Raw genomic sequence first — 55,612 nt, 5'->3', positions numbered from 1 at the left:
CAACCTTGACGCGGGTTTCGCTACCGACAACCTCGTCACCTTCTTTCACCGCGCCAGTGCGGCGGATGTCCAGACGAACCGAAGCATAGAACTTCAGCGCGTTACCACCGGTGGTGGTTTCCGGGCTGCCGAACATCACACCGATTTTCATACGGATCTGGTTGATGAAGATAACCAGGCAGTTGGCGTTCTTGATGTTACCGGTGATCTTACGCAGCGCCTGAGACATCAGACGGGCTTGCAGGCCCACGTGCATGTCACCCATTTCGCCTTCGATCTCGGCCTTTGGCACCAGGGCGGCTACGGAGTCGACGATGATCACGTCAACCGCGTTGGAACGCACCAGCATGTCGGTGATTTCCAGGGCCTGTTCGCCGGTGTCCGGCTGGGAAACCAGCAGGTCGTCGACGTTGACGCCCAGTTTGCCGGCGTACTCAGGGTCGAGGGCGTGTTCGGCGTCGACGAATGCGCAGGTCGCACCGGCTTTTTGAGCCTGGGCGATCACGGACAATGTCAGCGTGGTTTTACCGGAGGATTCAGGACCGTAGATTTCAACGATACGGCCTTTTGGCAGACCGCCAATGCCGAGCGCGATATCCAGACCCAGAGAGCCAGTGGAGATAGCCGGGATCGCCTGACGGTCCTGATCGCCCATACGCATTACGGCACCCTTGCCGAATTGACGTTCGATCTGACCCAGGGCCGCAGCCAAGGCTTTCTTCTTGTTGTCGTCCATTAAAGTCCTCACGTAATCAATAAGGCCTGACGGCCAACACCTGTATAAGTAGCCAGTATTATTCCACAGCGTTTCAGGATCGCCTACCCCTGATTTGAGATTTCTCCAACGGCATGGCGCAGCAGCCCCTCTAGCGCGGCCTTCACCGTTTGTCGGCGGACCTCGTCGCGGTTGCCGGGGAAGTGCTGGACCTCGCTAAACACTGCCTCCCCGACGCCCCAGGCCAGCCAGACCGTGCCCACCGGCTTGCTCGGGGAACCGCCATCCGGCCCCGCGACACCGCTGACCGCGACCGCAAACCGCGCGTGGCTTTTATCCTGTGCGCCACGCACCATGGCCTCGACCACCTCGCGACTGACTGCCCCCACCGTCTCGAACAACCCCTCGGGTACATTCAGTTGCAGGGTTTTCTGGCGGTTGGAGTACGTCACGTAACCGGCCTCGAACCACGCCGAGCTCCCGGGAATACGGGTGATCGCTTCGGCGATGCCGCCACCAGTGCAAGACTCGGCAGTGGTGACGTGAGCATTGAGAACCTGCAAGCGTCTGCCAAGTTCAGCGGCCAGCTGGGTGATTTCTTTCACGGTCCTCTCCTGATCGGGCTGAATGGAACCACCGTACACGAGCCAATCGCGCTGGCAAGACACAGAACCGATCAAAATGTTAGCGAGCCAGGGCGCTGATATAAGCCTGACAGGCCTGCAAGGCAATCAATCCGCGATCGCCGGCATCGGTGATGGCGATAATTCGTTGAGCATGCGCCGGGTCAAGTCGGGCTCGCGGGGCGCCATGATCCACGCCGCCGGTGCCGGAGGCGGCTGGCATTGCACAGGTTGCGGCAACGTCATTGGCATCGAGGTGGACTGACAGGCGCACATCAGCAGTGGCAAGACGATCGCGCAGGCGACCTTGATCACGTTGGGCATCGCTTAGCGCTCGATAATGGGTTTGTTCACTGGCCGACAATCGTTGTTCCAGGCCAAGACGCTTGTCCTGCTCAGCCTGTTGTTGCGTCGCGGCTGCCTGGGTTAGCTGGTTCAGCGTCTCGGCGTGCAACCTGGCCTGTTCCGCGAGTTGCCGGCCGTAACGCCAGTCCTGAACCTGCCAGGCCAGCACCGCCGAAAAACCCGCTAACACAACAATGCCGATCACCCGCCACGACATCAGACTGAAGGCTGGCATAGCACCGCCCTCGCCCGCGCCCAGAGTTGCAGGCGATCTTCGAGCCCGTTCAACCCACCGTTGATCCGCCGGGTGATGCTGTTGAACTGGTCGCGGTCGGCCAGTTCATTCAGACCGTTTTGCTCCCAGAACCAGGCGGCAGACTCGGCGGCCCATTGCGGTTGTTCCAGCAATTCAGGCAGCGACAGCAGACGTTCATCGCCAAACAGGCCAAGGCTGCACTGGCGGTAGTTAGTGTGCCCGGTAATCTGAATCAGGCCACGGCCACGGTACTTTTGGCCGTCACCGTCGGCTTCTGGCGTGTTGCCCAAACGCAATGCCAGGGTGCCGGTGTCGTATTTGCTCAGGTACTGGTTGTTGCCCAGTTCACGCACGTACTGCAACTGCCCCGACTCGTGGCCGACTTGCGCGAGGAACGCGGCGATGCGTTTCGGGGCGTTGATGTTGCGGTGGGTCATGGCGGTATTGAGGGCGGAAATGAAAACGCCCGCTTGGGAGCGGGCGTCAGGGAATATTTGTTGGAGCTGAGATGAAGTGATGGGCATGGGTCATGTTCCATTGGCCGGTGTTTTTAACCAGGTCGGCTCCAGAGGTTTACTGGAGTCTTTTGGAAAGTTGGCGGACGAGGGCCAGTCACGCAAGTCCTGCCGATAGTCCAGCAATTCATGGTACTGATCGCTGCTCAAGGTCATCGGGGTGCCGGCTGCTTGCTCATCGCGATCTCGGTCGACCAGCCATTGGCTGGCGGCCAACGCTTGATCCCGCCAGTTTCGGGCAACTTTCGCTGCCTGCGGAGCGTCCTCCAGCATGGCAGGTAGCGGCACGCCACCGCTCGCCAGCCATTGCTGGTATTCATCCCAGAAACGGTGATGAAGAGGAACGGTCGCGCCATCTGGCAGACGGATGACAGTGTCCGGGTCTTTAGTCAGTTGATAGCTCATAAGAAAAACCTCCTTAAAGTTCGGCGTCGGCGGTGGCGTGGATGTAGTAAGTCTGAGTAATCAGACCGGTATCGGAGTTATCCACCCAGACGCCGCGAGTCGAAGCACCGAGTGTTCGAGCATTCCCCGACGACACTTCATCACTTCCCGAACGCCATTGCCCTGCGCTTCCTTTCGGCGTTGTGGCGTACAAACTGAAACTTGGAATAGCTCTCTTCTCGACCTTGAAAGTCCACTGAGCCAAGGGCTGCGAGGCGAACCCCGTTTGCCCCTGTTTGACTGTGGATAACAGTGCACCGTAAGGACCTGCCATGTTTCCCGGAGGCAGATCCTGACTGTAGGTTTTTTCAAAGTAACGCTGACACATCATCAACTCATCGCCAGGACTACGCAGTTCGAACGGCGTCGACACTCGCCCCTCTTCCAACTGGATTTGCGCCAGGTCGATGACTTGCAAAACATTCAAAGGCAGGTCGAAGGACAACCGCAGAAAGTCATTACCACTACTTCCCAGTGTCTTACCCGCCAAGGAAGGTACTTGAATCGTTGCACTGTATCGGGACCACGAAGTCTTTAGTTGAAAGCTACCCACCGGCGTCACCGTATCCGCACTACCGCCCACGCCGAAATACTGTGCGATCGTCACATTCAGCTGACGCGCCATGTCGGCCTTGGCCCAGAACGTCAACGTCGCGGTTTTTCCCGCCAAGGTCCTGACCGATTCGATCGCCTGGGAGATTTTATGGACATTGGCGCCCACTCCCGCAGTGATTTGCTGCCAACGCATAAAGTACCGGGGCTCATTGGGTACCTCGGTCTGGCCCAACGCAAAATTCTGCCTGGAAATATTCACCCCGGCGTTCCCGTTCCAGTCGCAACGAAAACGGTCAGCGATATAGGCCCCCGTGTAAGGTCCCAAGTTAGCTGTCCCACGCTGCCAGATATCGAAGTTGCCGTTAATCAGCAGGTTTTTGCGATAAACCTGCACGGGGAAATTCTGCTGCGGGTCGAGTTTCGCCAACTCTTTGATAGCCAGGCTCAACTGATCATTTTGGTTTTCGGAAGGCGTCAGACCGGCAGCGTTGATGGCATTGACGATTTCCTTGGTGACGGCGTTACCCCACGAGGCAGGAATCAGGGAACCGGGAGTTCCGGCGACCGGGTTTTCATCGACAAATTGGCCGTTGACCAGCCCCGCACTGGTGACGCTTCTTGGATAGTCCATTTTAGCTACTCTGATTATTGGGCTTCATGCCGTCACTGGGTCGAACCTGGAACTTGCGGCCAGTCGATCTCTGTCGGAAAGTTGGTTTGCTGTTCAAGACGATTCAACTCAACGCTGTAGAGCTTCCACTCCATCAGTGCCAACTGCTCATCGTGAGAGGCGTCGCCGATATCTTCGGCATATTGAAGTGGGGCGATACGTAGAACCGCGTCACTCAGCAGCTTGTCGCGCTTGGCCAGGACCAGCGTTTTTAAGTCAGCCAGCCGAGCTGCATCGTCAAGTTTCCAGGTGTTATCACGCCAGGTGTAGTAGTCGCCCGGCCATGGCTCGACGGTAAAGTCTTCGGGCAACTCGCCGAGTTCATTCCAAACCTGCTGAGCACCGCCATCTTTGCAGTAAACCAGGCCACGACGATCAATCACTTCGCGCGGAACGTTATTGATCAGCGCCCAGGTACGGCCCTGCTCCAGTGGAGGTAACTCAAATGAAAGTTCCACGGCGTTACTGGGCAGTTGAATACCGATGCCCGGCGTCACGAAAAACTCCACGGGCCCGGACAAGGCACCCGCGTTATCAATCAGATAATTAAACATGGGCACCTCAGATAAGTTTGATGCGACCGGGATAGGCGATGTTGCGCGGGCGTGTAACGCCACCGTGATTCATCAATTCAGAGTCGGGCAACTGCGCCACGGGAGGAGGCGGTGCTATGTATTTGATGGTTGCCCCTGCGTAGTCCGTATAAGCCGCCCCATCAAGTCCCAGCAAAGTCTTTTGGCTATTGATATTCGAGGCAAACAGGATGTTGTCACCTATACCGTTATCGCCCTGTACCAATGAACCCTTTTGCCATGAGCCCGGAGCGCGGCCTGGATCGACATCACGTCCCTCACTCAGCAAGCGAAGAAACTCGCCTCGCGCTTCAGGCGTTCGGAAGGTCGTCGAACCATCTCCTGGCGTCCACGCTCCACCGCGGTCGGCTTCTGAGCGCAACATGCCTGATTGCTGTGCGTGATCCCAAAGCCACGGCCAATCGGCGCGATTGAGCACAGATCCATTGAGAGCGCCGTATCCTCCGGGCATAACTGCCGTGGTAGTTTCAAAAACAGCCCGTCCCAACGTTGTCCCGTCATACCGGCCAACAGGCCACCAGCTACCCGCAGCATCACTGCGCAGATGCCACCAATCGCCCGCGCCCATCAATACAAAAAACGGATAACCGCCCGCATTCAGATGGGTGTGGAACTTGATGGAGTCTGTTTCCGAACACCGAACAACCAACCGATTACCACTGTTCTCCAAACGCCGCACGATCACATCACGAACACCCAAACCTGCGCTTATCGCCGGCAGGGTGACAGTGGCGGCTGCGGCGCTCGCATCAACCAACACCAGGCCGAGTTCTTCTGCCGCCAGCACTTTGGATGCTGCTACTCGAGTGATCAACGAACGCATCGGGCTGGTCACGCCAATGATCGCCTGGATCGCCTTGAGCAACTGACCGTTGTCTGCTTCCGACGGCGCCATTCCTGCGCCAGCAACCACACTCAAAATCTCTTGCGTAACCGAATTGCCCCACACCGCAGGAATCAGTGATCCTGGCGTACCGGCCACCGGGTTTTCGTCGACAAAACGGCCATTCACCAGCCCGATACTGGGAATGCTTCTTGGATAATCCATGGTTCTGCTCCCTGTAAAAAACATCTGCATGGCCATTGGCACTACGGCAATGCAGGTCATGTTTGAATAAAAACAAAAACGCCCACGGTGAGTGGGCGTTGGGTTTGGCGGATATTTCGAATGAACTAGCCAGCGAAGTCGCTCACCACTGCACGTATGGCGGTAATCGCGTCATCACTGACTTGATTGGCGAGATCGGTTTTACCCTTGGTGATATGAACTTTGATTTGTTGTTTCGCCTTCAAGCGAAGGGTTCGAAAGGTCAGCAGGCTCTCGTTGAATTGAGTAGCTTTGGCAATGATCTGATCGGCTGCCTGTCTGGCAGTCCGGCCTTTAACCACCCAGGCCGACACCGACAGTGGCACCGCTTTTTTCGGATACCCCTCGTCCACAAAGGCCTGGGCGTCAGCGGCAGCTTGTGCGTATTCCATTGCTCGCAACGGATCGCCTGCAATGACTTTTCGCGCATCGTCTGCCGCCGCATCAATCCTGGCGCTCAGGCGTTCGCCTTCCTGTTGTTGGGAGACCGAAACATTCAAGGCGTCGACAACCCACTGTTCACCGTTCCATTCATGATCTGGCGAGGGTTTGGCCGGACGAAGTTCATCTTCGTACTGATGAAGTTCCTGGATAACGATCATCGAATGAGCTCCCACGAAAAGTGGACGTTAACCGCAGAGGAAAAGTTGATTGCGATGCCGTTTGTGTAATCCGGTTGAGAAAAGGTTTTGATCCCCATCGAGAGCAATAACTCATCACTGGTGGCATTGCCGGCGTTGTACGTATGTTCAGCCTGATAAGACTGCCAAAGGGAACGCAGCTCCGAATGGTCAAAACTGGCGGTCAGGGTAGAAACCGTCGTGTCATTCACAACGTTGCTGGTAAAAATACAGGCCGCCGCGCCGACAACTCCCCAACCATCCCAGCCGCTAGCCCCTGTGCTGACTGGCGATAGGTAGGAGTAATTGCCTCCCATCCATCCGCCAGGCGCAAACGCTACCGTCGTGATAAGTGATGGATGTGGCGTCGGGTTACCCACAACAAGGCGTGCGGCACGGGCGTGAGGATCAAGAGGAAGGTAGACCACGCCGCTCCCATTGACGGTCTGTGTCCAGGACAACCGGCTTCGGTTGTAAATCAACCGAACGATTGGCGTGGAGCCCGGTGCTGCGGTTACGATCCAGGCGAGGCAAATGTCCAGCGGTGTGGACTGGAATCCGCCACCCGCAACACCATTCCCAGTACCTTTCAAACCCTCGGGAACGACGTCGTACGGGAGACCGCGCTGCATGTAACACGTCAATACGTCGCCAATCACCTGGGCCCTGAGAAAGTAGCTTGAACTGGGCAACAAATCCGTGCTGCTCCAGGCTTGCGTCGTGAACGTACGCGACCGCCCCAACTGCCCGGCCACCACTTCCTGACCGATGCTGACAAACACCCCCGCAGGGATCGAGACTTTCCCGCCACTGGTAGCCGCCGCAATCGGCGTCACCGGCAATCGTCCGTCTGCGGTGGCCACGGTAGCGGGTGGCAACGAGGCAATCGGTAATGCCGAATCGAGGTTCCAGCCCTTGGCCGTAACGCTCTTGATGGCCTGCAGCAACTGATCGAACTTCGTCTCATCCGGAGCCAAATCCCCGGCCTTGATCACGTTCACAATCTCCTGCGTCACCCCATTGCCCCAACTCGCCGGAATCAACGACCCCGGCGTGCCCGTCAGCGGGTTTTCATCGACAAACTTGCCATTCACCAATCCGGCGCTGGGCACTTTCGTTGGAAAATCCATCTCTCTACTCCCTAGTCATAATTGATGTGCACCTTGGTATGCGCCGGTGCGCTGCGATGGATCAGGCATTCCAGGGCCGAGCCCGGATTCATGCCAAACCGCTCGCCCCAGTAACTGGCGCCGAAACGCCTGCCCAGCAGCAAGCGGCCACCGGTGTTAAGCGTCCACATGAACTGCGCCTGCCAAGTGCCGAAATGCGCCGCGCCGAAGCGTGAGCGGCCCATGCGCGGGGCTTCGAGTTCGGTGATGGTGGCGTTGGGATACCCCTGTCCCTTGGCGATTTCGATGTAATAGCCCACGGCCTGGCTGCCCACCGCCAGCAGACGGCGGCGAACGGCCAGGCGACGGTCATCGAACAAGGGCGTGGCGCCCAGGCACGGATCAGGCAGGTTCATCACCCGCTCCCAATCGGGCACCAGTTCGCTGACGCCGGCCGGGTCCATTTCGTTGAGCAGGTCGGCGGCGCGAGCGTCGAGTCGGGCCAGTTCCTGGGCAACGCCTTCGAGCACTTCCTCCAGTTCCGGAACCCGTTCGGGGTCCCAGGCCGGGCCGCTGGGCAGCAGGCTGCGCAGTTGCGCGTGGTATTGCGCGGCGGTTCTTAGCCCCCCCATACGCAACCTCCGAAGGTCAGCAATTGGTTGATGTCAGCATCGACATTGGCGATAGGCGCGGTCAGTGTGTGGTCGCTTTCGCCCATGGCGCTGCTGATCGCTTCGCGGATATGACTGATCAACAAGGTGTCGCCCAGGCCGGCTTCACGGTTATGCAGGTCACGCAGTTGCGCTTCAACGGCGGCTCGCACGGCGGTGGTATCGGGGGTCAGGGTCAGTCTGTAGGTGACCGGGACCTGCACGGGCGGCAACACATGCAACTCGGCGGTGACCGGGCGCAACGGTTCGATATAGGCCTGGACTTCAGCCAGTTGCGCGGCATTCGGCACTGGCTGCGGATCGTCATCGCGCATGATGTACAGGTTGACGATGCCCAGCTTCGAGTAGGTGCTGCGACACCAGGCACGGGTCACGCCGGGGCATTCCAGGGCCCAGGTTTCATAGTCTTGCGCCGAGCCGCCGTGGGGGATGATCCGATAGGAACTGATCACCCGGGAGCGCAGGGATTCCAGGCTTTCCCGGGCGACACCACCGATAAGGCCCGGCGCCAGCACCGTGAAGCTATTACCGACAATCCCCAGGATCGGCTGCACCGGGATCAGGCTCATGCCAGCATCAGCATTGCCCAGACTGCCAGCATCGAGCGCGGCGATGGTGGTGGTGTTGAGTCCGTTGCTGGTGGTACGCGAAGCGGTCACCTTGTACGTGCGGCCATCGCTCGATTGCAGCAGCGTATCGACGTCCAGCACAGCGCCGGCGCTGGCGGTAAAGCTGACGTTACCGCTGGCGGCTTGCGCGGCTTTGCGCGGTTGGTTCAGCCGCAGTGCGGCGATCCGCTCCAGGGTCGACTCCTCGGCTTTGTCCGGGAGGATCTGCTCGGCGATCCAGTCCAGGTAGCCGTACAGGCCATAGGCGGCACCACCGAGGGTTCGGGCCAGCATTTGCGCATCGGACTGGCGCAGCGAATCGCTGGCCAGGTCGCTTTGGGTGCGCTTGATCAGCACCGGCAGCGAAGGGGTTTCAAACGGCATAGATCACCTGCCAACTGTTATCAGGATTGATGTCCAGGCGCTCGCCATCGGCCAGGGTCAGGACCGTGCGCAGGTTCAGGCGCTGGGCGTCGAGGCGTTCGCTGATGATGTCGATGGCGCTGCAGTGGCCGTCGTCGATCAGCCATTGCAGGGCTTCGCGGGCATAGAATTCAGCGTCCATCTGCGTTTGCCGGGTCAGCTTGACCCGGCGCAGCAGCCACAGCCGCGAGCCGATGCGGTCATCGGCGACGGTGGGAAAAGTGTCGCCCCACCAGCCGAAGCGTTCCTCGTCATCGAGGGCATCGTCATCGGCGGCGCGGCGCCAGGTAAACAGGCTGATCAGCACCGACCGGGTCAGTGCGGCGTGGAGGTTCTGGCTGATAAACATCACTGACCTCCTGCCGGCACGCCGGTTTGGCCACTGCCCGCTTGAACGCCGACGTGCACGTGCTTGATCTGGCTGATGCCGCCCGCGATCTGGTCGCCCTGGGACACGATCTTGCCGGTCTGGGTCAGGGTCGGTGTGTCGATGTTCACGGCGGTGCTGGCGCGGATGTTCAGGGTCGCGGTCTGGATGTCGATAATCCGCCCGCGCTTGAAATGAATCTTGTCGCCTTCGTCGGTGTAGATCGCGACTTCGCCGACGGCCAGGGACTGGAGGCGATAACGACGGTCGGCGACCACCAGGACGATGGCGTGGGAACGGTCACCGCCCAAAAAAGTGGCGATGCCCTCGGCGCCGGCCAGCGGGTTGCTGGTAAAACCGTAGGGTTCGAAGTGCTCCATGTCGTCGTTCACTTCACCGGCGGTGAGGCGCATTTGCAGCGATTGCAGCTTGGTGGCCGAGTTGGCGAGCACGACAGTGCCGCGCGCCAGGAGGCGTGTCAGTAGGCTCATTGGGTTTCCTTCAAGGATCAGGCTGAATGCGATCAAGTGTGGGAGCGGGCTTGCTCGCGAATGCGGTGGGTCAGTCGATATCGTCGGTGGAGGTGAGGCCGTCATCGCGAGCAAGCTCGCTCCCACAATTGATCGGGGTTGCCGCAGCATTGGTGCACACAGGAGATCTCCTGTGGGAGCGAGCTTGCTCGCGATGGCGGTGGGTCAGGCAACATGAGTGTTGAATGTTCAACCGCATTCGCAAGCAGGCTCGCTCCCACAATTGATCGGCGTCGTTCACGGCATTGGTGTGCACAGGAGATTCCCTGTGGGAGCGGGCTTGCTGGCGAATGCAGTGGGTCAGGCAATATTTGTTTCAACTGACACGCCCCCTTCGCGAGCAAGCCCGCTCCCACAGTTTTCGGTGTCAGGCTCAGGTTTTCTTGGGTGGTATCGGGTTGGCGTCGAAGGTGTGCGGCGGAGCGACTTGCAGGGTGGTGACCGAGCCCTGTGCCGACAGCGAATACGTCACTTTGGAGATCAGCATGTCTTCATCAAATCCGAGCACCGGGTCCTTGACCCGCACCAGGGTGTTGTGACGCCACAAATCGCCGTTGGATTGCCGCCAGCCTTGTACCTGATAGGTGGTCGCCAGCGCCCGGCCCATACGGGTGGCGCTTTCCCAGGTGGCCCGCTGCTGCGCCAGTTCGAACGTCAGTTGCGTACCCTCATTGATCACGGTGGTGCGCCGACGCTTGAAGCTCAGGTCCGCCGCAACCGCTTCAACTTCACTGACTGCCGCCCCGCTCTTGGTGTCGGTCCCTTTGTGCTGACCAATCACCCGATATTCAGAGAACACCTGGCTGTAATCCATTGGCGCGTTGGCCGAGAGAATGTTCTTGCCCAGTTCCAGCACATCGCTGGCCCGCCCACCGCTGCCCGGCCGGGCCAGCACCAACCGTCCCTGGGCGTCGTCGGTGGAAAACACCCGGAACAGCGACAGTAAACGGTCGATGGATTGAAACACTGTTTCCCCAGGCACAATGGTGTGACTGCTGAGCCGAGAGGTCTCGGCAATTTCGCTGACCACGTACACGCTGTAGTTCATCGCCAGCGCTTCGACGATGCTCAGCAACGACTGACCGTGCCATTGGTTCGGGCGGTTAGTCGCCGCGCAATCCACCAGGTCCTGAGTGTTTGAACTGCCTTCGATGCTCAGGCTGATCTGCCGCCCGTCATAGCTGATCGGGGCCTTGAACACGTAACCGGTGAGCACCAGATCCTTGCCGATGCGCACCTCGCAATTGTCCCCGGCCTTGATCCGCTGATCCACGGTCTGCCCCGGCCATTGCCAGGTAATGTTGAGTTTGAAGGTGCGGAACTGACGCTCCAGGTCCGCACTGATTTCCACGCTTTTCCAGCCACCGTACTCCATCCCGCCGACCGTCAGCGTGACGCGATTATCCAACTCGCTCATGGCTCACTCCCTGGAGACTTTCACTTCGATCGGTGCGAATCCCGGATGGGAAATACCGTTGCTTTGGGTCACTTCGGTGACCCGCGTCGCATCGGCAAATTGCTTGTAGGCCACGACCAGGGCTGGAAGGCTTTCCTGGAACGACTTGCTGACCTGTCGCACACCGGAGGACGCCACCGCTTTGAGGTGTGCGATCAACGCCTGTTTAACATCGTCGATGGCTTGGTAGTGCGCGGGCCCCGCCTTGTCCAGCATCGGGTTGATCGCCGCGGCCAGGGCCTTTTGCAACACTTGCAGATCGTTGATGACCGGCACTTCCTGACGGCTGACCGGTTGCGCCGCCTGCTGCTCCAGCGACGGAGTCGACGGTGTCTTCACCGGTTTTGTGGCCACCGGCATCGAGGCCACCCATTGCGCCACTTTGACCAACAGCGTGTCCTGCACCAGATCGGCCATGGCCTGCGCCGCGGCGGTGGTGTCCTTGCCAGTGGTGAGCTTCGGCGCGTCTGCCTTGCGGATGGCTTCGAGCTGTTGGGAGACGTCGGCAATCACGCCACGATAACCCTCCTTCGCGAAGTCCTTGAGCGATTTGATGTCGCCCAGCAAGCCCTTGAATTCCGCCGCCACTTCCTTGGGTAACTCCTTGACCGCCTTGACCAGTTCGGTGATCTGGCGGTATTGCTCGATCAGCGGTTTGAGCTGTTCCTTGATCACGTCATAAACACCGGTGAGGCTGTTGCGCAGATTGGCGATGCCGATCCGCGCAGCCTTGATCAGGATCATCGCCTGTTCAAAACGCGCTACCGCCGAACCCAATAGGGTGTCGGCTTTCGCCAGCAGCACCTTTTGCGTACTGACCGTCGCGGTCGGAAACGGCAGCGGTTCATCGGGGTAAAACTTCAGCGTAAAGGTCACCAACCCGCCGTCCTGGCGGGTGTGGGTCATGTCGCATTCGCCGACCTTGACCTGCAACCGTCCCAGCCACGGATGCACCAGTTCGCCACTGCCCTGCTCCAGCGCCTTGAGCAGTTTGTCGCGCTGCTCCAGGCAATCGGGGCCGACAATGAATGCCGTCAGGTCGTGAATCTTCGCCTGTTGGCCAAGGTTCTCGAAAAACGGCAGATCGCGTTGCGGGTACTCGTGCAACTGGCCCTTTTTGCCGACCGGGGTTTTCGCCTGATCGATCCAGAAACCGACACCTCGAAAGGACGCCGGCAATAAACGGTCACGCCAGCTCATTGGAACCTCCAAGCGAAAGTGAGCGGTAGCCAATGCGCGAGTTGAGCGCCAGCCCCGGTTGATTCGTTTGCGGTTGATCGGTGCGCAGGCCGGCCGGCGCATTTTCGAAGCGCACGGTCAGGCCGCCTTCGAGTTGCGTACGGTTGTTGGCGGCGCTTTGCTGGATCAGCGCGCTGGAGTTTTGTGTCAGGGAACCCGTCAGCATCGACGGTTGTTGCGGCAAGCCGCCGGGCGCTAATTCTGTCGTCGACGACGGCTCGGTACGGGCGCCAAAGAACGCCGGCGCCAGTTCGCCCTTGCCTTGGGCATTGGTTTTCTTCTGCGCCTCGGCCAAGCCTTCGACCTTGCCAGTGACGTTGGCGATCACCCCCGCGAAGCCGCCTTCGAACAATTCCTTGATCGGCGCGATGACATCCTGGAGCTTTTCCCACAGACCGCTGAACCACTCGGTGATCGGTTCCCAGTTCTTGATGATTTGCCCCAGCGGCGACCATTCGAACATCCCGTGCAGGAACTCCAGCGCCGGCGCGGCCAATGCTTGCACCACGCCCCACAGCGCCGAAAACACTTCGCCGATCGGTTGCCAGTTGGCTGCAATCTGCGCCATCGGCGACCACTCGAACACGCTACTGAAGAAATCCTTGACCACTTGCGCTGCGGTTTGCAAAGCGGCCCACAGCGGATCGAAGAACGCACTGATGGCGCCCCAGTTGTTGATGATCATCCCCAGCGGCGAGTAATCGAACAGCGTACCGAAGAAATCCTTGATGGCCTGGGCCGCCGGTTGCAGCGCCGTCCAGATCGAACTGAAGAAACCGGTGATGGCCCCCCAGTTGTTGATGATCATGCCCAGCGGCGTCCAGTCGAACACACCTTTGAGAAAATCGATCACCGGCACCGTCAGGGCCTTGAGCAACTCCCAGATCGCCGAGAACAAACCGGTCAACCCGGCCCAGTTGTCGATGATCATCCCGTAGGGCGTCCACGAAAACGCCGTTTTCAGGTAGCCCACCACCGTCGCGGTGACGGCTTTGAGGGTGTCCCAGATACCGGAGAAGAACCCGGTAATCGGACCCCAATTGGCAATCACCATGCCGAGCGGCGTCGAGTTGAACACCGTGCTCAGCACCGCCATTGCCTGCGAGGCGGCGTTTTTGATGCCTTCCCAGACGTTGCCAAAGAACGCTGAAATTGGCGTCCAGTTGGCAATGATCAAACCGGCGGTCAGGGCGATACCCATTGCAATCAGCATGATGGGACTGGTCTTCATCACCGTGTTCATCAGGTCAAAAACCTGGGTCGCCCCGGTCACGGCGGTTTGCATCGCCGAGAAGGCGATGGCGCCCAGCGCCAACGTCTCGACCAGTTTAGGGTTGTCGGCGACCAGGCGCCCTACTCCCGTCAGCAAGGGCTCCAGACTCACCACCAGGGTGGCGACCGCCGGTGCCAACGCGGCGTCGATGGAGGTCGACACCTTGGCCATCGACTCGCTGAAAATATTCATGCTTTGCGCGGCACTCTCGGGCGCGCCCGGCAGATCGACAGCCTTGGCCGATTCACTGACCTCGGCTAATTTGCCCTTGAACGCATCGGACGCCTTGATCCCGTCCACGAACGGCGTGATCACGCTACCGCCCTTGAACAAGCCGCTGATATCCAGCTTGCCAAGGCCGGCCTGTTCGAGGTTTTTCCTGAAGCTGTCGACCTTGGAAACAAGGCCGGCCAGCTTGGGTGACAGTTCATCGATGCCGGTCAACAACACCGATTTTTTTAGCGTTTCTGTGTCTGCCATCACTGCACCTGCTGCATCGCATTGATCCGTTGCGCGTGCTCCAGGGATTCCCGGAGCACATCCAGTGGCCTGGCCATCATCTGTTCGGGGTCAACCTTCCAGAACCAGGCCAGGTCATAGGCGACTGCGATCAGGTCGGTGATGGCTCCGACGCCGCACTCATGAAAAAACTCGCGACGGCCCAGCTCAGCGCGTTGAGGTCAGCCAGGTCCAACTGGTTGACCGACGACGGTGGAATGCCGGCGCAGACCGCGATGTATTTAGCCGCGACGTCCATGTCCAGGCTGACTTCTTCGCTCTTGTCGATCTTGTACGGCAGCGCCTTGATCGCCCGCACTTCCTGCACCGTCGGACGGCGCAGGTTGAGTTCGGTCAAAGGCTCGCCGTGGGCTTCGATCGCAACCTGAAGCTTCACGGCGCCGCTCATTGCCAGGTCCCCTTCACACCGTTGAACACCAGCGAGATCGAGGCGTCATCGCCCTTGGACGCCGGTTCATCGACCAGGTAGGCGCCGGCCAGCACGTAGACTTTGCCGTTGCTGAATTCGCAGGTGACGGTCATATCGACGCCCGCCACCAGTTGCTTGAGCGGGAAGTCCGAGGTGTGCAGCGCGGTCACTTTGAACGACGGCGCGATGTCGGTTTCCTTGTAGAAACCCGGTACGACGGTTTCGCGTTTGGTGGACATCAGTGGCGCTTCGCAGCCGCCATTGATGGTCAGTTGAGCGCCGTCCACTTTGACGTAGCAGGTGCCCGCAATCAGTTGACCCATGGTGTTTCTCCTTCAAATAAAAAGCCCACGCGAGGTGGGCTGAATCACACAGTCAAACGCGGTTTTTAAGCGGCGTCGTCGTACTGCAGACGGAATTGGTTGAGCAGTGCGAACACGCGCAGGCCGTTGATGTAATCCGGCGGGAACAGCACGTTCACACGGCTCGGGTCCTGCACATCGCGCTCGACAATCAGGTGCTCGGCGAACAGCTCGGCGTTTTCCACGTGGCCTTCCAGTTCGAGCTTGGCGTACTGGGCAATCAGCTCACCGCGAATGGTGCTCGGGGTGACGATCGGCTGGCCGGCGCCAAAACGGGTGCCGTCGGAGGCCAGTTTGTGGCGCCCGTATTTGCTGGTGATCACGCTTTGCAGACGACGCACGATGAACGCCGACTGGTGCATGGTTTCGCTGTCCAGGTAGGAGTTATCGGCCTGGCCGTAAGCGTTCTTCTGATAGGTGGTGATCGAACGCTGAATGCGCACGTAGCCGCCTTCGTAGTACGCGGTGGCGATGCCGTAGTTGAGCAACGACTGACGCTCGGTCAGGGTGAAACGCTCGCTGGCCGGCGCCGGGTCGAGACCTGGCAGGCTGCCGCTTTGGGTCGGACGGCTGGCATCGGCGGAGATGAACACCGAGGTGCGCGCGGCCAATGCAGCGGCCTGGACCCAGAACGGTTGCGGTACACCCGGTTCTAGCGCCTGGATAGTCATGTGCTGATCGTTGCGCGCCTGGCCTGCGGCGACCAAGGTGCCGATGGTGCCGCGCTTGGCGCTGTAGACGTGACCGAACAATTGCTTGGCCCAGGACCAACGACCGATGCTGTCATCCATGACGGCTTGCCAGGTGTTGAGGGTCGACAGGTCGGAGAACGGCATGCAGATGAACTCGAACGGCTCATCGCCCAGCGCCGCTACGGCAGCGAGCTGATCCGGTACACCGGCGCCGCCGGTCATGGCAGTAACGGCCGAAGTCAGGCCAGCCGGGGTTTCTTCGCCGTTGCTCTTGCCCAGGCGATTGAATTGCAGGCTGATGTCATTGCCGCTGTCGCCGGTCCATTTGGCGCTCAGGGTCACGATGCCTTCGACCGCAGCAGCGCTGACTGGCAGATCCGCAGCAGCGTTGATTTTCAATGCCAGCGCAGTGGCTGCCTGAGCCGCCGTAGCGCCGTTGACGATGGCCGCTTGAACGCGAACGCCGCCGACGTACAGGTTGAGCACACCGCTCTGGGTCGCGGTACCGGTCAGGGTCAACACGCCTTTGGCGATGCTGCCTTCGGTGTTGTGCAGCGGCAGGCACCAGATCTCGCCGATCGGGTCGGTCTTGCGCCAGGTTTCGTACATCGAGGCGAGCATCGAGCCTTGGCCGCCAATGCTTTTGGCCAGCGCAACGCTGGACACCAGCACCAGTTTGCCGGCGTCGGCCGGGGCGATGTTGTCGTTGACCTGAGCGACGATCAAACGGCGCATGGCCGACGACGCGCTATTGGCCGCCGAATTGTCCATCTCGGCGTAGAACAGCGGAACACGAATGTCCGCGGGGATGTTGCTGAATCCGATCGCCATTATTTGGCTCCCTGTGGTTTGGCCGCTTTCACGGCTTTGGTAGTGATATCGCCATCGGCCAGACGACGACGCCACCAGGCGTTGTCCGGCACTTCACGGCCCTCGAGGGGCAACAGATCGCCCGCTTCCGGGTCCGGCACGACACGGCCTGGGGCCGGCAGCACGGTGATGCGTTTGCTCATGGGGTTACATCTCCAGAGAAAGTCAGTTCCAGGCGCCCGTCGGGGCCTGGGCGTTTCAGATTGGGGTCCGCCGGGGCGATGGCATCGACCCGCACGGTGACCCCGGTAAAGGACGACAAACCGTCCAGTTCACGCTCGTGCCAGCTCTCTGCCGGTTGGTTTGGCAGATTGCGGCCGAGCTGGAATTCGGCGAAAAAGCGCAGGCGATACAACGCGCGACTGGCGTTGATGGAAAGCAATTCACCACCGTCGTACTCGATGGCGTCGTAGTCCGTGCCAGGCTTGAAACCCACCAGTGCGCGCCACAGTTCGGCGCGCAAGTCGTGCAACAGATCCAGCGCTTTTGTCGCGTCGGTGGTGTCGAGCACAAGCGTCACTTCGAAGGTGTCGCGGATCGGTTGCAGGGCCAGGTTTTGCGCGAGGCTTTTGCTCGCCACATCGGCGAGGGGAACGATGTAGGCGCATGGGGTAGTGAGTGGGGTGTTGGCTTGCAAGGTGGTGAGGTCGATGCCGGCCGCGATGCGATTGGCCAGGGTTGGGCATTGCTCACGCAACTGCGTGAGGATCGGAGTGATCTTCATGAGGGCGCTCCAGAATCGAAGGAAATTAAATGCGGAGGAATTACTGCGACGGGTCCAGGCAATGCGCTGTAACGACGCATCGATAGCTTTCCTTGCGGGTGCCACTGGCCGTCAGATTGTTGATCGACCATCGGCCCTGCATGATCCGGGGCCAACTGGTATCCAGCCGAATAACCCCTTCGGCCGCCAAGTCCGGATGCCCAGGGCAAGTAATCGTCAGCGTGTAAGCCTCGCGCTCCAGCCGACGTAACTCACCCTCGACGGCAGCCTTGGCCTGGTCTTCATTCTGGAAACGCCGCGGGAATGTCTGGAACGGCTTGATACCCAGGTGAAACTTACGCTCCTTGCCGGCCGCCGCGTCCCACCAAGTGGCGATACATCCCTTGTATTTCGATCGGGCCTTTTCATCGATAGTGGCGCTGATGAAAGCCTGGTCGCCTGGCCGATTGTCCTTTGTCACAGAGAGCAACACTTCGGTTACAGGCTTCCCGGAAATCGACGTCAGTTGACCACGCAAGGCCAGCACATACAGGCCATTCACCGGTTTAGTGACGGCGCCATACGTGGTCGCGAGCCGGGTCAGAAAGCCCATGTCCGTTTCGTTGCACTGGTCGATATGATCAATTTTTTTCGTCTCCAGCGGCGGTGCCACACGCGGTGAAAATCCATGTTTCATGGTCAGCTCGCGAAATAGCGCGCCGAGTGTCGTGGGGCCATAGCTGGCTGATCGGCGTTGCATGAAGTCTGTTTCATCGTGCTCGCTGAAAGGCGCCGACATGGCGACAAGCGACAACTGCAAGGGATACAAATAAGGGGTGCGCTGGGTGATGACAAACACACCCTTGTCCACCAGTCCCGACTCTTTGTAACCGACCCGAAAGCCGATCCTGCCCCCCAGGCTGGGCAGTCCCTCCAGCCCTTCAAGATCGATGAGAAGTTTGATCTGGTCGGACTGGATCCCGGAAGCATCGATATGCTCCCATTGGACTAACCGCTCATTGAGCAGCGCAGCATTAGCCCCGTAGATTTCCACGGCAGGTGTAAATCCAAGCGTCATACGTCCTCCTTAATCCCAGGCCGACACGGGCGCAGTCGCCGTCGTCTGCGTGATCATCTCGGGCAGTACCACCCAGATCCCCGCCGGCAAAACCGCGCCCTGTTCGGCCAGGGTCGGATTGAGTTGCCAAAGGGCTTCCTCAGCGGCATCGTCACTGCGGCCAAGCTCACGAAAGAGCAACAGGTTGACCGAATCGCCGGCAATACTCCGGACCCTACGCATGGATGAACTCCGTCAATTCGATTGCCCAGGCATTCAGCATCGCGGTCCCGTCATCAATGATCTCGCTCTGGGTTTCCGTCACAGAGGTAATCCGCCACAGACCCCAGTTGCGCCCGATACCGTCCACCAATGGCAGCGGCACACGTAGCGCCTGCAGCGCACGCAACTCGTCCAGCCGTTCCATGGCCACCGCATACATCGACTTGCCCGTGATGCTCAACGTCTCCAGGGCCTGTCCGACCTGACTGGATTTAGGCTTGCTGGTGAGGATGTTCAGATCCACCCAGCCCCCATCCGACTTACGAACCAGGCCGCTATAGGCGAAGTCTCTGGACAGGCCGAAAATGAAGCTGCCCAGGGCCATTTGCTGTCGCATCAAACACCTCCATCGGTCAGGGCCGCGTTACGTCGCGCGGCAAGTGGGTTGCCCATCATCATGGGTACGAATTGCGCCTGAATCGTTTGTGTGACCAGGTTGGCGATCTGCCTGGCCTGGGTCGGATCCTGGCCGGTGATGTGAATGACGGGGGCGAAGTTGATCTGCCGGTTATTCGCCTGTGCGCCGGCCAGGTTTTTGCTCACCTGGCCCGGTGGGTCGAGCCGGTCGACCGGTCTGCCGAGCTTCTCGCCCAGCCATGAACCGGCCTTATGACCCACCTCACTGCCCGCCACGCCGCCCACCACACCGCCGAGCAGCCCGCCGACGATGGTCATCACGCCCGGAAAGATGAACGTGCCAATCGCTGCGCCAGCCGCAGCCCCGGCGTAAGAACCCGTCAGCCCACCCGCCGCGGAGCCGAGGCCGCCGCCGACCATTCGGGCATCGTCCTTGCGTACCCCTTCGGCGACTTCAAGGCCGGCATCGACCAACATCAATGGGCGGGCCAGCGGACCCGCCACGCGGCCGATCCTGCTCCCTTGGCTAATCAAGCGCCGGCCAGAACTGGACATCAGGCCCGCCATCCTGCTGTTGGCGACGGAGGCAAGCGCCCGGGCTCGGGGCATCACTTCAGCCTGAACGGTTTGAAGCTTGGTCATTGCCAGACTGCCCAGCGCGGACGCTCGGGTCATCAATCTGCCGCCGAGACTGCCGGCTTTGGCACCACTACCGTTTCCTTTGCCGGCGCTGTTACCGCTTCCCCCGCCCAACCAGTCTTTGACCTTGTCGACGATTTTCACTCCCTTGAACGCCGCGGCGCCCACCAGGAGCGCGCCGGTCGCTACCGGGAATGCTTCGGCAAAACGGCTCAGGCCATCAATGGCCGCACCGGTCGGCGCCAACAGCGCATCGAACACCGGCAGCACCGTATTGCCGCTTGTGGTCTTGAGACGGTCCAACTGGGCGTTAAAAACATTCCAGTGCGATTGCGAACTGTCCGAGAGTTTCAGGGCCGATTGCTGGACCGCGCCCCGATCGTGCAGCTGCGACGTCGCATACTGTTTTTTGTTGGCGACCAGCGAAAAGGCGCGTCCGACTTCGCTCGTGTTCTGCAGCATTTGCAGGATCGGTCTGTCGACCGAGAACAACTGCGTGGCGAGCCCGGCTCGTTCCGCGGCGGGTTGCGCCTTCAGCGCCTCAAGTACTGAGACGATGGTTGCGGGTGCATCCTGTTGCATCCCGCCGGCCAGCGCCTTGGGGTCCAGCCCCAGTTGCGCCCAGGCGGCTTGCTGACCTGGCGTCGTCGCCTCTCCCCGCGCCAGCGTCGTGGTGATTTTCTCGAAGGCAACCCCGGCATCGGCCGGTTTAACGCCAGCATTGAGCAAGGCTGCCGAGAACGCAGCGGCTTGTTCGGGGGCCAACCCTGCGTTTGTCCCCGCGGCACCGTAGTTGGTGAGAATGGCGCCAATATCAGCCTCGGAAGCACTCATGCTATTGCCGAGCACGCTCGTGGCATCCGCCAGGTCCTGAGTCTGCAAACGATCGAGGTTCATTGAGGTGCGCCAGCCGATCAATAGCTCGGCGGCATCCTGGACCTGCAGCTTGAACGCCGACGCCGTGATCGCTGCATCGCGGGTGAACTCGACAATCGTGGCCTGTCGGGCAACCGTATCGACGTTGCCTTCTTTGTCGCGCTGGTCGTTGCCTACGCCGGCCTTGGCCGCGGTGTATTCGACCCTCGCCAAATCAACCGCCGTCGCCTTGCTCGGGGCCACCAGCCGCTCACTGGCCATTTTCTCGTTGGTGATCGCCAGTGCCTGGCGTTGATCGCCCTCGAAGCGAATCACCAACCCCAGCTCGGCCATGGCCGCATCCAGACTAATGGCAGGTATCAGGCGCTCATTCGGCGGATTGTCACCGCCCGAGCCCTTGGTCTTCTGCTCATCGCCAGGGCCTGAGCCGCCCATGGGAGCAGGCTTGTCATTCATCGCCTGCAACAGCGAACGCTGAGACGAGATCGTCGTATTGATCGATTCAAGCACCGCTCTGAGCCGGCCCTGCTCTGCCGACAAAGAGTTGATTTCCAGCCTGGTTTGCGCCAATGCCAGACTCAGCCCGGCAAACGCCTGATTTAAACCGGGCATTTGCTGACCAGCACCCGAAGCAGGCTGATGCGACCCGGCAGACGCATCAGGTGGCATCAGATCGGCGGTTTTGCTGGCGCCACTCAACGCCCAATCGCCTTGATTGACTGCTGTGAACTTGAGCGAATAGGTATCTTCTGCCATCTCGCCTCTACTCCTGTTTCACGCCAAGGCGAGTGATCGCGATGTCGTAGCGGCGCAATGCCTTGCCGGCGTCCCATTCCAGAATTTCCGCTTCACTTACCAGGTAAATGAGCGGCACAACATCGAGGATTACTTCGATGTCGCGCTCCGAAAGAAGTCCGCCGGTTTGTTTAAAAAATCGTCGATGCGTACCTGAAGCTGTGTCCAGTCCGGCACGGTCAGCAGGTCCAGATCGGGAATCATCAGCCCGGTGCAATGGGCGGTGATGAACTCGGCGCGTTCCTTGGCGGTTTTCAGTTTCTTCATCGCCTTGGTGGCGCGCAGTACCGGCATTTCCAGGGTCAGCGCGGTCATGCTGCTGCCACCGGCGTCGAGCGGTTGCAGCAGTTGCACTTGATCGGGGTCTGCCGATTGTTCGCCCTGCCCTTCCTGCTCCAGGAAGTACGACGCCGGACGGGTCGACATCTCGTGCACGTACTGCGCAATGCTCACGTAGTCCGGGCGTTTGAGTTGGTCGAGTTCCTTGACCGACAACCCGGTGGCCAATTTCGCCAGTTCGAAAAACTGATCGTCCTCATCCTCGCCGGCACGGGCCAGGGCCTCTTTCTGCGCGGCGTAGAACAACGGTTTGAGCTGAATCTGCTCAATCTGCGCCTGATTGTCGGCGGTGATCGGCGACAGCAAGACGTGAACAGGAGGCGTCCAGGACATGAAATGAATTCCTTGGGGATCTTGGGGAGGTGTTGCGTGACGCAAGCCAGTTGAGGTGTGCAACCTGTGGGAGCGGGCTTGCTCGCGAATGCGGTGTGTCAGATACATTGATGTTGGATGTACCGCCGCTTTCGCGAGCAAGCCCGCTCCCACAAGGATTGCGTTTAACTGGTGGTGGGTGTTGCGGGGTTTACGGCAGCAGCACCGCGCGGCGGGCATCACCAAGGATGTCGACGCCGTTGAGCATGAACTTCTGAGTGCGCACGTCGATGTCGATCACCGGAATGCCGTTTTCGAGGCGGTTGTAGGTACGGCAGGACAGCACGAGCGTGGTGGTAGGCTTGTCACCCATTTTCAACTTGGCCTCTTCGAGGGATTTCAATTTGCCGCCGACGGTGTGGTAGGTGAACCAGGTGTTGCCATCCTGATCCTGGCCGGCTTCACGGACGTTCAGCAGAATGTCGTCGCCCAAGGTCACACCGAGGGCCAGCATGATTTCCGGGCCAGCGCCTTGCAGGGTCAACGTGGCATTGAGCGCTTTGGCGCTCTTGGCCATTTGCTCGGTGATAAAGCGCCCGCCGCGCATCTCTTCCATATCGAATTCAATTTTCGGCGGGGTGAAATCTTCCACAGTCGCCGACAACGGCAAGCCCTGCAGGGTGGCCGCGATGGCCTGTCTTACGCGGTTGGTAAACATTAGAGAACATCCTCCAGGAACTGCTCGATGATTTCATCGCGGGCGTTGAGTTGGTAAACCATGTGTTCGTTCGGCGCGTAGCGGCCGTAGTCGATGACGATGAACCAGGTGCCGTTCTTGTACTTCTCGACACTGTTCAATTCCGGGTGCAGGTACACGCTGCCGCCAGGGATGGTTTCGTCGGCGACCAGTGTTTGCAGCCAGTCGTTGATGCGTTTGACTTCCTGGTCCATGAACGACTTGGTCAGGTTCTTGGCCATGGCTTTCTGGCCGGCTTTTACCAACTTGCGGCTGATCGCATCTTCCAGGCCGACGTAGCTGATGAACTTGCCAGTGATCGAGCGGTTACCCAGCAGCGAGAAGCCGCCGAGAATGGTGCGGGCGTAGTAGCTGATGCCGTAACGGTTGAGCAGATCGCCCTCGGTGGAGGTGTCGAGGATGTTGTATTCCACGACCCGCGAAACGTCTTCGGCATAGGTCACCTGGTTGCCCGGGCTTTCCCATTGCTTGACCTTGGCCAGTGCGGCAATTGCCAGGCTGGAAGGCGCGAGGAAGACGTTTTTCTTCGCCGCTTTGGAGTAAACGGCCGGCATGTTGTGCACGACCAGGCAGCGGTCGAAACCGAGGTCCGCGCCGCCCAGTTCCTGGCTGTAAGTCACTTGATCAGCGACCGCGGCATCCTTGCCGTCGAGCACGACGCGGGCCTTGATGCGCTTGCCGAACGAGGCGAATTCGCTGGCCACTGCTTTAGTGCCGGTGAAGCCCGGGGCACCGATGATGGTCAGGTCTTCCGGCACACCGCTCAGCGCGGCCAGGCCCAGTTTGCGACCGGTCACTGGCTCGATGCCGCCGATCACGTTGTTGATGGTATCCGCCGGGGTGGTGCCCTCTTCGACGATGACCACGTAGACCGGCACCTTCACCACTTTGAGAATCTGGTACACCGCGTGGTACAGCGTGCCCGACTCGGCGCCAGTCGGATCGAGCAGCCCCTGAGTGGTGAAGCTGTTGATACGAAACGGCGAATTGCGCGGAATCAGCGGATCGGCTTTCGGCGCGGTGCCGACCAAACCGATGACGTTGTCACCCAGACCACCCATGGCCTCGGGGGATTCAGTGGCATTGACGGTAATGCCGTTGTGCTCGAAGTTCAAAACCTCAGCCATGGTTATTCAGCCTTCTTGGCAGCGGCCTTTTTGGCCTGGGTGGAAGTGGATTTCAGCTCCAGGCGACCGGCGCTGAGCAGGGCGTTGGCTTCGACGTCGAGCAGGTCGAGTTCCTGGCCGGCGGTCGACCAGTGACCCCGCCCGACGGGAAATGGGACGAGCACGGTGTAGGTTTGGCGTTCTGCCATTTGGGTTTCTCCAGAGACTAAAAAGCCCCATTCGATTGGGGCTTTCAGATGATGTTGGGCGTGTGACAGATAAGAAAACGCCCCGACAGTGCGGGGCGTTTATTCAGGCAGGGTTGCGAGCCATTCCGGCGCTGACGGCCGGTGTTCGCTCAAGGGCAACTCGCCGCCCACCGGCCAGATACGAAGTTCACGGCGATACGTCTGCAACTCGATGTATTGCGCCGGAGTCAGCAGCGTAGGCCACCGCTCCACCTCATCACGGTAACGGGACACAGCTTTATCAGTGGTTGCAAGCTGCATGTTTCGCCATGCCCGTTCATACCCCTCCAGTTCGGCAGGAGTAGGCCCCGGCGGATCGACCAGCACCGGATAGCCTTCATCATTCCCGACAATCATCTTGCCGCTAGACTGTCCGTCCAATAACTCAAGCCAATACTCACGCGAGATTTCAACCACATCGCTTGGCATCGTTGTATGAATGAGGGGATCATAAAAACCGCCTTCGGATTTTGAATAAAACATAGGTTCTTCCTTATTTAATAGCCAACGACTCTATACCCACCCATCTGGGTGGCTACTGTGGTCGACTGATTCCAAAACCAAAAAAATTTTGGCCTCGGTCCATAGACGAAAAGCCCCTTGGTTTGAGGAAGGGACTGTTGGGTGTTGATTAACAGATAAGAAAACGCCCCGACGGTGCGGGGCGTTATTGAGGGGCATCTATGCCAGGCGAAGCCCACGGATAGAGCGCCTGGATTTCTTTGTAACGAGTCACGCCGAACGCCCTAACCTCTTCCCAGCCCGCCTCATCCATGACCTGCATCCGCAGCGCTTCCGAGAAGTAGCGATCAGAACCGGTTAACGGGTTGGCATAGGCAGATAGGCGTAATCGCTCGTTCTCTTCAGCGGTCAATGCTTGCGGTAGCGACATAGGACTTTTGGTAATGTTGCCATTGCCGTCCAACTGCCAAATACCGTCTGTTTCCTGTGTAAGCCTCAACCACATGTCTTCATCAATATTGATCGCCGTCACCGGAATCGTGTGAACACCGCGAATCAAGCGTTCCTTGAGAATGTTGTCCTCGCCGAAAACGGCGTATTTATCGCCCATGATTTCACCTAGCATCCAATAAAAATGAAGCGGACCCCAACACTGCCCGCGCTGGGGGCCAAAGCGCCAGTTCCGGTGTATGCCAGCCAACTGAAACCAGCGTTATCAAGACTGTTGTAACTGGCATCCGAGGTGGAATAATTCCCACCGCTGGTGGCAAGATTGATTTTTGCTGCACCCAATACCGAGTTGGGAAAAGGTATGGGGTAGTTGACGCTGGAGAACCCAGTCCCGGAGTTGTTGGAGTTAACGGCGTACATCCATTGAATGACGAAACCGCCCAACCAACTGGGGAACACGATGTATCCATTAGCGGCCTTCAACATCGAAAAGCCCCACCGGAGTTTCTTCGGCGTCACAATGGCTGCATCGTCAACACCGGTATCTGTAAGTGCTTGAGTCGCAATCTTTGCTGTACCTGCCTTAGCCTCAGTCGCTTGCGTCGACAAAGCAGCAAGCGCAGCAATGTCGATGTTCCCCTGATTGATCGGAGCACTCCAGGCTTTGATGCACCACATAACAGCAAGGTTGCGAGGGCGAGTTTCACTTCCACCGGTGTTAACCGTATTACCCGCATTCACCATTTGCATGGCGAGGCCGCCATCTACGCCCGAAAGAAAGGCTCCGTTGGAAATAAGGGCGGGCGCACCGTTGATAGTGCCGGCCTGCCAGGCACCGGCCGGATCCATTGTTGCGGGGTTACTATCGAAATAACGATGGTTGTGTGCCTTGAAGGCTTCGCCCTGGAGTGTCCCGATGTCCCGGCCAGCATCTACTCCCCGTCCGTGATCCCAACCACGTAGAAACTCACCCCGAGACTCTGGTAAACGGAAATTACCGACTCCCTCATCGCCCTTGTTGTATTTGCCCGCTAGATACGCGTTCAGGTCGGGATAAGCTGCAATGCTCTTGACGCTGTTGTCCAGTTCAAGAAAGCCCAGAGGTGGCGTGCTACCCGAAAAAGCGATGATTGCCCCTACCGGCAACATCGAGGCCTGCGAGATCATCGATTCGATTTCAGGCTTGGTATACGTGTCCTTGATACCAAACCCGGCCAGCGTCTCAGGGTTCGCCCCACCGGTTGCCCGTCCGTACTTATCAACGGTCAGACTTTTGTAGGTGCCGGGTTGAATCCCCGTCCGGCCCGCCAACATTTCAAACGTCAGCGCGGTGGTATCCAGCGTAATCGGACCATTGGTGGTCAGGTGCCACAGCGAATCACCATTGGCCGCGCCCTCCTCGACCATCACGGTCAGGCCCGGCGTAACTTTCGCGCTGGTATTGGCATCATTCGTACGGGTCCAGGCGCCATTGGCTACGACCCATAGGCCGTTGTCTTTCGCCAACGTCTGAGACGCCAGCAAGACGCGATCACCCGCAACCGCCGCAACACCGTCAATTTGCTGCGCGCCGTTCAACACCACATTGGCTGTCGCCGCCACGCGAACCGACTGTTTGCCATCAAGCTTTCCGAGCTCTTCGGCGAGGTAACTCATGACCCAGGCACGAGTCGCCTTGACCACGGTGTCATCGATCAACAGCGTCACCAACGCCGCATTACTGGTCTCGAAAATCGAGCGAATGTAGAACTCTTTTCCCGAACCCGACGTCGCCAACACAGGTTTAAACGACTCTGGATATTTAACGATGGCGTACAAAATCCCGGTGTCAGTCCAGAGCCCGGCTTCACGTACATACCAACCACCGACATCCGGTGGAATAGTTACTTCAGCCAGCAACCAGCTCGGGTTTTTCTCATCCTGGAACAGCGCATTCAGCGGCCCGCGCCACACTTCGCGTTTCAGCGCGGTGGCCGTAGCGGCCGGGTTGTAGACGCTGCCAGCGCCGTCACCAACGGAAATCTGGGACAGCTTGATCGGCACGCCCGCCGCTTTGCAGGCAGTTTCGTAGGCGATCCCCGCATTGGTGAGCAGGGTGTAGTAGTCGGCCATTTAGGACCCCTGAGGATAAATAGTGGAGGTTTCGACGGCGTAGAGCCCGGCGGCCATGAAGGCCTGGCCCGAGGCTTCCAGCCCCTCGATGACAATCGGGTACACCGTGGTCAATTCACCGCACACGGTGGCGGCGCCGATGACGTGATTGCCGAAGGCGCTCAGGCCGACGGAAACAATCAAGGTGTCGCGTTCGCTTTTGGCATCTGCAAGCCGTCGGTCAAGACGCGCATCGATGTCTTCGCTGTAGGGCTGTTCGGTGAAGGCCCTGACGGAAAAACTGTAGGGCTGGCCAGCAGGTATTTGCTCGAACCAGGCGCGCACTTCAGGTCGTAGTTGCAAACCCTTGGCCGCGTTTTCCAGTGCTTTTCGAGTACCCGCCTGGCGCGCGGTGGGCCAGGCGAGCTCAACCGTCAAGCGTTTTTCCGACTCGGGTGCTTCGGTGCTCCACTCGCTGACCCCGCGATCCGCGCCGAGGTACGGCAAGAACGCCAACGGTGTTTCGGTGGGGTTCATCAACTCCGGAAACGGCGGAGTAATGCGTTCAAGCAATCTACCGAAACCGAGATCAAGCGCCCTTTCCAGCGGCGAACTGTTGGCCGGCAACAGGCTCGGGCGAGGTGTGTCTTCACTCATAACGTGTCCACCTCGACCTCGACGCCCGTGCAGTACGGGGCCTGGAACGCCGTTGTCACAATCGGCGCCAGCGGTTCAAGGATTTGCAGTTGAACCGCGCCGGCGCTGTGCAGCGTGTAGTCGATCCAGCTCGGGTCGACCCGCCCTTCCAGGCGATGACAAGAGTCGGCATACGCCTGCAACTGCTGTTGCGCGGCAACCTTGGTCAACCCGGAATCGGGACCGGCGTTGATCTTCGCGACGACGCGGATTTTGTAAGTCTTGATTTGTGCGCCTTGCACCGTCACCAGGTCCGTTTCGGGGCGTACATCAGGTCGGGCGAAATGTTGGCGAACACCGTCGAGAAGATCGCCGGACGGCGTGCCATCACCTTCACGGGCAAGCACCGTCACCATTACTTCGCCAGGCGCAGTGCGACGCCCGTTGCCATCCTTGATCTGCGCCGCAAAGCCGTCCGGGTCGAAGGTGTAGGTGGCAGTCACCACACCCGCCGCCGGGGTTTCGACCTTCACGGCCGGCCGTTCGCCGAGAGTGAAAACCTCCCGACGATACTGCATCCGCGAACCCGCTGCCGGAGCATGAGGTGCCAGGTAATAACGCAACCTGGCATCGTCGTCACTTTCGAAAACCGGAGGGATAGGTGGGAACGCCGCAGGGTCGCCCGGTTCCAGCAACTGGCGCTCAAGCCCCATGTCCGCAAGGCGTGCATCGAGGTTGCTACCCGTCGCCCACCACGCCAGCATCTGCTTGATCCGGGCGTTGTATTTGCGCTCATGGGTTTGCAGCCGTACACAAAAGGCCTCGAGGGCCAGGGTCAGCAGTTCGCTTTCATTTTCCAGGCTGACTTTGAGCTTCACTGCGCTCTCGGGAGAGCGGGCACCGACGTATTCAACGACGAAGGTCTTGAACTCTGCGAGCAGGTCTTCAAACGCTTCGACGGTGACGATGGACGGCTCGGCCAACTGGTTCTGGCCGGGGATCAACATACTCATGTCACCACCTCGAAGGTCTGTTGACGGTTTTTCCAGGTACCGGCGAAGCGCAGCAACAACCCCGCACCTTGCCGACTGGCCACAATGACCTGCGGCTCAAAATCGTCGATGCCGTTTTGCTTGTTGTAAAACGCCTGTGCCGCATGGCTCTGGGCAAGAATCAGCACGTCGTCGCCGAGGTTCTGCCCCAACAATTCAGGGAGCGTGCTGCCATACAGAGGACGCTTCTGGCGAGTGCCCAACGGCGTGGTCAGTGCCCGGGTTGCGCGCTGTACAAACTGCAGCCAGTCGTCGACGGTTGCTCCGGTGTTTCTATCGATTCCGATCATGGGAAGCTCTTTATGCGGTACTGATGACACGACCCTGGTGATCCACCAACGGGCCGCTCAGGTGCACACCGGCAGCGTCGATCAGCAAACCGACCGCGCCCAGTTGCAAGGTGATCGCCTGTGGGGACATCGCCAGTCGGGCCGGGCCGATACTCAGTTCAAGCGATTCGCGAGAACCGGTGAAGGTCGCCGGGCCGTTCTGCCAGTGCAGGACATGGCTGGCGTCGTCGTAGCTGCTTTCGCTGCCGTCCTGATACAGGCGACGGGTCAACGAGGCCTGTGTCGAGACCGGCGGAAATTGCCCGCCATTAAGGCCGAACAATGCAACCGACTGCCCGCCACCCTCGCCGCCGCCATGGTTCAGCAACAGGCATTGCTCGCCCACGGAAGGAATCCTCGACTCGCTCTGGGCCCCGGCACTCGGGTTGAAAAAGCGGATGGCCGGGCTCAGCAATTCGCCGTGGCTGACCTTGCAGGTGTTGCTGGCGGCATCGACTTCCTGACACACGCCGATCCGACAAAAACTGTCGGCGCGTCGATACAGGTCTTCAAGCTCAGTCTCCATTTGCGCCAGTCGCTCGATGATCGGGCCCAGTTGCATCCGTAGCAGCGCATCAAACATGGGCTAGTCCTCGAGGGCGGTGTATTGATCCGGGTCGTCGATGTTCGACACCTCCCAGGTCCGAGCGAATTTCGGGACGCCGGTCGGGTCCTCCAGCAGCAACGGCCCGAGGTACAGCGTCTGGGTGAATGAAACGGTCCAGGCGTTGTATTCCCGTGTGCCGCTGAGGGAGGTGGATGGCAGGCCATCGATGTCCTGCGGCAGGTCGCATTGATCGGCCGGCAGTTTCCAACGGTTATCGGTGACGAGGTTTTTCAACTCGCTGGCCAGGTCGCAAGCGGCCAGCCCGGCGGTGGGCAACACGACTTGCAATGAAACCGTCAGGACATGAGCGATGCGCCCGTTATTGGCGCGGTGACCCGGCGCATCGTGGTCGATCGCGATCAACACCCAGCTCGAATCGCCGGTGTTGTCGAAGTCTTGAAGACTACCGACCCTCACGCCAGGAACCGCGATGCGTATCACCTCGGCAATGGCGGAAACAAGCTGCGAAGGTTTTTCGATGACAACGGGCATGAGTGGCCTCCTGTGCCGCCGTTTTATTGTTGGTCCGGGTGAGAATCACGAGGCGGGACATCACAGACGCCGATACGCTTGGCAGCCCAGCGTTCGTAAAGCCCGATGGCCACGTCCGCTCCAGCCATCGCCGTCAGGCAGCCAAAAGCGCAAGCGGTCCAGATCGACACGCCGGCGGCATACAGCAACATGATTGCGGAGACCCCGCAGATCACGCAGGCCCCGGAGCGCAACGCCAGGCGCCGCAACAGCGCCCAGCCTCGGGCGCCTTCCTTGTCGGCGCGCCACATTTCGCCGGACACCCCGCCCACCAGGGCGAGGACGATGACAAGCCAGATCGGCATGTCCAGCAACGCTTGTTGCTCGTTTGTCATGTCACGCCTCCTGGGGGTGATTGATGAGTAGTCGGGCTGTGTGTTTTGCACACAGCCCGGGTGATGTCAGGCGACAAGGGTTTAAAGACGCTCAACGATCACGTTGTCGATAAAAGCGAAGTTGTTGTACGGGTTCTGTTCGTTGAAAAAAGCCAACGTTGTTTGTGCCGCGTTTGCTGTGAAGTCATAAGTGATGGTGCTCCACTCGACCGCGATGCCTTTGGCGACCGGGGTGTTAAAGGAGGCCGTTTGACCGGCCACTTTCACCTGGATGACACCGTCGCCGGAGCGACTGGCGTATCGCGAGTTGCCTGCACTAAAGGTCAATCGGTACTTGGCGCCTGGCGTGGTGGCAAAGTTCTGCTGAATGCCGCCGCCGTTGCCATAGACGTAGTTCGCCAAGTCGACAATCACCACTCCATCGGCCGCTACCGAGCCGCCGATCGAGGCCGGCATGTTGAAATACTCGGCACCGGACAGAAACGTCGTCCAGCCCGTAATGAAGTTGGTTTTTGCGGTGGTATCCAGAATGCAGCCACCGCTGCAGCCTGGCTGTTCGAAGCTGCCGTTGACCAAAAGGTTGGCGGCAACAGCGTTGCCTCCGGCGCCGAGCAGCGCAACGGACAGCAAGAGCCGGGTAATGTGTTTTTTGAAGACGTCCATGAGTTCACCTGGTGAGTTGAAAGATTGCTTGATGCCTGACGCTAGGTAGGCATTCCAAAAAGCCCGGCAATCGCCGGGCTTTTCAGTAATGCGGTCCTTCGCCTTCCTTTAATCCTGTGTACAAAAAGGAAGCTGACTTTTCGGCGCTACTGGCGCGGTACGAGTCCATTCAAATTGTTTTTCCGACCGCGGTCCCTGCCCGCCGGATAACTGCTTCTGGTGCTTTACGCTGCACACCCGGGTCAGTTGCCAACCCTCTGAACCGTTGAGGCCGGTTCATCGCTGCCTTTGTGATGGAACTAAAGAGCTTCGTTTCGAGCTGCTTTGTTGAGCGGCTTGAGACAAAGAATATGCATGTATGCATATACAGTCAATGCGTAAATGCATTTATTTATGCATGACAAATGCGCTAGCGCATGAGAGCCCCGCCAGCAAAGGCTTTGGCCATTTTCTGCAGGCGAAAAAAAACCCGCCTGGTGGCGGGTTTTATCTGAAAGTGGAGAGGTTAGCGGGCGTACATGCCCCACCAGAAGACGTGACCGAGGATGACGATCTGCTCTTCCTGGATTTCCTGGAAGGTGTAGTCCTCGTCCGGATGCTCATCGCGGTTGAAGCTGCGCAGGCGGATACCGGTCGGCAGGCGATAAAGCTGTTTCACCCGCAACTGGCCGTTATGGTTGATCGCGTACAGATCGCCATCGACGATGTCGCCGATTCCGCATTTACCGGCATTCACACCGACCGTGGCACCATCGCGCAGGACCGGCAACATGCTGTTGCCCCGTACCGTCACGCACTTTGCCTGGTCGAACTGCACGCCGTTGTGACGCAGACTGCGCTTGCCGAAGCGCAAGCTGGAGCGCTCGCTTTCTTCGATGACGAATCTTCCTGATCCAGCAGCCAATTCAACCTCGCGAAGAAAGGGGACCGACACCTCGTCGTCATCGACAGGGGTATCGTCGTCCCACAAGCTTATGTCCTTGAGTTCGGAATGTATGGGCTCGCGTCCGGCACCCGCGGCTGGCGCAACATCCACGCGCCCGCGCAATTGATCGGTGCTCACGGCGAAGTACTCGGCGATTTTCGAGATGTGCTTATCCGAAGGATCGACGATCTTCCCGCTGAGGATGCGCGAGAGTGTGGATTGAGGCACGCCGGTGCGACGGTGAAGCTCCGTGGGGGAGATCCCGTGCTGGTCGAGCAGCGCTCTTAAGACTGAAGAAACATTGCGTTTTTGCATAACGCGAATAGTGCTTGATCTTTTTACGGAAAACAAATGCAGAATTGCATAGAGAGCGCATAAAACGTAAATAAAAGCGGAATGAATCACAGGTCTTTCATGCCTGCGTCCGGCAGACCGCTCATGTTAACCTTGCGCCCATCGCGGAAAAGCCGAGCCGATGCCCCTCCTTTGCCCTACACCTTTCAACGAGTTTTCCTGATTTCCGATGAATAAAGCTATCTCCGATCTGTCCTCGCACACGCCGATTGTGCTGGAGTATTTCGGTCGTTAAGCCCCAACCTCACGTGTTTATTGAGGCTCAGCGCATTTCACCAATGCATGCATGAACGCATGACTGGCATTGAATGGCATAGATTGGCGTACGGTTTGCCCCATTTTTGCCCCACCCACGGCAGCCCCTCCTCCCTGGTTCACGGTCCCGCCAGGTAATCCTAACGATGGGCAAACCAAATCCCTCTGACAGGCAGCATTCGGCCAATAGCAGCCAATCATATTCACCTACCAGGAGGTCACCGAGGGCGTTACCCATACAGGTATTGCACATGGGCGCGTGACAGAGTAGCAAGTAATGCTAAAATGACATCATTTCCACAAGGTTTTCTATGCGACGAATTACATTACTGCTTGGCATGGCAGCCATTAGCGGGTGCGTTAGTCAGCCAGTGACGCTGAGCAACAATATCGTAAAGGCATACGACATTTTTCTGTCTCAACCTGTGGTTGCCGATACGGTATTCCGTGAAGGGGACAGGTTAAGTTTCCAGCTCGTCGCACCGAAAACCAAAGCAAAGCCTCAACGTGTTGTTGTGCAATTCGAAGCGTCTTGCAGCGTGCCGCAATTGAACGCCGCCTATATGGACTATCCGTATGGTCGGATTTATCTAAATCGCAAAGAGGGAGAGTACGTGGGTGTGCAGCCCCTGTCGTCATCGCTTTATTCCGGGCTGACAAAGAATCCAAGCTTCGTTCAAGCATGTTCTGAGATATCACTGCCTGACTGGCGAATCGTAAAAAAGACGGCAAATGATCGATGGCTAATGCTTGATAGGCAAAGCATCAAGAAGCAAGGCTCGGAAACGCTGTTTTGGGTAGCCTATGATAATAAGGAAGTACTGATGGATGCAGTACGCGGTTTGTCTCCCTCCCAAGTGCGCGAGCACTATGCCGTCGATTGCACCAAGCAAACATTTCGCCGGCTGGCCAGTTATGACGTTGATATCTTCAACAGTGTTGCCGATGGTGAAACTCCGGAAAATCCTGTGGCTAAGCTTGTAGCGGAAGCTAATGATGATAATAAGCTGTTGTTCAAAACACTGTGTATGGGTACTGAACAACTGAAGGAGCTACCAAGTTTCAGTCCGCGCTACAAACCACTTGATGTGTCTGCCCAAAATAGGATTGATGCGTCAATTATTTCTGCAATCAACGCTCTCAATCTGCAACCTGCAACCAAAAAACTGACATACATTGCAGTGAGCGAGATACCCCTCAGCAAGAGTGCAACTTCAGTTTCCTACGAAGAGAGATATTTCACCACAGATTTGGCCAGTGGACAGGTCGCTGTCGATCTACGCAGAGAAGCCGATCAGACTCATAAAGTTACTTGGCGAGGGCTGATTAATCTCGGTAGTAAAACCATTACGTTTCAACGCAAGGTGGGCACCTATAAACTCAAGAGCTTGAGTTTTTCCGGAGATTGGCAGCGTATGCCCGTTGGCTCTCTATTGAGCTACACCGCTCAGGGAGAGCTTCGCCGTTCTGATCAACCTTCGCCAGTCGCTATAGTCTTCACGGTTGAATGCACTGTAAGGCGCGAATTTAACGCCAGTGAACTCAATGCCAAATTCAGTGGTATAGCCAAGGAAATGGAGTGTATTACTAAATTCGAGAAACACCGCACGACTTATAAAATGTACTACTTGGCTGAATATGGTTACTTTTTCGATTTAAGTAATGATAAAAATACATACCCCAATAATGAACTCCGTATTTTGAGCGTTCACTGAGGACGGGCTTCGTCATGTATTTCTGTTGGGTTCAGCCCCGCCGATTTTGAAATCGCCGAATTTTCTGACAGATACCTGCCCAACGCTTAGCAGTGAGCGCCTTAAATGGAATTTAGTCGCATGGGGTAGATCCAGAGGATTGGGAAACGGTGAAAGAGACAGTGCGAGAAGTTGTGGCTAGCAGGATCAACGACGGGGCATTTTGTTCAAAAGACTTTTAATAGAACACCGCCGATTCAGGCTTGGCGAGTCATTACGCCGTTTATTGTAAAATGTCGCGACCGTCCGCTAAGGGTCGAAAGCGGGCGTCCAGCAGCTCAGATTCAAGCTGGGCACCAGCAAGTCGCGTGACTATCAATATGAACTCCGTAAATTAGCTAGCACATGACGTCCTTCACTGGACTGAGTCATGGCATTTTGCTAGTCTCAAAAGATCTAGCAAGGAAGCCTATCAAGCATGAATAAAGTAAATTTTGATCTATACAACATAACCATTGACGAATTAAAACAGTATGACCTTGGACTAATTTCAGCTTTCACAGAACTAATAAACGCCACGAACGCCTATAAAAAAATGATTGCCGTGGGCGTTGGCAGCTTTCATCAATATGACATCGCCTGGCGAGACTTCCTACAATCAATTGATCGAGCATGGAATAAAATACTAGCAAAATGTCAAAATGAAAAAAAATGGCCGAAGTTAAAATCAAAATATGAAAAAATAAGAAAAGAAGACCCTCTGCTAAAATATATATCCCAAGCCAGAAATGTATCAGAACACACTATTTCTGACGTTATAAGAGATTGGGATCCCAACCTTAAAGCAACACCCGGAGTAGGTAGCATACATCTTTCTTGGTCCCATTTTGATAGACCGCTCCTACCTGTAATAAACAGAGGAACAACTTTCAATCCGCCAAAAAAACATCTTTCAAAATCAATTGATTACTATCGAGAAAAAAGGCCCGGAGTCGAGGAGCCTAGAGTTGTTGCCGAATTGGCAATGATATTCTACGTCGAAATGGTGATGGAAATTTCAAACGAACTTTTCCCCACGAAATTTGCTACTACGCAATACAGAGTGTAGTTATATCCACCAGCCGTTTCTGGCTGTTTTCTGTCTCTTTAGCCAACGGCAGTTTTGGGTCGAATACGGTCATTGGGAAACAATTACAAGGATAGGGATTCGGCCCCCTTCTTGCGTCCCTGCATACCGCTTAAGGCCACAAAATACGGTGGTTTCATCCTTTGTTCATGGCGCTCTGCGGCTTATGGCGGCCCTGAATCTGCCCTAATTTTGCCCTAAGCCTCTTTACCACTGCCGCTGCTATGCTTGGGCTTTCTCGAAAGGAATCGACCCCATGTCAGGTGATTACTCACTACCCGATGTACTGGAAAGGATCTATGACAATCAGCTCGCCTTGGAAGCGGCGGTAATGGAGCTGACGTTGTGGGTGGACCAGAGTGCTTCGCCAGAGGTAGGCGACAATATCCGTGGAGCACTGGAAGCTATTGGGGAAAACGCTGGCCACATCAAACAGGGCCTGGCCAAACTCAGGGGTACGAATCTCGGCTAGGCATCAGCTTCCTGAGACGACTTCAGGATCGCCCAGGTAACCCTGACGATGAGCAATCTAAACTTCGATGACAGTGATCTTTCGGCCAAAAGCGGTCGCTCAAATGTGACTACTTTTGATCCTGAAGCCGCTTGAGAGTGTTCGAGATGGGCGCAAGACTGCTGCCGGCACTAATGCAGTTAACGTCGGCGGAGTTTGAAAAGCGCTATTTCCATAGTATTGAGAGTATCTAGGAAAGTCAGACGTAAGCAGTAGGCGGGCGCGATGGCTTTGCCTGATGCTGAAGCTTCATGCAACTGGTTTCTGCGCGTGGCTATGTGCACAGGTCACTACGAAGAGGCATGTGCCTTGCTGTGACGTTCTCTTCCGTGGACATCATTGTGACATTGCGCTAAGTTGTTTAGATTTTCTGTAAATCAATGGATAAAAAGCGTGAATTCGATCGCAGAACTCATCGCGCAGTACCGCAAGGATTACGACCTCTACGAGCAAGCTTGTCGGATAGTTGCCCAAACTTTGGAACCCGGCTTGAGCTCTCGCTGGTGCCTCCCATCAACTCCCGATGTCGCCGTTAAGGTACAAACGGATGTAGTGAAGCAGCTGTTCTATTAACCGAAAAGCAATTTATTTTAATTCATTAACGCAGCTTATTTTTTTGCCCAAGCACATGCTTGCAAACCTTTGAAGGGAGTGGAAAGTGTCGGGTAATCACAGATTTGTACTCGCAGTATTGCTTACCGTGGCGGCGGTAGTAGGCGCGGCGTACTACGCGTCGGGTGTAGCTGCGTTTTTCTTCGCAGTGCTTATATCAGTGATGGTGTATCTGCTACGTCCTTTAGTGATGCCGGCGGGTTATGGCAAGAACAAGATTCGAGTGCTCTGTGTCGCCGGCACTCTGGGCTTAGCGGCGGCTTGGGGAGGCTGGGCAGGATTCGCCAATGATCTACTGGCTGCGCTGTGGAACAGCCAGCAATTTTCCTCTGCGCCAGTTTGGATTAAAAGTATACGGATAAGCGATCAGCCCTCACCGTATACCCTTTTGTTCGTGTTCGCAGTAGTTTTCGTGGTCAATTATTTCATGCGTGAAGGCCCCATTGGTGGCGGACATCCAGTGCCGCTAGATAAGGACTTTCCGGAGGAGAGTTTCAAACGCAAGCTGGAAGCGTTTTGCAATGCCCTACACCTTGACCTAATAACCGCTGACCAAAAAAGTAACTGGAGTCCTGAATATTACACCGAGCTTCAGGCTGAGGTAGAGATTCTATCAAGTAATGGGGTGGCTTCCCGCAGGAAGATAGTTAACCTTCAAGAGGCTATCCGCAAGGATCGAAACGCGCAGGCTTTCTTGATACTTGGTGTTCCTGGAGCTGGGAAAAGTGTTGCTCTTCGAAAGCTTGCGCGAGATATGTTCGCTGAAGTTGGAAGTAGCCGCATCCCGATCTACATAAACCTGCGCGAATGGGTACGCGCAGATGACGAAAAGGCTCAGAGTGCACAGTTCGAAGTTGGCGAGCTGGAAACGTTCGTGATAGATAGCATTCGCCGTAGGGGAGACGTGTTTACTGAAGAGTTTGTTGATGAATACTTCCGAAAACTGTGGCGCTCTGGACGATTATTTTTCATTTTTGATTCGTTTGATGAAATGTCGGAATTATTGGACGCTGATGAAGATTCTGACGTTATTCACGCTCTTTCAGATGTAATTTCCAGGTTTATTAGAACTCACCCGCTATCGCGTGGAGTTCTAGCCTCACGAGTTTTCAGACGCCCGACTCAAGCATTTCATGCTCAAAAGCTGTTGGAGATACGGCCGTTGTCGGAAGCAAGCATTTCCGATGCACTAAGTCGATATCCAGAATTCAATAAATCGCTTCGACGAAAACTTTTCACTCAACGTCCTGACCTAATCCCGTTGGCTCGCAATCCATTTATGATGGCTCTTCTGGGTACTTGGGTTAAGGCTCAACGTGATCTGCCCATTAGTCAACCACAGATATTTGAAGGCTACATAAATTTCCGCTTGGAAGCTTGCGCCGCTAGACTAAAACGCGCAAATATTTCCGCGGAGCGAGTTAAGTTTGTCTCAATGGAACTCGCCTGGTTTGTCTTTAAGTCATCGGTGTTTGGTCTTGAAGCGCCTGTAAAACTAATCAGCCAACATTTCAAGTCTGCAGAAGTAGACGCCGTTGTAGATGTGCTTGACTATGCTCGGATCGCTCGGGTCACTCAGGGCGAGGATAAGTCCTTTGCATTCGTTCACCGACGTTTTCTTGAGTACTTCGTGACGGTCAAGTTATTGTCCCATCCCGAAGACGTTCCGATTTCTCATATTCCAACCGACTCTCGAGGACGTGATGCACTGGTGCTCTACGCCCAATTGTGCGACGAGACAGAGGCCGGCAGAATCGCACAATTGTGCTGGGATGAGATCACCACTAATTTCGGCGATCCTGATCTCAGAATTCGCGCGATCCACTGTCTAAGATTTCTGATTGATGCGTTTGGAGCGCGTAGAAACATCATCGCTCACTTTGAGGAGGCGTTAAGCACTTTCGTCATGGATCACGTTACCAAAGGCGACAGCCTGATCATGGCTAAGATCTGCTTAGAGGCCACGGGCCTGCTTTCGGAATCTCGAGCTGCGCCGGTATTAACCGCCGCGATAAGTGGTCAAGATAGTTGGTTACAGGAAACTGCATTCCGATCCTGTCGGCAGTTACCAAAATTGAATCCAGCGTTAGAGGAAAGCATTACCAGCTATGTCATGAGCATTCCGGATCTAGGCTTTTGGGCTAACCGTAAGAGCTTATTACTAAGTCTTTCTCTATCAGATGCCCTGAGAGGTGTTTACCATACTGCTCGAACGCGCTTAATCAATATGTGGATGTCGATCGGCGGCGCGGTACTGGCAGTAATACTATCCCCCGCAATGGCGGGAGCCGTACTGTTGTATTCGGCGTTCATGAGTTTGACTGGTGTTGCGATGTTGCAGCAATTAAAAAATAAGGATGGGAGTGTAGAGCGAAAAGCAAAAGCCTCAACGCACAAACTGACGTTTTCCCGCTGGCTAAATGATCGAGGTTTTCTTGATTTATTGGTAACGTTTACTCGTATGTTTGGTAGCTTTGCACTTCTGTTTACAAACTTAGTTGGATTGATGCAGAACGAGTTGCTTGCTCGTGAAAAAACAAGATGTCTGTTGCCGTTGTGTGGAAACTGGAGCGTTGAGGTTTCACTGGCTCTTATAATTTCGTCGTTACTATTGGTAGATTGGTGCCTGACCTGTAGGTTGGCCAAGGAAACCTTTAAGGTGAGCAAGCTGTTGGAAAATGTCGCCGTCGCTGCAGTCGCGGTTTTAGTATTGGGTGGAATATTGATGCTCATTCGCTGGGCAGAACGTTTCCCGGAAATATTGGTGATATTTAGATATGTTGGGCTCGCGATAGGCGGGGGCGCGATGGCTTTTGTATTTGGAGGGTTATGCGTAGCCGCTTGGAAAAGCCTCAAAGATACAAGATCATTACGGTCAATTTCCCTTCCGACTATATTGGCCCGCAGTGAAATTGCTCGAATCTTTTCTGGGCTAGCCACTTCCTATGGAAAACTTCGATTCGTTCGATCGCTCGAGCGAGAGCGCATCACAGCAAGCGGCGCTTGGCCCTCCGAATTTAAACTATCCGTCGGCCAAGGTGAACCGATGTGCGCACTTGCTCGCCTTGAAGAGCGATGGCTTCGTCTAGATCGCTAGGCTCAGTGAAGACCACATCTAAGCCAGACCTTACCGTTACGGAGCATATAAGACATGTCAAACATCGTCGCATGGACCCTGTTCGCCTTGGGCGTCTTCCATATTCCTTTCGGTATTATCAAGTTCAAAACAGCATTCACCGCCGCTGTAGACTCTGGCTTCGTTGATCAATTCAAAGCGCACGAAGATCGGCGTACTGCCCTCTGGTTTACCATGTTGGGACCGCTTTTTATGCTCGCAGGGCAGACAGCGATTCACGCCGTAGCCGTTGGCGATCTCACGCTACTTAAAATTGTTGGCATCTATGTGCTGATGATCTCGATCATTTGCGTCATTGCTGTTCCAAAATCGGGATTCTGGGCAACGCTGCTGGTTTCTCCGCTGATCATCGCGGCAGGGTATGGTTTGTACGCCTGACAAACGGTTCAAGGCATTAGCCTCACACACTCGTATCTCGCGAGGGCCTCAACCAAGCAGGAAATGACACGCGCCGAAAAGGCTGTGAATGATGCCTGTGATTGATGGCTAGGCCTTTCCGTGCACATCACTATTTGCAAGCCACCTCCCACAGCTGATCAAGCCTGGTCGTATAACTCTGGCTCATCATCTCCCGGCGCATGCCCCAGTCGGGGTTTGTGGGCACGCTGGCGGCTCGAAGCGTCCCTCTGCCCCACCGCCCATTGATCTGATCCAGCACCGCCATTACCCGTGTCGCCTCGGCGGGCTGGGAGGTGGCGAACAGATCGTCCGTGTATTCACCCTGCTGGCACAGGTTCAGCAGCATCACCTCGGCCTTGCTGTAGTTGAATCCCAGGCGGAACACCCGATCAAGTGCGTCGACTGCCGCCTTGGTCAGCAAACGAACGTCGTCCGTCGGGTACGGCAAGTCAACCACCACACCATTCGCGTATTTGGCTTCCTCGGGATTAAACATGCCGGTGCGGATGCTGACGCGGACCTTCTTGCACAGGGATTTCTGGGCTCTGAGCTTTTCCGAAGCCCGCATCATGTACGTGGCCACGGCCTCCTTGATTGGCGGCAGTTCCTTCAATCGTTTACCGAACATCCGGCTGCAGCAAATCTCCTGTTTCGGCGGGTCTGGTTCATCCAGTTCCAGGCACGGCGTGCCGGCCAGTTCCCGCGCCGTCTTCTCGATGACGACGCTGAAATTCTTGCGCAGCGTCCACGCGTCGGCCTTGGCCAGGTCCATGGCAGTTTTAATACCCATGGCATTCAGGTGCATCTTCATACGTCGCCCTACCCCCCAAACCTCGGCCACGTCAGTATTGCGAAGCACCCAATCGCGTTTCACCTGGTCGCAAATATTCACGACGCCACCGGTCTGGGCCTGTAAGCGTTTTGCCGTGTGGTTGGCCAGCTTGGCCAAGGTCTTGGTGGGAGCGATGCCAACGCCGACCGGGATGCCTGTGCAGCGCAGCACCTGGCTACGAATCTGTCGGCCGAGCACGTCCAGGCCCTCAATGCCTGTGAGATCGGCAAAAGCCTCATCAATGCTGTACACCTCGACCGCGGGAACTAACGTCTCAATCAAGGTCATGACCCGCTCGCTCATGTCACCGTACAGGGCATAGTTCGACGAGAACGCGACGATGCCGTATTGCCGCAGCTTGTGCTTGATCTGGAAATACGGCTCGCCCATCTTCACAAAGGGCTTGGCATCGTAACTGCGCGCGATGACGCAACCGTCATTATTGGACAGAACCACGATGGGCACCTTGGCCAGGTCTGGGCGGAACACACGCTCGCAACTGGCGTAAAAGCTGTTGCAGTCAATCAGACCAAACACCGGCAGCGACTTAGACATGGCTGCGCACGCTGCCGGTGATCACGCCCCAGATTGAAAGCTCGTCACCCTCAAGCACATATCGCGGTGGATATTTAGGGTTTTCCGACAGCAGGATTACGTCCTTGCCCCGAAAGCACAGGCGCTTGCAAACCGGGTCGTTATTCAACAATGCCACCACGATGTGGCCGTGGGCCGGCTCAAGCGACCGGTCGACTATCGCCAGGTCACCCTCAAAAATCCCAGCACCCTGCATGCTTTCCCCGATGATTGTCACCAGGTAGACGTGCGGCGCGCGGATATTCAACACCTCATCCAGTGATATGTGCGCCTCGATGTGATCTGCCGCCGGAGATGGAAATCCAGCCGGCACCTGAAACAGACATAGAGGTAGCTTTCGACCACCCACCGCAATAGGGCCTAGAATTGAAAAGCTCATGACGCACGACTTCCGATACTGTACGAATGTACAGTTAACTTTCAGAGCGGCTTGCGGTCAATTTCTGTAGGAAATATCTGATAGGCGGGCAAGCTATGTGCGGACGACTTTCGCAATACAGCGGCATCCACGACTTCGTTGCAGCGTTGAGCATGCCCAACGCCCTGATCAATAACACCGGCGATCAGCCCTTCGAGCGCTACAACGCCGCACCGACAACTCAGCTCGCTATCTTCCACCAGGAAGGCCAATACCTGCACGCCGACATGGTGCGCTGGGGGTGGCGCCCACACTGGGCCAAAGATCGCGCGGCGCCGATCAACGCCCGGGTCGAGAAGGTCGCCCACGGCCCATTCTTCCGCGCAATTTGGCCGCACCGGGCGATCATCGCCATCGACAACTGGTTCGAATGGGTGGATGAAGGTGGACCGAAGAAGCAGCCCTACCTGATTCGCCGGAAGGATCGAGCACCGATACTGTGCGCCGCGATTGGTCAGTACCCGAACTCCGAACATGCCCCCAGCGAGCACGATGGCTTTGTCATCATCACCGCCGACAGCGCCGGCGGTATGGTGGACATCCATGACCGGCGCCCGGCGACGCTATCGCCGGAGCTGGCCCGGGAATGGCTAGCCCCGTCACGCCCAAAGAACGTGCCGAACAGATGGTGTTGCTGCAGGGAGAGCCAACTGAGGCGTTCGAGTGGTTCCAGGTGGATCGCGCCGTGGGCAACGTTCGCAACCATGGGCCGGAACTAATCGAGCCCAAAAGCAAGGTTACCGGTGGCGACGAAAAGGGGAATGGCTGAGGTGGACCACTGCCTTCAGCGCGACATCCAATAAATGACAAGCACCACGACAGACACCCACACGAGCGTAATCAGAAAGGAAAGCCCGGCCAGTTGTCTGTTCATAGAATTATATCAATTTGGTGGACGGTAATGATGAAACACATAGGTCACTGGCAATACTAGTTTAGTGCCAGAAAACCATTGACACAGAACGGGCTAAATAAGTTTTATTCAGCTTTTAAAATAACCCCCCCAGCGCGGCTGGCTCCCAGTTCATGATCACTAGTTCACCGCTGACCTCGGCCTTCCCCTGCCGCTGGTTGGTATTGCAGTAACGGATGTCGAGCGTCTCAAAGTGAAAGCCTTCGAACACGCGACGGATGTCCGGGTGGTCGTTGATGCTGACCATTACCTTTCCTTTGCAACGGCGCATAAAGTCGGCCATCCGCTCGTAGTTCTCGAACGGAAAGTCCACGCCATAACCGGCGGTCTGCCAGTAAGGCGGATCCATGTAGTGGAAGGCGTGGGCGCGGTCGTAGCGTTCAACGCATTCAAGCCAGGGGAGGTTTTCGACGTAGGTGCCGGACAGGCGCTGCCACGCGACCGAGAGATTTTCCTCGATCCGCAGCAGGTTGATGGCCGGAGCAGTGGTCGCCGTGCCGAATGTCTGCCCGGTGACCTTGCCGGCGAAGGCATGCTGCTGCAGGTAGAAGAATCGGGCGGCGCGCTGGATGTCGGTAAGGGTTTCGGGGCGGGTCATCTTCTGCCACTCGAACACTTGGCGAGAACTCAGCGCCCATTTGAATTGGCGAACGAATTCTTCCAGATGGTTCTGCACGACGCGATACAGCGTGACTAGGTCGCCGTTGATGTCGTTGAGGACTTCAACTGGCGCGGCTTGGGGTCGCATGAAGTACAGCGCGGCACCGCCGGCAAAGACTTCAACGTAGCATTCGTGAGGCGGAAAAAGCGGAATGAGACGGTCGGCAAGGCGGCGTTTGCCGCCCATCCAAGGGATGATGGGTGTAGACATGAGAGCAAGACCTTTTACTGTATGGATAAACAGGTGCCAGGCTCGCCGCGCTTCGTGCACGGAGTAAGAGCCTTGGCTGGACTTGCAGGGACAATCTGCAGGGACGGCGGTCGGGTTGGATGTTGACGCATCCAGCCCGGCCGCTCTTTTTTCACTTCGGTGTTGAGACTTCTTTGGCGTAGGCCTGACAGGCCGCCAAGGCGATCAGTCCTTGATCGCCGGCATCGGTGATGCCGATAATTCGTTGAGCATGTGCTGGGTCAAGTTGGACTCTTGTGGGGCCATGAACCACGCCGCCGGGGGTGGTGGTGGCTGGCATAGGGTCACCACCGGCAACAGTGGTGGCGTCGAGTAGGACTGACGGGCACTCATCAGGATTTGCAGGCGGTGTTTGTACTTAACAAGCTCTTGCATACACTCGAAAATCAAGTTTAAAAGTTCAGTAAAACGACGGACAGAAAAATATTCATATAGAAAGATAACTATCAACTAAATCCCAAGTTTTCTTTAGAAGCTCTTCATATTGATCAGCATCGACTAGCGAAAGACTTCCATGTCGAGGCCCCGCCGCCAACTTGCTAAACCACCTAATTTGATCCTCACTAAAGTTATTAGCCTCCCGAAATACAATCCACTTTTGATTATCGTTAACACTGACACCACTGACAGCACAGTAGTGCTGTTTAAGTGACTCTATAGCTCGATAGCAATAAAATGCCGAGTCCTCCCGATAACGCATAGCCGAAGACAAATCACTTAGAGCTCTATGAATTAAAGCACCATGCTCACCCATTTGAAGGGCGCGTATTTTTCCTATAGAAACCTCCAACTCTCCTAAATTTCTTCGCCCATAGATTACAGAATTATCTGCTCCGTAAACCCAATCAATCTGCCTTTCCTGATTTATCAATCTGGTAAGCTGAAAATCAAATGTACAACCAACTAAAAATGAATAAACGTATAACTGATCAACAACAAGATAAGTTGCGATATTCTTCAAGTCGACAATCGACATTTCGCGCTCGACTTCCAGCCACAACGCCACTTGATTAAATAGAATCGAAATCTTCGCAGAGCAAAAGCCACCACTAGATAGATGCTGCCCTTTTACTTTCCACTCAGCATCTAATCTAGCGCGTTCCGGCAACACTATTCCTTGAAAAAAATAGTTCTCCATCAAATCAATCCCAAGATTAACTATAAGTTGATTGATGATAGTCTACCTATTAGGTCTTTGTGAGATTCCCCCTGCGTATGCCTGGCAAGCCGCCAGTGCGATCAATCCCCGATCGCCGGCATCGGTGATGCCGATAATTCGTTGAGCATGCGCTGGGTCAAGTTGGGCTCTTGTGGCGCCATGAACCACGCCGCCGGTGGCGGTGGTGGCTGGCATTGAGTCGCCGCCGACAACAGCTGTGGCGTCGAGTAGGACTGACAGGCGCAGATCAGCAGTGGCAAGGCGGTCGCGCAGGCGACCTTGATCACGTTGGGCATCGCTCAGGACTCGGTAATGGGTTTGTTCACTGACTGAAAGCCGTTGCTCCAGCGCCAGACGTTTGTCCTGCTCGGCCTGTTGCTGGGTCGCCGCTGCCAAGGTCTGTTGGTTGAGGGCCTCCGCCTGCAGGCGCGCTTGTTGTTCAAGCTGCAAGCCGTAGCGCCAGTCCTGAGCCTGCCAGGCCAGCGCGGCAGAGCCACCGGCCAACGCGGCCAGCAGCACGCCGTTGGCCAGCAGCCGATACGGCGCCGGGATCAAGTCGACGAGACGCATAGCACCGCCCTCGCCCGCTTCCACAACTCCAACCGATTATCCAGCCCATTGAGGCCACCGTTGATCTTGCGGGTGATCGCCTCGAACTCGTCCCGATCCGCCAGCGCGTTCAGCTCGCGCACCCACCAGAACCATGCGGCCGACTCGGCGGCCCATTGCGGCAGCTCCAGCAACTCAGGAGTGCGCAGCAATCGCTCGTCGCCAAACAACGCGAGACTACAGCGCAGGTAATTGTTATGGCCGGTCACCTGAATCAGGCCGCGACCGCGATAGCGCTGGCCATCGCCGTCCGCTGCCGGCGTGTTGCCCAGGTTCGCAGCCAGATTGCCGGTGTCGTACTTGCTCAGATACTGATCGCCGCCCAGTTCGCGGACGTACTGCAGCTGACCCGACTCATGGCCAATCTGCGCGAGGAACGCCGCCTGGCGTTTCGGTGTGTTGATCTGCCGGTGGACCATCGCCGCATTGAGGACGGATACAAAAACGCCCGCTTGGCGGCGGGCGTTCGGCATGATGCGTTGCAGCTGTTGTTCAGTGACGGGCATATAAAACTCCAGACGTAAAAAAACCGCACTCAGGCGGCCATGGGATGCGTTACAGCTTCTCGATGCTTACCACCTTGAGCGGCGGTTTCGCGGCTTTCTTTTTCTTGCCTTTTGATTTTCCTCCCTTACCGGCATTGCACTCGACCGTGGTCGACCAGCCGGATTGGGTGAATACCTGCTCGACCGAATCCGCCAGGTACTCGCCATCGAGGCCGACCTTGAACCCCTGGGCGTTGATCGGCCGCTCGGCAAAGATGTCCGTCCGGCCGGGCATCTCCAGACGCACGTCGGCGGTCGAGCGATTGAACGCCGCCAAGCGTGCCTTGGCGGCCGACTCGGCGGCGGTCTTGTTCGGGTAGATATGGCGGTCGGTGTGCACCGCCGGCAAGCCATCCGGGGCGTCGTCGTTGTCGATGGTGACCACCGCCAGCTTGCCGTCCTTCTTGTTCTGATGTTTGGTCGCCACGGCCTTGTGCGAGTTGCGATCCCCGAGGCTGAACTGCCAACGGCTGAGGTCGCTCTTCGTCAGGGTGATCGCGCCGAACGTCTTGCCACTGGCGGTCTGGCCACCTTGACGCGGCATCACCAACAGCTTGCCGTCGGCGACCTTGGCCGTGCAGTCGTATTGCTTGGCCAGGCGCGTGATGAAATTAAAATCGGACTCGTTGAGCTGATCCACCCGGGCAACTTTCGTCGTCACTGGGCACACCGGCTGCCAGCCATTGCGCGCGGCGATGTCGGCCACGATCTTCGACAGCGGTACGTCCTCCCAACTCCCGCTACGGATGGTCTTGCCACTGCCGCGCATGTCGCTGGCCTTGCCCTTGATCACGATGGTGTCCGGCGGCCCCGACACCTCGACCGTGTCCACCGCGTAACGCCCCAGGCGAGCCAGGGACGTTTCGGCATAGCCCAGGTAGATCTCGATTGAGCTGCCACGCCGAGGCAGCTTTACCTGCCCATCACGGTCATCGATGCGCAACTCGAACTCGTCGGAGTCCATGCCCGGCTTGTCAGAGGTGCGCAGCAACAATAGCCGATCATTGATCAGCGCCGTGATATCGGCGCCGTCGGCGACGATTCGAAAGGTGGGTGTCATGGATTCTGTCCAAAAAAAAGCCCGCACAGGGCGGGTCAAAAAACAAAGTGTCGTTACGCGTAACGCAACGGGCTGCCGGCGGTGCCCGAGGTCAATCCCACAAGCTGATCCCCTCCTCGGTAGGACTGGGCAGATCCGGCAGCACGATCACCACGCCCGCGCGGTAGGGCTGGGGCTCGTCCGCCAGCCCCTGATTGGCATCAAGCACCGCCTCGGTGCTGCCGTTCAGATGGCCGTAAACGTTGTGACAAATGACATCGAGCATGTCCCCATCAGACGTTCTGCATGTCGTCGCCATAGCGCGCAAACTCCAGAGTGAACCCTTGTTTACGGGGAATCCCGCCGTGCAGCAGCGCGCCTTGTTCCTCGTTGATGGTCTTCAGGCACCAGGTCCCGATCACCTCGCCGTAGCCCGTGGTCAGGGTCAGTGGCTGAAGCCTGGCGCCGATGGTGCGCAACGTATCGAGCTGTTTGAGGCCACCCTTGAAGCCCGGGTAAATCGTCCCTTTGAGGGTGAGCTTTTCCTCGCCCATGCCTACGGCCTGCTGCGCCGGGCGGCGTGTCAGGCGCTCCTGGGAAGCCCAGCGGAATTCGGTCGAGCGGCTCAGCTCGTCGAAGGCCGCCGTGTCCAGGTTGAAGTAATAGGGCTGAATCTTCGGGTCGCGGGGCTGGATGATCAGCAAGTGCGGAAACGGCTTCACCGCTTCCGGTGCCGGCGTGGCATCCACAGCAAAGGAGCTGGTGGGCACGATGTTGGCTAACGACGGACTGACCTTGCCGGCGATGTTATTGATCGCCGTCGCCGCCTTGCCCGCCTGTTCCTTCAGCGTGCCCAGCCGTTCCTGAACTTCGCTGGCCGCCCGTGTCGCACGACCGTACACCGCCACCACCTGGCCGACTTTGGCCTGGGCCGCGTCCACGCTGCGCATCACCCGCTGCAACTTGGCGCCGATAGCCGGCCCCACGAACGGGATGTTTTCCAGCTCCGACGCGGCGCCGGTCAACTCACTGATCGCGCCGTTAACCGGCCCCAGCATGCCGTCCGCACTGCGCCGCCCGGCCTCTCCCGCTTCGACCAGGTACTTGAGGCCCGATTGCAGCTGCTCCATATAAGCCATAAGGCCTCCTTACAGATGAGGTTCGTCGTACAGCTTGGCGGCGTTCTGTTTCGCCGCGTCCGCCATCATGAGTCGCATGTGCGGCATCAGATCCTGGGCCAGGCGTTGCGGGTCTTTGACATCCCCTTGCACCGTGACCGGCATGTTCAGCGAGTACTGAAACTGCTGATCCACTTGGGTCGGTGTCGGTTTCTCCGGCTCCTTGGGTTGGATCGATACGGCCGCCGGTTTGGCCGCAGCCTGAACCGCCAACGACCGCGCGACATCGCCCAGCGCGGGGCTTGGCGGCGTCGCTGGCGCGGCCATCAGCAACGCCCCCGAACCGTTCGCCCCGTTGAAGGACTGGCCCATGGTGGCCAAGCTGGGAATAGCCGGACCTGGGCGTGGCGCCATCAGCAACGGCGTTACCGGCGGGGCGGGCTTTTCCTCTTCGCCACCGAACAGCGACTTACCGAGGGAGCCACCCAACGCCTGCCCCCCCTGACTGCCGAGGTAGGCGCCAATCAAGCCGCCGATGGCGGTGCCAATGATCGGAACCACCGAACCAATAGCCGCCCCTGCTGCAGCGCCGGCCATGGTCCCGGCCAGATTACCGGCGGCGGCACCATAACCTTCGGCCTTTTCGTCCTGGGTCTTGGCATTCTCGTAGGTGTCGAATGCCATAGCGCCGGCCTCCATCAGCGAGCCGCCGGGGATCATCTTGGCGGCTTTGCCAATTTTGCCGACCGCTTGCACCACCCCGCCCAGCTTGCCCATTGCCCCGGCTGGAACTGGCACCGGTGGAATCGGCGGACGTGGCAGCGGCACCGGCGGCCGTGGCACCGGGGGGCGTCCCGCACCGCCCGGTCGACGACGCGAAGAACCGCGCCGCCCACCACGACCCCGACGGCGTGTTTCGCCAGGGCCATCAGCGGCGCCACCCATAGCCCCCGCGTTAACCACGAAAACCTTCTTGACGCCGTCGTCATCCGAGCCCGGCTTGCCGCCCTCCTCGTCGCCTCCTGAGGCCGCTTCCTTCGCCAGCGAAACCACCTTGAGGCCGGTCGCAACCAGATCGAATTTGCCGGGCTTCTTGTCGGCCTTGCCGTCCGCCTTATCGTCGTCACCCTCCGCATCGGCAGATCCGCCCTTGAGCGCGGCGACTGCCTTGAGCCCGGTTTCTACCAGGGAGAGCGCTTTGCCGGCCTTGCCCTTGGGTTCGTCCTTGCCATCGCCGTCACCATCCTTGGAGTTGGTGACAAAGACCTTTTGCACTTCACCGGCCTTGCCGCCACTCAACGAACCGCGTGCCAGGTTGAACAAGCCTTTACCCATCTTGAACGAACTGAACAGGCCCTTGAGCGTGATCAGTCCACCGCCGACCAACGCGATCCCCGTCACCACCCCGGGCGCGCTGTCAGACATCGAGGTAATGCTTTTGGTGACTTTGGTCAGCGCCTCGGCCACGGTGTCTGTGACGGGGCGCAGAGCATCACCGATGCTGCGCATGGCGTCATCCATCGACTGTGCCATTTCGGCCCACTTCTGCGACGACGACTCGCGACGCTCACTGAGGTTTTTGTCGAGGATGCCGGTGGCATCGCGTGAGTCGTTTTTCAACTGACTGTACAGCGCCTTATTCTGCATGAAGGCCGACAGCGCGGCCTTGACCTGCATGTCAGCGAACAGGTCACCGGTGCGTAGGGACTCTTCGAGCGAGGCCATCATTGCCTTGGCTTTCTCCGGATCCGCCTCCTTGCTGATCTTGGCCGTCGCCTCGGCCATGGCCGCCGCGCGTTTCGGATCGGTAGCCTGAATGTACTTCTGCGCCAACGCCATGCTGGTTTCCAGCGTGGACATCCCGTTTTGTAACCCGGTCTGCATCGAACCCTTGTAGTCGATGCCGGCCTTTTTGTAGGCCTGGACCGTATCGGTCGAGCCGATCTTGCCCATCCAGTTTTTCAGGTTGTTCGCCGCTTCATCCGAACTGCCGGCGGTCTTCATCTGCACCTGCAGCATCGCGCCCAGCTGCGTCACCGCATCCATGCCGGTAATGCCAATGCTGCCCATGTTGGCCAGCAGTTCAGGGAACCACTTGGCCATGTCGGCCGCTTCAAAGCTGCCTGCCTGCCCTTGGTAGGCAATCGCCTCCAGTGCCTGCTGCATCTGCTTGGGGTCAGTGATCTTGGCGTTCTGCCCCAGGGCGTTGATCATCTTCGCCGTGTCGACACCGCTCGACCCCTGTCCCACGACAAACTTGGCCGCGACGGGTGCGTATTCCAGGGCCTTGCTCAATTCCATACCGGCGCCAACCAACTGGTTGACCACGTCGGCCACGTCGTTGCGCGCCATGCCGGTGTCACGCGAGGTATCGATGATCTTGCGCGACATCTCCTGTTCTTGTGGCTTGTTGGCAATCCCGGCCTTGATCGCGATATCACGAACAATGGCCCCGAAGTCCGCGCTGACTTTCGTCGGCACGGCCATGGCGCCGACACCGACCACCGCTGCACCGACTGCGCTTTTCATACCGGCCTTGCCGGCATCGAGCTGCTGATAACCCTTGGCCCTAAACTCGGCCTTTTTCGCGGCCTGGCCCATGGCCTGATAGGCCTTGCCCAGTCGGCCGACCTCGACGCCCTGCTTTTTCAAACTGTCGAGATTCGAATTCAACCGGCTGAGCAATTTGGACGCCCCAGCGGCGCCGCTGTCGTGGGCCTTTTTCCATTCATCGCGCAGGCGAATGGTGTCGCCAATCGTGCGCTGCAGTACGCGCGCCTTGTTGCCTTCCGCCTCGAGGCGCTTGATGCGCCCCGTCACGTCTTTGAAGGCAGCACCGACCGTCGAACTGACGGCACCGCCAATCACCAGCCCGAGGGCGATCTTGTTCGCCATGTCATGGCTCCCCGTTGCACAGCATTACCGGTAGCGGCTCAATCCGTGAGCCACCAGACCATCTCGGCAAATGGCATCGTCAGTATTTCGGCGGCGGAAAATCCGGTTTCCGCCGCCAGACGTTTCGCCGCCATTTTCATAACCCCGGGATCAAACCCCGTCGTCGTGCACCAGGCGAAAATAGCCGGCCTGCAAGCGGTAGTAGTCCACCAGTTTCAGGCCCTCCAGATCGGCAATGCCGGCGCCGGTCAACTCAGCAAACAAGGTCAGCTCACGCTGTTCGGCATTGCCATTGGCCGCCCGATCCGCCGCCCGCACCTCGCGTACGGTTGGGGAGCGCAGGTTCAACACATCAACCTGCACCGAACTGACTTCGCTCGGGCACGACAACGTCACCTGAACGTTGTCCGCCGTGACCGACAACCAGGCCGGCAGCAACGTCGGATCCGTGAGTTGCGGCACCAGCCTTGAATAGCCTTCCTGCAGGCGGTGGTAGTCCAACAACAGCAGGCCTTCAATATCCTTGAGCCCCATCTCAGCCAGTCCGGCAAACAACATCAGCTCACGTTGTTCGGCATCCCCTTGCGCCGCTCGGTCGGCCGCGCGTTCTTCGCGCAACGTCGGCGAGCGCAGGGTCACTTTGTCGACCTGCACCCCATTAGCTTCGCTGGGACGCGAGAGGGTCACGATGGCCTGCGCAGCGGTGACCGACAGCCAGGACGGCAACGCTTTTTCAGCTTGATTCATCATCTGGATCTATTCCCTTAGAGGCCGAGTGCGGTGCGCACTTCGGCGAGTTGGTCTTTGCCGTCGACCACTTGAATGCCGGCGACCATGTCGATTTCGTACATCAGGCGGCCGTCGATTTCGAGCTTGTAGTAAGCGACTGCAATGGCGTGTTTAATCTCGGCCGGGTCACCGGCTTTCCAGTCACCCAGATCGACCTCTTTGAGCCGACCGCGCAGGGTGGCGACCACGGCCGTCACCGCGCCTTTCTGCCCCTTGAAGGCGCCCCGGAAAGTGGAATTGAAGGCCGTGCCATCGGCCAGACCGAAGTACTTCAACGACTCACGGCGCACGCCCTTGGTGACAAAGGACGCTTCCATTTTTTCAAGGCCCTGGTCCATCTCAATGGAACCGGCCATGCCGCCGCCGCGATACTCGTCGGTCTTAGTGGTCAGCTTGGGCAGGGTCAGACTCGGCACGTCGCCGGCGAAGTTCACGCCGTCAACAAACAGGTTCGTGTTAAACAAAGTTTGAGGAATCATTGACTGGGCCCCTTAGGCTGCTTCAAGAACTTCGGTCATCCACTGATCGGTGACTTCGAAAAGGAAATTCGGGTTTTCGGCCGGCGGCACGTCGGTGAAGCGAATGCGCCAATAGACTTTGCCCTGGGCAATCTGGCTGGCTGTGTTCAGCTCGGTGTCCGGGTAGACCTCGAAATTGATAATCGCGCCCTGGGCTTTCAGGTCGCGCATGAACGCTTCCAGGCCGTCAGTCACATCCTTGACGTAGGTCTTGGTGATCGAGCGGTCAACGGCCCACTTGTGACCGGCCTGCACCGCATCCATGAGGATGAACAGCGTGCGAACGCGAGTGACGAACGCCCATTTCGGATCGCTGGACAGCGTGCGGTTGCCCCACAGGCGATAGCCGTCGTCGCGGATGATCGTGGTGATATTGGCGTTATTCAGCAGGTTGGCCCGGCACGTCTCGTCGCCATCCAGGTACTCGACGGAGCGGGTCGTGCCGGTGATGCCTACGAACTCTTTGTTCGATGGCGAGGCCCAGAAGCCGTACTCCGCATCAGTCCAGGCGAACAAGCCCGCCGCCCAGGCCGAACCCGGCGCATCCACCGTTTTGCTGAGGGTGGTATCCCAGTACTGCACGCCCGGATCAACCATGAACAGGTTGCGACTACCGAAGTTATCGGCGTAAGCCATGGCGGCCTCATCGGTGGTCCCAGGCCCGTCGATAATGCCGATGGCGCGCAGCTTCTGCGCCAGGCCATCGAGCGCGGTGGCCACCGCCTGAGTGGCAGTGTGGCCCGGAGCAATCAACAACCGCGGCTGAGCGTTGAACAGGCTTTTGCCATCGAGCAAGGCCTGTAGACCGGTGCGCTTACCGGAAGCCAGCACCCCGCCAATGATCGCCGAGGTTTGCAGCGCCGCGTCTTCCAGCTTGGGCACGCCGATGGCGACGATCACCGCCTTGGCCTTGGTGTAGATCGCCTGACAGGCCTTGGTGATCGCCGAATCAGCACCGAAGGCGGCAATGGCTTCGCGCTCGGTGGTGATCAACTTCAGTTCGCCGGCCAGCGCCGTGCCGCCACCGAGAACGCCAGGGGTGAAGGTGTCGCACAGCCCGATGATGGAAGACGACGGCAGCGAGATGGTGCGCGCGCCGGTCTTGATATCGGTGGTCGTAACGCCGTGAAAGAAACTCATAAAGCTCAATCTCCAGAAACGAAAAAGCCCCGCATAAGCGAGGCTGTGAGGGATGTTCGTGTTACGCGTAACGGAAAAGAAAACGCCCCGTCAGTGCGGGGCGTTTATTGCAGCTCGGCAGGATCTGGCGGCGATGAATCCGGCCAGCCTTGCGACAGCATGTCGTCGTGAAACTCGCCAGCCTCGATCGCGCGCAACAGCATCAGCTCTCGGTCAAAGCAGGCTTGGACGTGCGCCCTAACGGCCTTGGCGATCGTGATGATTTGCGCCGAACCAATCTCGACAAAACCCGTCACCGTTTTGAAATTGCAGCGGTATTCTGGATCGAGGACGGCAGACAGTCCGGTACTGGCAATCAGCGCCTGGCTGTCACGCGTCGTCTCGATTTGCAGGCCATCAATGTTCACGCCGATCGCCTCTCGCTTGTAGCGCTCCAGGGCGACCAACAGCGCATAGTCCGGCACCGGCGCCGGGCGCTCGCCCTTGACCACCTTCCCGTCGACCAAACGCCAAATGCCGTCAGTCTCTTGGGTAATCTTGAGAAAGAGGCTGTCATCAACCTTGATAGCTGACGCGGGGATCTGATGGACGCCATCAATCAGGCACGTCCGTAAAGTCTGATCCTCATTAAATACTGCGTACTTCATAGCTCACCTCAGTAGCCGATGCAGATCCAGGAGAAGGCATCAGGATAAGTCGCAGCAGCGTTTCGGTATTTGAACCCCGTGGCCACCAAGTAGTTGTTCTGAAAGGGCACAGTCCCTTCATTCTGCCCAAACACCAGCGCGACCGGTGCGGTTGGAAACTGGATTGGAAAGGCCACCAAAGCGTCAGCCGCGTTTGCGGTGTTATTTCCCCACTGGATGATCAAGCCGCCGAGCCACGACGGGAACACGATGTAGCCATTAGTGGCTTTCTGGATTTGAAACCCCCAGCGCAACTTTTTCGGGGTCACGATCGTGGCGTCATCGGCGCCCGCATCAGCCTGCGCCTGCGTGGCGATCTTGGCTGTGCCGAGCTTGATTTCGGTCGCCTGCGTCGCCAACGCCGCGAGCGCGGCGATATCAATGTTTCCCTGATTGATCGGCGCGTTCCAGGCCTTAATGCACCACATGACCGCCAAGTTTCGCGGACGTGCTCCGCCAAAGGCTAATTGATCGCTGTTAATAATTGGCGAGCTGGCATTGATAGTCGACACGGTGTACTGGGCGCCCGGATAGTCCGCAGCATTGACAGCGTCGTATCCCATGTCAGACAAAGCCGTGTCCGGTGACGTCGCAGCGTTCCTGTCCGAGACTGTCGATATCGCACTGCCTATGTCAAAGACGTGTTCGGATGCCTTTTGCCAACTACCAATCGCACGGCCCGCATCGACACCGCGTCCGTGATCCCAACCGCGCAGAAACTCGCCCCGGGACTCAGGCAGACGGAAATTGCCGGCGCCCTCATCGCCCTTGTTGAACGCAGTCCCCAGGAACGCCGCCAGATCAGGATAGACAGCAATGCTCTTTACGCTGCCGTCAATTTCCAGAAATCCCGGTGC

Annotated in this window: 61 protein-coding genes and 3 pseudogenes (2 of these 64 only partly in view); 6 read left to right on the top strand and 58 right to left on the bottom strand. The window is 57.8% G+C overall.

Features of this window, described 5'->3' with window-relative positions; all coding sequences use genetic code 11:
* From recA to ACWIKB_RS07930, 41 genes are all read right to left on the bottom strand, one after another.
* Window positions 1-736, bottom strand: the 5' portion of a protein-coding gene (recA, locus tag ACWIKB_RS08130; protein ID WP_475266119.1) for a recombinase RecA. It extends 317 nt beyond the left edge of the window; 736 of the gene's 1,053 nt are visible here — the first part of the coding sequence; it begins with the start codon at window positions 734-736; the stop codon falls past the left edge of the window.
* A gap of 83 nt (window positions 737-819) precedes the next feature.
* Window positions 820-1,320, bottom strand: a complete 501-nt coding sequence (locus tag ACWIKB_RS08125) for a CinA family protein (protein WP_475266118.1) — start codon at window positions 1,318-1,320, stop codon at window positions 820-822.
* Between the two features lie 79 nt (window positions 1,321-1,399).
* On the bottom strand, window positions 1,400-1,918 hold the full coding sequence (locus tag ACWIKB_RS08120; protein WP_475266117.1) for a lysis system i-spanin subunit Rz: 519 nt from the start codon (window positions 1,916-1,918) through the stop codon (window positions 1,400-1,402).
* Window positions 1,900-2,463: a glycoside hydrolase family 19 protein gene (locus ACWIKB_RS08115; protein ID WP_475266116.1), complete on the bottom strand. Its 564-nt coding sequence runs from the start codon at window positions 2,461-2,463 to the stop codon at window positions 1,900-1,902. The genes ACWIKB_RS08120 and ACWIKB_RS08115 overlap by 19 nt, the downstream gene beginning before the upstream one ends.
* 3 nt (window positions 2,464-2,466) lie before the next feature.
* Window positions 2,467-2,859 carry a phage tail assembly chaperone gene (locus ACWIKB_RS08110; RefSeq protein ID WP_475266115.1) on the bottom strand — a complete coding sequence of 131 codons (393 nt, stop codon included), beginning with the start codon at window positions 2,857-2,859 and terminating at the stop codon, window positions 2,467-2,469.
* Between the two features lie 13 nt (window positions 2,860-2,872).
* Window positions 2,873-4,084: a carbohydrate-binding protein CenC gene (locus ACWIKB_RS08105; RefSeq protein WP_475266114.1), complete on the bottom strand. Its 1,212-nt coding sequence runs from the start codon at window positions 4,082-4,084 to the stop codon at window positions 2,873-2,875.
* A gap of 32 nt (window positions 4,085-4,116) precedes the next feature.
* Window positions 4,117-4,677 carry a tail fiber assembly protein gene (locus tag ACWIKB_RS08100; protein ID WP_475266113.1) on the bottom strand — a complete coding sequence of 187 codons (561 nt, stop codon included), beginning with the start codon at window positions 4,675-4,677 and terminating at the stop codon, window positions 4,117-4,119.
* A 7-nt stretch (window positions 4,678-4,684) separates the two neighbouring features.
* Window positions 4,685-5,764, bottom strand: coding sequence for a phage tail protein (locus ACWIKB_RS08095; protein ID WP_475266112.1), 1,080 nt, complete (start codon window positions 5,762-5,764; stop codon window positions 4,685-4,687).
* Between the two features lie 125 nt (window positions 5,765-5,889).
* Window positions 5,890-6,405, bottom strand: coding sequence for a phage tail protein (locus ACWIKB_RS08090; RefSeq protein ID WP_475266111.1), 516 nt, complete (start codon window positions 6,403-6,405; stop codon window positions 5,890-5,892).
* Entirely contained in the window at window positions 6,402-7,553 is a 1,152-nt protein-coding gene (locus ACWIKB_RS08085) for a phage tail protein (protein WP_475266110.1), read from the bottom strand. Before ACWIKB_RS08085 ends, ACWIKB_RS08090 begins: the two co-directional genes overlap by 4 nt.
* A gap of 11 nt (window positions 7,554-7,564) precedes the next feature.
* Window positions 7,565-8,164, bottom strand: a complete 600-nt coding sequence (locus tag ACWIKB_RS08080; protein ID WP_475266109.1) for a YmfQ family protein — start codon at window positions 8,162-8,164, stop codon at window positions 7,565-7,567.
* Window positions 8,152-9,195: a baseplate J/gp47 family protein gene (locus tag ACWIKB_RS08075; RefSeq protein ID WP_475266108.1), complete on the bottom strand. Its 1,044-nt coding sequence runs from the start codon at window positions 9,193-9,195 to the stop codon at window positions 8,152-8,154. The genes ACWIKB_RS08080 and ACWIKB_RS08075 overlap by 13 nt, the downstream gene beginning before the upstream one ends.
* Complete coding sequence (locus ACWIKB_RS08070; RefSeq protein WP_038979177.1) at window positions 9,185-9,583, bottom strand: phage GP46 family protein; 399 nt, start codon at window positions 9,581-9,583, stop codon at window positions 9,185-9,187. Before ACWIKB_RS08070 ends, ACWIKB_RS08075 begins: the two co-directional genes overlap by 11 nt.
* A complete protein-coding gene (locus tag ACWIKB_RS08065; RefSeq protein WP_475266107.1) occupies window positions 9,583-10,092 on the bottom strand; it encodes a phage baseplate assembly protein V in 510 nt (169 codons plus the stop codon). The genes ACWIKB_RS08070 and ACWIKB_RS08065 overlap by 1 nt, the downstream gene beginning before the upstream one ends.
* A 412-nt stretch (window positions 10,093-10,504) precedes the next feature.
* Complete coding sequence (locus ACWIKB_RS08060; protein ID WP_475266106.1) at window positions 10,505-11,548, bottom strand: phage baseplate assembly protein; 1,044 nt, start codon at window positions 11,546-11,548, stop codon at window positions 10,505-10,507.
* Window positions 11,549-11,551: 3 nt separating this feature from the next.
* A complete protein-coding gene (locus tag ACWIKB_RS08055) occupies window positions 11,552-12,787 on the bottom strand; it encodes a DNA circularization protein (RefSeq protein WP_475266105.1) in 1,236 nt (411 codons plus the stop codon).
* A complete protein-coding gene (locus ACWIKB_RS08050; RefSeq protein WP_475266104.1) occupies window positions 12,774-14,579 on the bottom strand; it encodes a phage tail tape measure protein in 1,806 nt (601 codons plus the stop codon). The genes ACWIKB_RS08055 and ACWIKB_RS08050 overlap by 14 nt, the downstream gene beginning before the upstream one ends.
* A 130-nt stretch (window positions 14,580-14,709) precedes the next feature.
* A complete protein-coding gene (locus ACWIKB_RS08045) occupies window positions 14,710-15,006 on the bottom strand; it encodes a phage tail assembly protein (RefSeq protein WP_054047093.1) in 297 nt (98 codons plus the stop codon).
* Window positions 15,003-15,350, bottom strand: coding sequence for a phage tail tube protein (locus tag ACWIKB_RS08040; RefSeq protein WP_475266103.1), 348 nt, complete (start codon window positions 15,348-15,350; stop codon window positions 15,003-15,005). Before ACWIKB_RS08040 ends, ACWIKB_RS08045 begins: the two co-directional genes overlap by 4 nt.
* Before the next feature lie 65 nt (window positions 15,351-15,415).
* Window positions 15,416-16,912 carry a phage tail sheath subtilisin-like domain-containing protein gene (locus ACWIKB_RS08035; protein ID WP_475266102.1) on the bottom strand — a complete coding sequence of 499 codons (1,497 nt, stop codon included), beginning with the start codon at window positions 16,910-16,912 and terminating at the stop codon, window positions 15,416-15,418.
* Window positions 16,912-17,094: a DUF2635 domain-containing protein gene (locus ACWIKB_RS08030; protein ID WP_007907211.1), complete on the bottom strand. Its 183-nt coding sequence runs from the start codon at window positions 17,092-17,094 to the stop codon at window positions 16,912-16,914. The genes ACWIKB_RS08035 and ACWIKB_RS08030 overlap by 1 nt, the downstream gene beginning before the upstream one ends.
* Window positions 17,091-17,675 carry a phage tail terminator protein gene (locus ACWIKB_RS08025; RefSeq protein ID WP_475266101.1) on the bottom strand — a complete coding sequence of 195 codons (585 nt, stop codon included), beginning with the start codon at window positions 17,673-17,675 and terminating at the stop codon, window positions 17,091-17,093. Before ACWIKB_RS08025 ends, ACWIKB_RS08030 begins: the two co-directional genes overlap by 4 nt.
* Before the next feature lie 40 nt (window positions 17,676-17,715).
* A complete protein-coding gene (locus tag ACWIKB_RS08020) occupies window positions 17,716-18,732 on the bottom strand; it encodes a phage late control D family protein (protein WP_475266100.1) in 1,017 nt (338 codons plus the stop codon).
* A gap of 9 nt (window positions 18,733-18,741) precedes the next feature.
* Complete coding sequence (locus ACWIKB_RS08015) at window positions 18,742-18,954, bottom strand: tail protein X (protein WP_475266099.1); 213 nt, start codon at window positions 18,952-18,954, stop codon at window positions 18,742-18,744.
* Complete coding sequence (locus tag ACWIKB_RS08010) at window positions 18,947-19,330, bottom strand: phage tail protein (protein ID WP_475266098.1); 384 nt, start codon at window positions 19,328-19,330, stop codon at window positions 18,947-18,949. The genes ACWIKB_RS08015 and ACWIKB_RS08010 overlap by 8 nt, the downstream gene beginning before the upstream one ends.
* A complete protein-coding gene (locus tag ACWIKB_RS08005; RefSeq protein WP_475266097.1) occupies window positions 19,330-21,621 on the bottom strand; it encodes a phage tail tape measure protein in 2,292 nt (763 codons plus the stop codon). The genes ACWIKB_RS08010 and ACWIKB_RS08005 overlap by 1 nt, the downstream gene beginning before the upstream one ends.
* Before the next feature lie 129 nt (window positions 21,622-21,750).
* Window positions 21,751-22,332 carry a phage tail assembly protein gene (locus ACWIKB_RS08000; RefSeq protein WP_475266096.1) on the bottom strand — a complete coding sequence of 194 codons (582 nt, stop codon included), beginning with the start codon at window positions 22,330-22,332 and terminating at the stop codon, window positions 21,751-21,753.
* Between the two features lie 190 nt (window positions 22,333-22,522).
* Window positions 22,523-23,029 (bottom strand): phage major tail tube protein, encoded by a 507-nt coding sequence (locus tag ACWIKB_RS07995; protein WP_475266095.1) that lies wholly within the window; start codon window positions 23,027-23,029, stop codon window positions 22,523-22,525.
* Window positions 23,029-24,195, bottom strand: coding sequence for a phage tail sheath protein (locus ACWIKB_RS07990; RefSeq protein ID WP_475266094.1), 1,167 nt, complete (start codon window positions 24,193-24,195; stop codon window positions 23,029-23,031). Before ACWIKB_RS07990 ends, ACWIKB_RS07995 begins: the two co-directional genes overlap by 1 nt.
* Before the next feature lie 2 nt (window positions 24,196-24,197).
* Entirely contained in the window at window positions 24,198-24,383 is a 186-nt protein-coding gene (locus ACWIKB_RS07985) for a hypothetical protein (protein WP_475266093.1), read from the bottom strand.
* A 99-nt stretch (window positions 24,384-24,482) separates the two neighbouring features.
* Window positions 24,483-24,905, bottom strand: coding sequence for a phage tail protein (locus tag ACWIKB_RS07980; protein WP_475266092.1), 423 nt, complete (start codon window positions 24,903-24,905; stop codon window positions 24,483-24,485).
* Window positions 24,906-25,089: 184 nt separating this feature from the next.
* The gene (locus ACWIKB_RS07975) at window positions 25,090-25,494 is read right to left on the bottom strand and encodes a hypothetical protein (protein WP_475266091.1); all 405 of its coding nucleotides are present in this window, start codon (window positions 25,492-25,494) and stop codon (window positions 25,090-25,092) included.
* 8 nt (window positions 25,495-25,502) lie between these two features.
* Complete coding sequence (locus tag ACWIKB_RS07970) at window positions 25,503-27,446, bottom strand: phage tail-collar fiber domain-containing protein (RefSeq protein WP_475266090.1); 1,944 nt, start codon at window positions 27,444-27,446, stop codon at window positions 25,503-25,505.
* Window positions 27,447-28,082 (bottom strand): phage tail protein I, encoded by a 636-nt coding sequence (locus tag ACWIKB_RS07965; RefSeq protein WP_475266089.1) that lies wholly within the window; start codon window positions 28,080-28,082, stop codon window positions 27,447-27,449.
* The gene (locus tag ACWIKB_RS07960) at window positions 28,079-29,074 is read right to left on the bottom strand and encodes a baseplate J/gp47 family protein (RefSeq protein WP_475266088.1); all 996 of its coding nucleotides are present in this window, start codon (window positions 29,072-29,074) and stop codon (window positions 28,079-28,081) included. Before ACWIKB_RS07960 ends, ACWIKB_RS07965 begins: the two co-directional genes overlap by 4 nt.
* Window positions 29,071-29,403 (bottom strand): phage baseplate protein, encoded by a 333-nt coding sequence (locus ACWIKB_RS07955; protein WP_123511936.1) that lies wholly within the window; start codon window positions 29,401-29,403, stop codon window positions 29,071-29,073. The genes ACWIKB_RS07960 and ACWIKB_RS07955 overlap by 4 nt, the downstream gene beginning before the upstream one ends.
* Before the next feature lie 10 nt (window positions 29,404-29,413).
* Entirely contained in the window at window positions 29,414-30,025 is a 612-nt protein-coding gene (locus ACWIKB_RS07950) for a phage baseplate assembly protein V (RefSeq protein ID WP_475266087.1), read from the bottom strand.
* Between the two features lie 3 nt (window positions 30,026-30,028).
* Window positions 30,029-30,541: a hypothetical protein gene (locus ACWIKB_RS07945; RefSeq protein ID WP_475266086.1), complete on the bottom strand. Its 513-nt coding sequence runs from the start codon at window positions 30,539-30,541 to the stop codon at window positions 30,029-30,031.
* Window positions 30,542-30,564: 23 nt separating this feature from the next.
* On the bottom strand, window positions 30,565-30,915 hold the full coding sequence (locus ACWIKB_RS07940) for a phage holin family protein (RefSeq protein WP_475266085.1): 351 nt from the start codon (window positions 30,913-30,915) through the stop codon (window positions 30,565-30,567).
* Between the two features lie 81 nt (window positions 30,916-30,996).
* Entirely contained in the window at window positions 30,997-31,578 is a 582-nt protein-coding gene (locus tag ACWIKB_RS07935; RefSeq protein WP_475266084.1) for a DUF642 domain-containing protein, read from the bottom strand.
* A gap of 505 nt (window positions 31,579-32,083) precedes the next feature.
* Complete coding sequence (locus ACWIKB_RS07930; RefSeq protein WP_401323426.1) at window positions 32,084-32,818, bottom strand: LexA family transcriptional regulator; 735 nt, start codon at window positions 32,816-32,818, stop codon at window positions 32,084-32,086.
* 605 nt (window positions 32,819-33,423) lie between these two features.
* On the opposite strand from ACWIKB_RS07930, the gene ACWIKB_RS07925 reads away from it, so the two are divergent.
* The 5 genes from ACWIKB_RS07925 to ACWIKB_RS07905 all read left to right on the top strand — a co-directional run bounded on the left by ACWIKB_RS07925 (window position 33,424) and on the right by ACWIKB_RS07905 (window position 40,569).
* Window positions 33,424-34,827: a hypothetical protein gene (locus tag ACWIKB_RS07925; protein ID WP_475266083.1), complete on the top strand. Its 1,404-nt coding sequence runs from the start codon at window positions 33,424-33,426 to the stop codon at window positions 34,825-34,827.
* A gap of 457 nt (window positions 34,828-35,284) precedes the next feature.
* Window positions 35,285-35,914, top strand: a complete 630-nt coding sequence (locus tag ACWIKB_RS07920) for a hypothetical protein (RefSeq protein WP_475266082.1) — start codon at window positions 35,285-35,287, stop codon at window positions 35,912-35,914.
* A 274-nt stretch (window positions 35,915-36,188) separates the two neighbouring features.
* Complete coding sequence (locus ACWIKB_RS07915; RefSeq protein WP_475266081.1) at window positions 36,189-36,404, top strand: hypothetical protein; 216 nt, start codon at window positions 36,189-36,191, stop codon at window positions 36,402-36,404.
* A 697-nt stretch (window positions 36,405-37,101) separates the two neighbouring features.
* Window positions 37,102-40,152, top strand: coding sequence for an NACHT domain-containing protein (locus tag ACWIKB_RS07910; RefSeq protein ID WP_475266080.1), 3,051 nt, complete (start codon window positions 37,102-37,104; stop codon window positions 40,150-40,152).
* A gap of 54 nt (window positions 40,153-40,206) precedes the next feature.
* The gene (locus ACWIKB_RS07905; protein WP_475266079.1) at window positions 40,207-40,569 is read left to right on the top strand and encodes a DUF6463 family protein; all 363 of its coding nucleotides are present in this window, start codon (window positions 40,207-40,209) and stop codon (window positions 40,567-40,569) included.
* 130 nt (window positions 40,570-40,699) lie between these two features.
* Here ACWIKB_RS07905 and umuC read toward each other — a convergent pair whose 3' ends face one another.
* Both umuC and ACWIKB_RS07895 read right to left on the bottom strand, forming a co-directional pair.
* Window positions 40,700-41,977, bottom strand: a complete 1,278-nt coding sequence (gene umuC / locus ACWIKB_RS07900) for a translesion error-prone DNA polymerase V subunit UmuC (protein WP_475266078.1) — start codon at window positions 41,975-41,977, stop codon at window positions 40,700-40,702.
* On the bottom strand, window positions 41,970-42,395 hold the full coding sequence (locus ACWIKB_RS07895) for a LexA family protein (RefSeq protein ID WP_475266077.1): 426 nt from the start codon (window positions 42,393-42,395) through the stop codon (window positions 41,970-41,972). The genes umuC and ACWIKB_RS07895 overlap by 8 nt, the downstream gene beginning before the upstream one ends.
* 95 nt (window positions 42,396-42,490) lie before the next feature.
* Between ACWIKB_RS07895 and ACWIKB_RS07890 the strand changes: the two are divergent.
* Window positions 42,491-43,203 (top strand): annotated as a pseudogene (locus tag ACWIKB_RS07890) (SOS response-associated peptidase family protein).
* A gap of 220 nt (window positions 43,204-43,423) precedes the next feature.
* Here the strand turns inward: ACWIKB_RS07890 and ACWIKB_RS07885 are convergent.
* From ACWIKB_RS07885 to ACWIKB_RS07815, 15 genes and pseudogenes are all read right to left on the bottom strand, one after another.
* The gene (locus ACWIKB_RS07885; protein WP_475266076.1) at window positions 43,424-44,218 is read right to left on the bottom strand and encodes a DNA adenine methylase; all 795 of its coding nucleotides are present in this window, start codon (window positions 44,216-44,218) and stop codon (window positions 43,424-43,426) included.
* A 151-nt stretch (window positions 44,219-44,369) separates the two neighbouring features.
* A pseudogene (locus ACWIKB_RS07880) lies at window positions 44,370-44,579 on the bottom strand (lysis protein); the annotation flags it as partial.
* Window positions 44,580-44,684: 105 nt separating this feature from the next.
* On the bottom strand, window positions 44,685-45,395 hold the full coding sequence (locus ACWIKB_RS07875; RefSeq protein WP_475266075.1) for a DUF8168 domain-containing protein: 711 nt from the start codon (window positions 45,393-45,395) through the stop codon (window positions 44,685-44,687).
* A gap of 42 nt (window positions 45,396-45,437) precedes the next feature.
* A complete protein-coding gene (locus tag ACWIKB_RS07870; protein WP_475266074.1) occupies window positions 45,438-45,986 on the bottom strand; it encodes a lysis protein in 549 nt (182 codons plus the stop codon).
* Entirely contained in the window at window positions 45,968-46,531 is a 564-nt protein-coding gene (locus tag ACWIKB_RS07865; protein ID WP_475266073.1) for a glycoside hydrolase family 19 protein, read from the bottom strand. Before ACWIKB_RS07865 ends, ACWIKB_RS07870 begins: the two co-directional genes overlap by 19 nt.
* 49 nt (window positions 46,532-46,580) lie before the next feature.
* Window positions 46,581-47,630 (bottom strand): phage late control D family protein, encoded by a 1,050-nt coding sequence (locus tag ACWIKB_RS07860; RefSeq protein WP_475266072.1) that lies wholly within the window; start codon window positions 47,628-47,630, stop codon window positions 46,581-46,583.
* Window positions 47,631-47,721: 91 nt separating this feature from the next.
* Window positions 47,722-47,928, bottom strand: coding sequence for a tail protein X (locus ACWIKB_RS07855; protein WP_475266071.1), 207 nt, complete (start codon window positions 47,926-47,928; stop codon window positions 47,722-47,724).
* Window positions 47,903-48,748 carry a phage tail protein gene (locus ACWIKB_RS07850; protein WP_475266070.1) on the bottom strand — a complete coding sequence of 282 codons (846 nt, stop codon included), beginning with the start codon at window positions 48,746-48,748 and terminating at the stop codon, window positions 47,903-47,905. Before ACWIKB_RS07850 ends, ACWIKB_RS07855 begins: the two co-directional genes overlap by 26 nt.
* Before the next feature lie 9 nt (window positions 48,749-48,757).
* Entirely contained in the window at window positions 48,758-51,622 is a 2,865-nt protein-coding gene (locus tag ACWIKB_RS07845) for a phage tail tape measure protein (RefSeq protein WP_475266069.1), read from the bottom strand.
* A 150-nt stretch (window positions 51,623-51,772) separates the two neighbouring features.
* Complete coding sequence (locus tag ACWIKB_RS07840) at window positions 51,773-52,060, bottom strand: phage tail assembly protein (protein WP_475266329.1); 288 nt, start codon at window positions 52,058-52,060, stop codon at window positions 51,773-51,775.
* A 36-nt stretch (window positions 52,061-52,096) separates the two neighbouring features.
* A pseudogene (locus tag ACWIKB_RS07835) lies at window positions 52,097-52,369 on the bottom strand (phage tail assembly protein); the annotation flags it as partial.
* A 17-nt stretch (window positions 52,370-52,386) separates the two neighbouring features.
* Window positions 52,387-52,890, bottom strand: a complete 504-nt coding sequence (locus tag ACWIKB_RS07830; protein ID WP_475266068.1) for a phage major tail tube protein — start codon at window positions 52,888-52,890, stop codon at window positions 52,387-52,389.
* Window positions 52,891-52,902: 12 nt separating this feature from the next.
* Complete coding sequence (locus tag ACWIKB_RS07825; RefSeq protein WP_475266067.1) at window positions 52,903-54,069, bottom strand: phage tail sheath subtilisin-like domain-containing protein; 1,167 nt, start codon at window positions 54,067-54,069, stop codon at window positions 52,903-52,905.
* Between the two features lie 104 nt (window positions 54,070-54,173).
* Complete coding sequence (locus tag ACWIKB_RS07820) at window positions 54,174-54,716, bottom strand: DUF4376 domain-containing protein (RefSeq protein WP_475266066.1); 543 nt, start codon at window positions 54,714-54,716, stop codon at window positions 54,174-54,176.
* An 8-nt stretch (window positions 54,717-54,724) separates the two neighbouring features.
* Window positions 54,725-55,612: the 3' portion of a phage tail protein gene (locus ACWIKB_RS07815; protein WP_475266065.1), read on the bottom strand. The gene runs 705 nt beyond the window's last position; only the last 888 of its 1,593 coding nucleotides appear in the window; the start codon falls outside the window, past its right edge; it ends in the stop codon at window positions 54,725-54,727.

The organism is Pseudomonas sp. 5Vm1k, from assembly GCF_056161485.1.
This window is presented reverse-complemented; position numbering and strand designations above follow the sequence as displayed.

Coding starts and splice junctions, on each gene's coding strand:
- ACWIKB_RS08120 (WP_475266117.1), bottom strand. CDS start 1,918: ATGCCAGCCTTCAGTCTGATGTCGTGGCGGGTGATCGGCATTGTTGTG.
- ACWIKB_RS08115 (WP_475266116.1), bottom strand. CDS start 2,463: ATGCCCATCACTTCATCTCAGCTCCAACAAATATTCCCTGACGCCCGC.
- ACWIKB_RS08110 (WP_475266115.1), bottom strand. CDS start 2,859: ATGAGCTATCAACTGACTAAAGACCCGGACACTGTCATCCGTCTGCCA.
- ACWIKB_RS08105 (WP_475266114.1), bottom strand. CDS start 4,084: ATGGACTATCCAAGAAGCGTCACCAGTGCGGGGCTGGTCAACGGCCAA.
- ACWIKB_RS08100 (WP_475266113.1), bottom strand. CDS start 4,677: ATGTTTAATTATCTGATTGATAACGCGGGTGCCTTGTCCGGGCCCGTG.
- ACWIKB_RS08095 (WP_475266112.1), bottom strand. CDS start 5,764: ATGGATTATCCAAGAAGCATTCCCAGTATCGGGCTGGTGAATGGCCGT.
- ACWIKB_RS08090 (WP_475266111.1), bottom strand. CDS start 6,405: ATGATCGTTATCCAGGAACTTCATCAGTACGAAGATGAACTTCGTCCG.
- ACWIKB_RS08085 (WP_475266110.1), bottom strand. CDS start 7,553: ATGGATTTTCCAACGAAAGTGCCCAGCGCCGGATTGGTGAATGGCAAG.
- ACWIKB_RS08080 (WP_475266109.1), bottom strand. CDS start 8,164: ATGGGGGGGCTAAGAACCGCCGCGCAATACCACGCGCAACTGCGCAGC.
- ACWIKB_RS08075 (WP_475266108.1), bottom strand. CDS start 9,195: ATGCCGTTTGAAACCCCTTCGCTGCCGGTGCTGATCAAGCGCACCCAA.
- ACWIKB_RS08070 (WP_038979177.1), bottom strand. CDS start 9,583: ATGTTTATCAGCCAGAACCTCCACGCCGCACTGACCCGGTCGGTGCTG.
- ACWIKB_RS08065 (WP_475266107.1), bottom strand. CDS start 10,092: ATGAGCCTACTGACACGCCTCCTGGCGCGCGGCACTGTCGTGCTCGCC.
- ACWIKB_RS08060 (WP_475266106.1), bottom strand. CDS start 11,548: ATGAGCGAGTTGGATAATCGCGTCACGCTGACGGTCGGCGGGATGGAG.
- ACWIKB_RS08055 (WP_475266105.1), bottom strand. CDS start 12,787: ATGAGCTGGCGTGACCGTTTATTGCCGGCGTCCTTTCGAGGTGTCGGT.
- ACWIKB_RS08050 (WP_475266104.1), bottom strand. CDS start 14,579: ATGGCAGACACAGAAACGCTAAAAAAATCGGTGTTGTTGACCGGCATC.
- ACWIKB_RS08045 (WP_054047093.1), bottom strand. CDS start 15,006: ATGAGCGGCGCCGTGAAGCTTCAGGTTGCGATCGAAGCCCACGGCGAG.
- ACWIKB_RS08040 (WP_475266103.1), bottom strand. CDS start 15,350: ATGGGTCAACTGATTGCGGGCACCTGCTACGTCAAAGTGGACGGCGCT.
- ACWIKB_RS08035 (WP_475266102.1), bottom strand. CDS start 16,912: ATGGCGATCGGATTCAGCAACATCCCCGCGGACATTCGTGTTCCGCTG.
- ACWIKB_RS08030 (WP_007907211.1), bottom strand. CDS start 17,094: ATGAGCAAACGCATCACCGTGCTGCCGGCCCCAGGCCGTGTCGTGCCG.
- ACWIKB_RS08025 (WP_475266101.1), bottom strand. CDS start 17,675: ATGAAGATCACTCCGATCCTCACGCAGTTGCGTGAGCAATGCCCAACC.
- ACWIKB_RS08020 (WP_475266100.1), bottom strand. CDS start 18,732: ATGACGCTTGGATTTACACCTGCCGTGGAAATCTACGGGGCTAATGCT.
- ACWIKB_RS08015 (WP_475266099.1), bottom strand. CDS start 18,954: ATGCGTAGGGTCCGGAGTATTGCCGGCGATTCGGTCAACCTGTTGCTC.
- ACWIKB_RS08010 (WP_475266098.1), bottom strand. CDS start 19,330: ATGCGACAGCAAATGGCCCTGGGCAGCTTCATTTTCGGCCTGTCCAGA.
- ACWIKB_RS08005 (WP_475266097.1), bottom strand. CDS start 21,621: ATGGCAGAAGATACCTATTCGCTCAAGTTCACAGCAGTCAATCAAGGC.
- ACWIKB_RS08000 (WP_475266096.1), bottom strand. CDS start 22,332: ATGTCCTGGACGCCTCCTGTTCACGTCTTGCTGTCGCCGATCACCGCC.
- ACWIKB_RS07995 (WP_475266095.1), bottom strand. CDS start 23,029: ATGTTTACCAACCGCGTAAGACAGGCCATCGCGGCCACCCTGCAGGGC.
- ACWIKB_RS07990 (WP_475266094.1), bottom strand. CDS start 24,195: ATGGCTGAGGTTTTGAACTTCGAGCACAACGGCATTACCGTCAATGCC.
- ACWIKB_RS07985 (WP_475266093.1), bottom strand. CDS start 24,383: ATGGCAGAACGCCAAACCTACACCGTGCTCGTCCCATTTCCCGTCGGG.
- ACWIKB_RS07980 (WP_475266092.1), bottom strand. CDS start 24,905: ATGTTTTATTCAAAATCCGAAGGCGGTTTTTATGATCCCCTCATTCAT.
- ACWIKB_RS07975 (WP_475266091.1), bottom strand. CDS start 25,494: ATGGGCGATAAATACGCCGTTTTCGGCGAGGACAACATTCTCAAGGAA.
- ACWIKB_RS07970 (WP_475266090.1), bottom strand. CDS start 27,446: ATGGCCGACTACTACACCCTGCTCACCAATGCGGGGATCGCCTACGAA.
- ACWIKB_RS07965 (WP_475266089.1), bottom strand. CDS start 28,082: ATGAGTGAAGACACACCTCGCCCGAGCCTGTTGCCGGCCAACAGTTCG.
- ACWIKB_RS07960 (WP_475266088.1), bottom strand. CDS start 29,074: ATGAGTATGTTGATCCCCGGCCAGAACCAGTTGGCCGAGCCGTCCATC.
- ACWIKB_RS07955 (WP_123511936.1), bottom strand. CDS start 29,403: ATGATCGGAATCGATAGAAACACCGGAGCAACCGTCGACGACTGGCTG.
- ACWIKB_RS07950 (WP_475266087.1), bottom strand. CDS start 30,025: ATGTTTGATGCGCTGCTACGGATGCAACTGGGCCCGATCATCGAGCGA.
- ACWIKB_RS07945 (WP_475266086.1), bottom strand. CDS start 30,541: ATGCCCGTTGTCATCGAAAAACCTTCGCAGCTTGTTTCCGCCATTGCC.
- ACWIKB_RS07940 (WP_475266085.1), bottom strand. CDS start 30,915: ATGACAAACGAGCAACAAGCGTTGCTGGACATGCCGATCTGGCTTGTC.
- ACWIKB_RS07935 (WP_475266084.1), bottom strand. CDS start 31,578: ATGGACGTCTTCAAAAAACACATTACCCGGCTCTTGCTGTCCGTTGCG.
- ACWIKB_RS07930 (WP_401323426.1), bottom strand. CDS start 32,818: ATGCAAAAACGCAATGTTTCTTCAGTCTTAAGAGCGCTGCTCGACCAG.
- ACWIKB_RS07925 (WP_475266083.1), top strand. CDS start 33,424: ATGCGACGAATTACATTACTGCTTGGCATGGCAGCCATTAGCGGGTGC.
- ACWIKB_RS07920 (WP_475266082.1), top strand. CDS start 35,285: ATGAATAAAGTAAATTTTGATCTATACAACATAACCATTGACGAATTA.
- ACWIKB_RS07915 (WP_475266081.1), top strand. CDS start 36,189: ATGTCAGGTGATTACTCACTACCCGATGTACTGGAAAGGATCTATGAC.
- ACWIKB_RS07905 (WP_475266079.1), top strand. CDS start 40,207: ATGTCAAACATCGTCGCATGGACCCTGTTCGCCTTGGGCGTCTTCCAT.
- umuC (WP_475266078.1), bottom strand. CDS start 41,977: ATGTCTAAGTCGCTGCCGGTGTTTGGTCTGATTGACTGCAACAGCTTT.
- ACWIKB_RS07895 (WP_475266077.1), bottom strand. CDS start 42,395: ATGAGCTTTTCAATTCTAGGCCCTATTGCGGTGGGTGGTCGAAAGCTA.
- ACWIKB_RS07885 (WP_475266076.1), bottom strand. CDS start 44,218: ATGTCTACACCCATCATCCCTTGGATGGGCGGCAAACGCCGCCTTGCC.
- ACWIKB_RS07875 (WP_475266075.1), bottom strand. CDS start 45,395: ATGGAGAACTATTTTTTTCAAGGAATAGTGTTGCCGGAACGCGCTAGA.
- ACWIKB_RS07870 (WP_475266074.1), bottom strand. CDS start 45,986: ATGCGTCTCGTCGACTTGATCCCGGCGCCGTATCGGCTGCTGGCCAAC.
- ACWIKB_RS07865 (WP_475266073.1), bottom strand. CDS start 46,531: ATGCCCGTCACTGAACAACAGCTGCAACGCATCATGCCGAACGCCCGC.
- ACWIKB_RS07860 (WP_475266072.1), bottom strand. CDS start 47,630: ATGACACCCACCTTTCGAATCGTCGCCGACGGCGCCGATATCACGGCG.
- ACWIKB_RS07855 (WP_475266071.1), bottom strand. CDS start 47,928: ATGGCGACGACATGCAGAACGTCTGATGGGGACATGCTCGATGTCATT.
- ACWIKB_RS07850 (WP_475266070.1), bottom strand. CDS start 48,748: ATGGCTTATATGGAGCAGCTGCAATCGGGCCTCAAGTACCTGGTCGAA.
- ACWIKB_RS07845 (WP_475266069.1), bottom strand. CDS start 51,622: ATGGCGAACAAGATCGCCCTCGGGCTGGTGATTGGCGGTGCCGTCAGT.
- ACWIKB_RS07830 (WP_475266068.1), bottom strand. CDS start 52,890: ATGATTCCTCAAACTTTGTTTAACACGAACCTGTTTGTTGACGGCGTG.
- ACWIKB_RS07825 (WP_475266067.1), bottom strand. CDS start 54,069: ATGAGTTTCTTTCACGGCGTTACGACCACCGATATCAAGACCGGCGCG.
- ACWIKB_RS07820 (WP_475266066.1), bottom strand. CDS start 54,716: ATGAAGTACGCAGTATTTAATGAGGATCAGACTTTACGGACGTGCCTG.